Raw genomic sequence first — 57,671 nt, 5'->3', positions numbered from 1 at the left:
GTTTTGTCGTTTACGAAAATATTAATGGTGTTGTTTCGGCTTTTGCTCATTTTTTCACCGTCAATTCCCGGAATAAGCATAGTGTTTTCTTGAATTTTTCCTTCAGGCAATACAAAAACGTCACCCATTTTAGCATGGAAACGCGAGGCAACATCACGGGTCATTTCAATGTGCTGTAGCTGGTCTTTACCAACAGGAATAATTTCTGCATCATATAGTAAAATATCTGCTGCCATAAGCATAGGATAAGAGAATAACCCAGCATTAACGTCTTCCAGTCTATCGGCTTTATCTTTAAAACTATGGGCGAGTGTGAGGCGTTGATATGGAAAAAAACAATTTAAATACCAAGCCAATTCCGTTGTTTGTGGTACATCGCTTTGTCTGTAAAACACGGTCTTTTCAATATCTAAACCAAAGGCCAACCATGTAGCCGCAACAGCGTAAGTGTTTTGTTTTAAAGTTTCTGCATCCTTAATTAGGGTTAAGGTGTGCATATTTGCAATAAATAAAAACGATTCGTTTTTAGGGTTGTTAGCCATATTAATTGCTGGAATAACGGCTCCTAAAATATTTCCTAAATGCGGTGTTCCTGTGCTCTGTATGCCTGTAAGTATTCGTGCCATAGTATTAACTCAAATTTAATTCTGGGTGCAAAGGTAGATTTTTTAATAGAATTGTATCATTAATTTAAGTAGTTTTGGAGCCCATGAAGTTATTCAAGTACATTTTTTGGCTATTTTACCGTATTTGGTTTTATATCCTTATTGCATTGCCTATTCTTGTAATGCTTCCTGTTCTTTTGGTATCTATACTAAAGGAGTCTTGGTATCCGTTTTTTTTTAAATTAGCACGCTTATGGTCTAAATTTATTTTAGTAGGTATGGGCTTTAATTATAAGATTGAGCGTATGCAGGTTCCAAAAAAGGAAAAAAGCTATATGTTTATTGCCAACCATACCTCCATGACCGACATTATGCTGATGCTGGTCTGCGTTAAAAATCCGTTTGTTTTTGTTGGTAAAAAAGAATTGGCTAAAATACCATTATTTGGCTTTTTTTATAAACGCACCTGTATTTTGGTTGATAGAAGTTCGGCAAAAAGCAGACAAGCCGTTTTTTTAAGTGCACAAAGACGCTTAAAATCGGGTTTGAGTATTTGTATATTTCCTGAGGGAGGTGTGCCTGAAGGCAATATTGTTTTGGATGCATTTAAAGATGGTGCGTTTAGGTTAGCTATAAACCATCAGATACCTATTGTGCCGCTAACATTTGCCGATAATAAAAAACGTTTGTCCTATAATTTTTTTAGTGGAAGTCCTGGTAAAATGCGTGTAAAAATGCACCCGTTTATAGAAACCAAAGGACTGGGGGTTAAAGACACTAAACCATTAAACCACCAGGCAAGAACTATTATATTAAATCAATTGCAACGCTTTCAAATATAAAGCACTACCCTTGGGGAGGAGCAGTGCTTTGCGATATTGCTTTTCAATAAAAAAGGGAAAACCAATATCCAGATTTAACCAAAAACCTAAAATTTAAATCCGATGCCGGTATATACTCCTATAAAATAAGGTGTGAAATTGCCAGACGTATTGTTAAAGGTGTTTATTTGATATTTGAACATAGGTTCTAAATTCAAATTTAATTTTTCCGAAAATTTATATTGAAAGCCTAAGCCTAAATTAGCACTATAACTTACATCATTGATGTTATTAGCTTCCATGTAGGGAAGTGTGCTTTGATCGCCTGTAGATAGTTCGTTTCCGCTTAAAAAGAAAGAACTAAAACCGCCAATAAGATTAAGCCCTAGTCTTCTGTCCAAAACGGTGTATTGAATTTCTACAGGTACTTCTATATACGAAATGGATTGATTAACAGATGTTGGGGTGAATGTTTCAGGAGTTCGGCCCGATTCAAAACTTGTGGCGCTTAAAAAACCAACGTTCTCAGAGGTATTGATATTAGAAGGCGTTTTTTTCTGGCTACTTACGTTGCCGCTAAGAATACTTGAAGTAGAGCTTTTTGCCAAAGTTTCAAAAACAAGTACATCATTGGTGTTATAGCCTAAATTTACTTTGTTCACTCCTGAACGGATGCTCAGTTTGTGGTTTACTGCATAACTTGCGGAAATGCCATAGCTCATGTTGGCTTCAGATGTTTTTGAATTCTGATTAAATTCATTGCTTATTGAAGATCCTTCCGATAGGGTATTGAAATATACAGGTGCCACATTTGGGGTAAGGCTCCATCGGTTAAATGGCTTTTCTTTTTCTATGAGGTCTGGGTTGGTTTCTAATGCCTCTTCTATAGTGCGCGTTGTGTTTTTATCTTCATTTTTAACGATGGCGGTACTTGTGTCGCTATCGGCGATAATGTTATTATCAACAATGATGTCTGTTGTAGCATTTTTAAAAGAAGATGTTTCTTGATGGACTGTAGCGTTTTCTTTACTAGTGGTTTCTGCAATAGAAAAAGTGTCAGCTTTCGTCTCCTTTTTAAGCACTTTGTTCGGGATAGTATTCTCGTTTTTTTCTTCGGAATTTTTCGCAATTTCATTGGTTTTATCACCATCTAAAATGGTATTTGACGTGTTTTTTAAGGATGAATTAGTAGCGTTTCCTGATTTTACTTTTTTATACGAAGTTTCTGCTGCCACTGAGGTTATCGTGCCTTCTGAAATAGTTTTTTTAGAATTAGATTTTAAAACGGCCTCCTGATCTCGTGCTAGTTGTTGGGTGGCTTCGTTTTCTAGCAGCTGTGTTTCAGGGCCACTGCTTCTTGTGGTGTTTTCATTTCCTATAATTGGATTAGGACGTATGATATTAGGGCTATGGTTAAAGTATTTGATGCCCACGGTTAAAAAAAGGAGAAAGAATGCAGCTGCGCCAGCGTACCGCCACCATATTGGAACTATCTTTCGGTTCTTCTTTTTCTCATTTAACTTGGCCGATATGCTATTCCAAACGGCATCATCGGGCGTAACATCAAAATTTTTGAAACGCTCTTGAAATAATCGATCTATGTTTTTTTTATCACTCATCTATAAGGACTGTAAACTATTGGAGGTTTTATGGTTTTCTATAGTATCCTTTAACTGTTGTCTTGCTCGTGCTAAATTAGATTTTGAAGTGCCTATGTTAATGCTTAGCATTTCGGCAATCTCTTTATGCGAGTACCCATCAAGAACATATAGGTTGAAAACAAGTCGATATCTGTCGGGTAGGTTTTGGATACATTTTAGAAGAAAGTCTAAAGAGACCTCTTCTTCGTCAATATCTATTTCAATCTCATCGGCGGCGGTTTCGTTTACGATTTCAAATACTTTTTCTTTTCTGTACCGCTGCATTACGGTGTTTACGGTAATGCGTTTTAACCAACCTTCAAAAGAGCCTTTATGTTTAAACTGTTCAATTTTACTGAATATTGTTAAAAAAGAATCCTGCAAATTATCTTCCGCTTCGGCATAATTACGCGAATACTTTAGGCATATCGAAAATAACTTACTCGAAAAGAGCTTGTATAATTCGCTTTGTGCTTTGGTATTGTCACTTTTACAATCTTCTATGAGTTGATTTAAACTCAAATTGAACACGTATTAAAGGTTAAGTATTATTCTACAACAGGTACTTCAATAATCAGGTACTGATCTTCATTGTTTTCATCTTCACCTTGCCAAAACTTAAAGATGTAAGAGCCGTTACCTGTTACTTTAAAGTTAAAGGTAGCACTTGTTAGATCGTCTTCTAAGTCTTTACAATCATTTCTATCGAAATCATAGTTAATGATGGCTACGGTACGTTCATTGTTCTTTTTAGAATAATAGAAATCTCTAAAACTATGGCAGGTAGATGGCTTAAGATAGTTCACTTTTATGGGGTAAACTTCTCCTAAGGTGAATTCTTCTGGAATGTCCACGCTTTCTACAGGCAAAAGATCTAAGCTAAAGTTGTTGCTGTCATCGTCGTTGAGGCTGCAAGACGTTAAGAAAAGCAGTGTCATGCTAAAGAATATAATTTTTTTCATTTTAATACATGTTTATTTCTTAGATGCGCATATGTCAAAATGGTTGCGTGAGAGCAAAAAAAAAATCCCGAGAGATTCGGGATTTTAAAAAATTTATTCATCTGAAGAATTAGCAGCTTTGGCAATTACCCTTACCTTGGCTTCCAGTTCGTCCATGAGCTCTGGGTTATCTTTAATGAGGGCTTTAACAGCATCTCTACCTTGCCCTAGTTTAGTGTCTTCATAGCTAAACCATGAGCCGCTTTTCTTAACGATTTCGTTTTCAACGGCTATATCCAGTATTTCTCCAACTTTTGAAACGCCTTCACCATACATGATGTCGAATTCGGCCATTTTAAATGGTGGTGCGACTTTGTTTTTAACCACTTTAACTCGGGTTTTATTGCCCAATACGTTTCCAGCACTATCTTTAATTTGTGTAGAACGGCGAATATCCAATCGTACAGAGGCATAAAATTTTAAGGCGTTACCACCTGTAGTGGTTTCTGGATTTCCAAACATCACCCCTATTTTTTCACGCAATTGGTTAATAAATATTACGGTACAATTGGTTTTGCTGATGGATCCTGTAAGTTTTCTTAAGGCTTGTGACATTAAACGCGCATGTAAGCCCATTTTAGAATCGCCCATTTCGCCTTCTATTTCACTTTTTGGAGTTAAAGCCGCTACTGAATCTATAACGACAATATCAATTGCTCCAGAACGGATTAAATTATCTGCAATTTCTAATGCTTGTTCACCATTATCAGGTTGTGAGATAATTAAATTATCAATATCCACACCTAGTTTTTCAGCATAAAACCTATCAAAAGCATGCTCTGCATCAATAAAAGCTGCAATACCTCCTGCCTTTTGAGCTTCTGCAATGGCGTGCAGGGTCAAGGTTGTTTTTCCGGAAGATTCCGGACCATATATTTCAATCACTCTTCCGCGTGGATATCCGCCAACACCCATAGCAATATCTAAGCCTAAAGAGCCCGATGAAATAGCTTCCACATCTACAACCGCTGAATCGCTCATTTTCATTACGGTACCTTTTCCGTAGGCTTTATCTAATTTATCTAATGTAAGTTTTAACGCTTTTAATTTTGCTTCTTTTTCGCTGCTCATTTTTATTTGTTTTTTCTAAAGTAATGGATGCTAAATTACTATAACTTTTATCACAATACAATTTTATCACGCAACCTTTTTGCTCTTTTTGCGTCTCTATAATAAACGCGGGAAAAACTTTGCTATGAAATCTCCCTAAATTAAATTTGGAGGGTAAACCATTACCGTTTTGCCTATGGGTTTTAAAAAAATAGTTTTCTCATAAGGTGTCTCGGTTTCTGTTTATAAGCAGATAATGGTGTGCCGATGATAATGGCTCGAATTGTTTTTAAGTGCTTTTTAGGTCATTACTTGGTCGAGCTAATTAGAAAAAGCACTTTCTTTTCTTATGAAAGTGCTTTTTTTTATTTACAGGAACATTTAGGTGCTATAATCTTATTATATGCCCTTTTTAGTGCTATCCTCTATAATTTTTGCGCTTGCATATATTTGCTTTTAACTAAAATGGTATCTTTGCGGCTAAATAACTTTTTAACCTTAAACCATTAGTATAGCATGCAACTGTACAATACATTAAGCGCAAAAGAGAGGGCGGAATTAATTGACCAAGCAGGAAAGAGTCGATTAACGCTTTCTTTTTATCAATACGCAAACATTCAAAACCCACAAATCTTAAGAGATCATTTATTTCTAACCTGGAACGCTTTAGATGTTCTGGGCAGAATCTATGTTGCCCACGAAGGGATAAATGCACAATTGTCTCTTCCGGCCGATCGTTTTAACGCGTTTAAAACCCACTTGGATAGTGTTCCCTTTTTAAAAGGGATCCGTTTGAACATTGCCGTAGAGCAAGATAATAAATCCTTCTTAAAACTGAAGGTAAAAGTGCGTGACAAAATTGTTGCCGATGGTTTAAACGACAGCACGTTTGATGTTACCAATAAAGGCGTTCATGTAAGTGCCGAGCAGTTTAATAGCCTTATTGAAGACGAAAACACGGTGCTGGTAGATATGCGCAACCATTATGAAAGTGAGATAGGCCACTTTAAAAATGCAATTACTCCCGATGTGGACACGTTTAGGGAATCTTTAGATATTATTGAAAATGATTTAAAAACGCATAAATCAGATAAAAAACTGGTCATGTATTGTACCGGTGGCATCCGTTGTGAAAAAGCCAGTGCATATTTTAAGCATAAAGGTTTTCAAAATGTATTTCAACTTGAAGGGGGGATTATAGAATATACCCGACAGATAAAAGAGCAGAATCTTGAAAATAAGTTTTTAGGTAAGAATTTTGTTTTTGATGAGCGTCGTGCAGAAAAAATAAGCGAAGATGTTATTGCTTGTTGCCACCAATGTGGAAAACCTGCAGATATCCATACCAATTGTGCTAATGATGCATGTCATTTATTGTTTATTCAATGTGATGATTGCAAAGTAGAAATGGATAATTGTTGTTCTACAACCTGCAAAGAGATTCACGCCCTTCCTTTTGAAGAGCAAAAAGCACTTAGAAAAGGGCAGGGCAATAGTAACGATATCTTTAAAAAAGGTCGTGCAGAGCATTTACCTTTTAAAAAAAATTTAAGGAATATTTTTGAAATGTTTAAAGTGGATCAAAACAAGCAATCATGATGCAGAATATAGAACTAATGGCACCTGCTGGAAATTTTGAATCCCTTCAAGCGGCTCTAGATAATGGGGCAGATTCTGTTTATTTTGGTGTAGAACAGTTGAATATGAGGGCTAGGGCGTCTATTAATTTTACTTTAAACGATTTGCCAGAAATTTCAAAACGTTGCAAAGCAAAAAGCGTGCGAAGTTACTTAACGCTAAACACCATTATTTACGACCACGATTTATCGATAGTAAAAACCTTAATTAAAAAAGCAAAGGAAGCAGATATTACTGCTGTTATTGCGATGGATCAAGCGGTAATTTCCATAGCAAGGGAAGCCCAAATGGAGGTGCATATTTCAACACAAATCAATATTACCAATATTGAAACGGTTAAGTTTTATGCCATGTTTGCAGATACGATGGTGTTGAGTCGAGAATTGAGTTTACGCCAAGTGAAAAAAATAACCGAACAGATAGAAACGGAACAGATTAAAGGCCCGTCTGGAAACTTGGTTGAAATTGAAATATTTGGTCATGGTGCGCTTTGCATGGCGGTTTCTGGTAAATGTTATATGAGTTTACATGCTCATAACTCTTCTGCTAATAGAGGGGCTTGCAAGCAAAACTGTCGAAAAAAATACACGGTTATCGATCAAGAGACAGGATTTGAAATGGAGCTGGATAATGAGTATATCATGTCGCCCAAAGATTTGTGTACCATTGATTTTTTAGATGAGGTTTTAGATGCAGGGATTAAAGTTTTAAAAATTGAGGGTCGAGGTAGAGCGCCTGAGTATGTGGCCAAAGTGATTAAGTGTTATCGGGAAGCTATCGATAATATTCAAAACGGCACTTACAGTAAAGAACAAGTAATCTCTTGGATGCAAACCTTGGAGACCGTGTATAATAGAGGGTTTTGGAGCGGCTATTATTTAGGTCAGAAACTTGGTGAATGGAGCAAAGGGTCGGGGTCTCATGCTACACAAAAAAAAGTTTATATTGGTAAGGGCACGCACTTTTTTCCTAAAGCAAAAGTGGGCGAATTTAAAATTGAAGCATATAACATCAATATTGGCGATACCGTTTTAATTACAGGCCCTACCACGGGAGCAAAGGAATTTATTGTTAATGCGCTTTTGGTTAATGATGAAAAGTTAAGCGAGGGTGTAAAGGGCGATATGATTACGATGCCATTGCCCTTCAGGATTAGGCAGTCGGATAAGTTATATAAAATAGTAGAAAACAAAGTAGAAGCCTAATGGTTGTTATTACTTTACAGCGAAACAAATGTATTGGCTGCAATTATTGTGTAGAACTGGCGCCAAACCAGTTTCAGATGTCCAAAAAAGACGGAAAATCGGTGTTGTTGCATGCTCAAGATAAAAAAGGATTTTTTACATTAAAATCAAATGATTTTTTGATTTTTGATGATTGTGATAAGGCTGCCAAAGCCTGTCCGGTAAAAATTATCACGGTAAAAAATATTTAGTTTCTCCCTTTTTTTAATGTCGTTATAATAATCTTATCTTTACGTCGAGAAGATTTGTTTGAGATTTGTATCAAAAAATCTGATTGAATTATCATTTCTGCGAAAGCAGGATGTTGAATTATTTATGAACCTCCTTCCGATAAAACCGTTGTTTTAATTGGAATCAATATATAAAATATATGTCTTGTGCAAGTTGCTCAACAAAAGACGGTCAACCAAAAGGCTGCAAAAATAACGGTACCTGTGGTACAGATAGTTGCAATAAGCTAACCGTTTTTGATTGGTTGGCGAACATGTCTTTACCTAATGGAGAAACACCTTTCGATTGGGTGGAAGTCCGTTTTAAAAATGGTAGAAAAGAATATTACAAGAACTCAGAACATTTAACCTTAAGTATTGGAGATGTTGTGGCAACACAAGCATCTTCTGGGCATGATATTGGTATTGTTACCCTAACGGGAGAACTGGTACGTATTCAAATGAAACGTAAAAATGTATCGGAAAAACCCGAAGAACTCTTAAAAATATACAGAAAAGCCAGTCAGCGGGATATTGATGTTTGGAGTGAAGCTCGAGATAAGGAAGAGCCCATGAAGGTAAAAGCCCGCCAGTTTGCAATCGATTTGAAGCTTCAGATGAAAATTTCAGATATCGAATTTCAGGGGGATGCTAGCAAAGCGACATTTTATTATACGGCCGAAGAGCGTGTGGATTTTAGAGAACTTATCAAAGTTTTTGCACGTGAATTTAGAACGCGTATTGAAATGAAACAAGTTGGTTTTAGGCAAGAAGCTGCACGACTTGGCGGTATTGGTTCCTGTGGTAGGGAGCTGTGTTGTTCCACTTGGTTAACCGATTTTAGATCGGTAAGTACATCTGCAGCACGTTACCAACAGTTATCTCTAAATCCTCAAAAACTGGCAGGACAATGCGGGAAATTAAAATGCTGTTTAAATTATGAACTGGACAGTTATTTGGATGCTTTAAAAAGTTTTCCCAAAACAGACATTAAGCTGAAAACAGAAAAGGGGACGGCGGTGTGTCAAAAAACAGATATTTTTAAAGGACATATGTGGTATGCTTATGAAGGGGAATGGATGAATTGGCATAAAATAACTACAGAACAAGCCAATGAAATTATTAGCTTAAACAAAAAGAATGAAAAGGTAGCGAGCTTAGAAGAATATGCCTCTGATCTTATTGAAGATACTAAAAATGAGTTTGAAAATGTTGTGGGCCAAGATAGTTTAACACGTTTTGATAGTCCAAAACGACCTAATAGACGTAAAAACAATAAACGAAAAGGCAATCCGGCCAATAAAAAGGCTGGAGCTCCAGGTACACCAAGCCCAAATGCGAATAGAAAAAAAAATAAGCGAAAAAACCCTCAAAAGAATAAAAATAATGCTCCTAAATAAGGTACTGTTACTTTTTTTAGTTTTTTCTTGTGTATTAGTATCTTGCGACTCTAATCGTGTCTACGATGTATACAAGCCCGTTCCAAATGCATGGCATAAAGACTCTGTGGTACGTTTTGAGATAACGCCACCAGATTCCACACGAGCTTATAATTTGTTTGTTAACTTAAGGAACACCAATCAGTATAAATTCAACAATTTATTTTTAATTGTAGAAATGGTATTTCCCCATGGTAAAACAGTAACAGATACATTAGAATACCGAATGGCAGATCCTAAAGGCAAACTTTTAGGCACAGGCCTATCTGATGTTAAGGAGAATAAACTGTGGTATAAAGAACATATTGTATTTAATGAAAAAGGCAACTATACCGTAAACATCCAGCATGCTATGAGAGAAAATGGTAAAGTTAATGGGGTTATAGAACTTGATGGTATTACAGACGTAGGTTTTAGAATAGAAAACATAAAGAATAAACAATAAATAATGTCGCACGGCGTCTTTTGTCTTCCCTCAGACAGGCTAAGGTCGACGTGTTTTTTTAGCAGAAATTAAAGTATGGCCACAAAAAAACAGAATCCCGAATCCCGAAATTTTTCAAAGTATATACGTTTGTTTTGGATGCTTTTTTTAGGAGGCGTCCTTTTTGTTGTTTTATTATTTCTTTTTACATCTCTCTTTGGTGATTTACCCGATCATACGGTTTTAGAAAACCCCAAAACAAACTTGGCTACAGAAATTATCTCTTCTGATGGCAAAACATTGGGAAAGTTTTATTTTAACGACAATAGAACGCCAGTAGGCTACGAAGAACTGCCAGATCATTTGGTTGAAGCCTTAATTGCAACAGAAGATGCCCGTTATCACAGTCATTCTGGGGTAGATGCAAGAGGTACATTGAGAGCTATCTTTAAGTTTGGAAGTGGTGGCGGTGCCAGTACCATATCGCAGCAATTGGCAAAACAATTGTTTCATGGAGAAGGTTCTAGAAACATAATTGAGCGGATCCTTCAGAAAGTAAAAGAATGGATTATTGCTATAAGATTAGAAAGACAGTATACCAAAGAGGAAATTATTGCCCAATATTTTAATATTTACGATTTTGGAAATAATGCAGACGGTATCCGAAGTGCCTCAAGGATTTATTTTAATAAAGAGCCAAAAGAGCTCGATTTAAAAGAATCTGCCATGTTAGTGGGGATGTTTAAAAACTCGTCACTTTATAATCCAAGACGTAATCCTATTGGTGTAACGAACAGACGAAACGTTGTTTTGTCCCAAATGGAGAAGTACGACTTTATAAATCAAACTCTTAAAGATTCACTTCAAAAAACGGAATTAGATTTAAATTATTCGCCAGAATCACATCGTGAAGGGATTGCCACTTATTTTAGGGGCTACTTAAATGGTTTTATGAAAGATTGGATTAAAGACAATCCTAAACCAGATGGCACTAAGTATAATTTATACAACGATGGGTTAAAAATTTATACCACTATCGATTCCCGTATGCAGCAATATGCAGAAGATGCTGTGCAGCAACATATGTCGCGTTTGCAGGCTGAGTTCTTTAATCAAAACACGCCTGACAGAAATCCTACCGCACCTTTTCTAGACCTCTCCAAAGCGTCTATAGATTCGTTGCTAAATCGTTCTATGCGCCAGTCTGAACGTTGGAGGCACATGAAATATGATTTAAATATGTCTAATAACGAGATTGAGAAATCTTTCCACAAACCCACACAAATGACTGTATTTAAATGGGAAAAAGGAAAGCCTTCTGAATTTGACACCATTATGAAGCCCATAGATTCTATTCGGTATTATAAGTCATTTTTGCGTACGGGCATGATGTCTATGGATCCTTTAACGGGCCATGTAAAAGCTTGGGTGGGTGGCATGAATTATAGGCACTTTCAATACGACATGGTAAAACAGGGCAGGCGTCAAGTAGGTTCTACTTTTAAGCCTTTTGTTTATGCTACTGCTATCGATCAATTGCATTTGTCTCCTTGTGATGAATTTCCAGATACACCATTTTGTATTGAAAAAGGCAAATATGGAAACCAAGAGGACTGGTGTCCGAAAAATGCAGGTAACGATTATGGGGGCATCCGAACCTTAAAAAATGCTTTGGCAAATTCCGTTAATACCGTTACAGCCAGATTAATGGATAAAGTTGGACCGCAACCTGTAATAGATTTAGTGAGAAAATTAGGGGTAGAATCCGATATTCCTGCGGTACCCTCCATTGCTTTAGGGGCATCCGATTTAAGTGTTTATGAAATGGTTGGTGCTTATTCTGCTTTTGCTAACAAAGGAGTTTATACAAAGCCGGTTATGGTAACCAGTATCATGGATAAAAACAATACGCTTTTATATCAATTTACACCAGAAACCCGTGATGTATTAAGTGATGAAACGGCATATGTTACTGTGAAACTTATGGAAGGTGTTACGCAAGGCGGTTCGGGTACTCGATTAAGAAGCAAAGGAGCAGATAGCTACAGAGCAGACTACAGAGAGATTATAACAGGGTATCCATATGGATTTACAAATCCAATTGCAGGTAAAACCGGTACATCGCAAAACCAAAGTGACGGTTGGTTTATGGGTATGGTTCCTAATTTGGTAACGGGCGTTTGGGTTGGTGGAGAAGAGCGTTCGGTACATTTTAAAAGCATAACTTATGGACAGGGAGCAGCTATGGCTTTGCCTATATGGGGTGTGTATATGAAAAGCTGTTATGCCGATAAAGACTTGAACATTTCAAAAGGAAATTTTGAAGTTCCATCGGAGCTATCCATAAATGTGGATTGTTCCAATGCAAGCTCTGGCTCTTTGCTAGATGATGACCCAGATACTCCAGACGATTTAAGCGGATTTTAAAGTTTAAGCCATTCTAAAAAGAATGGCTTTTTTTTTCGTATTTTTAAAAGGTAAAATGTAATATTTATGATCAATAAAGAAGTAGCCCATATTGAAGATGCACTTCATGGTATTACGGATAATATGACTTGCATGTTTGGTGGTTTTGGACTCTGTGGAATTCCAGAGAATGCTATTGCAGGTTTAGTAAAGCTGGGCATTAAAGGCTTAACCTGTATTTCAAACAATGCAGGTGTTGATGAATTTGGTTTGGGGCTATTACTTCAAAAACACCAGATTAAAAAAATGATAGCATCTTATGTTGGTGAGAATGAAACTTTTGAAAGGCAGATGCTTTCTGGGGAACTGGAGGTGAATTTAATTCCCCAAGGTACGCTTGCAGAGTGTTGCAGAGCAGCACAAGCAGGGTTTCCTGCAATTTATACGCCTGCTGGTTACGGAACCGAAGTGGCCGAAGGAAAAGAAACGCGGGAGTTCGACGGTAAAATGTATGTTCTAGAACATGCTTTTAAAGCTGATTTTGCTTTTATAAAGGCCTGGAAAGGCGATGTGGCTGGAAATTTGATCTTTAAAGGGACTGCAAGAAATTTTAACCCCGTAATGTGCGGTGCTGCAAAAATAACGGTCGTTGAGGTTGAAGAGCTAGTGCCTTTAGGAACTTTAGATCCTAATCAAATCCATATTCCTGGAATTTTTGTGCAACGTATTTTTCAAGGAGTAAATTATGAAAAACGCATTGAACAACGAACGGTAAGGCCTAAAAATGTGGCTAATTGATGTTCGTTTATTATAAATAAGATTGTCTTTTTAACTCGAATTTCATGACTTTTAATAATCTGTATTAAACATTATACGAATCCATACATTATAATTATAGGATGTTAGACAAAACAGACATAGCAAAACGCATTGCCCAAGACATAAAAAACGGATATTATGTAAATTTAGGTATTGGCATACCTACTATGGTGGCCAATTATGTGAGGGATGATATTGAAGTGGAGTTTCAAAGTGAAAACGGTGTGTTGGGTATGGGGCCTTTTCCTTTTGAAGGTGAAGAGGATCCCGACATCATTAATGCTGGAAAGCAAACCATTACGACGTTGCCTGGTGCTAGTTTTTTTGATTCTGCTTTGAGTTTTTCGATGATTCGTGGCAAACATGTCGACTTAACTATCTTGGGTGCCATGGAGGTTGCTGAAAACGGCGATATCGCCAATTGGAAAATACCAGGATATATGGTAAAAGGTATGGGAGGAGCCATGGATTTGGTGGCGAGTGCCCAAAACATAATTGTTGCTATGATGCACACTAATAAAAAAGGCGAATCCAAACTTTTAAAAAGATGCTCCTTGCCTTTAACTGGTGTGGGCTGTGTAAAAAAAATAGTGACTAATCTAGCGGTAATTGAAGTAACCGATAAAGGTTTTAAGCTTTTAGAACGTGCGCCTGGTGTTTCGGTTGAAACCATTCAAAAAGCAACGGAAGGAACCTTAATTGTAGAAAATGAAGTGCCAGAAATGGTGTTTTAGAATAGTTAGAAAATCGCTCTAAATATGCGAAATGTTAATTTTTTATGCACTTAATCGATATTTAATGTTTTTTGTCTGTTTTATTTAAAAAAAGTTACATATTGCGGTATCAAATTAACCAAACCAACTAGATTCCCAAATCTACCTTAAATTTACTACTTATGAATTTTGCAACAAATCTACATGAACGACCTACAATGAAACAAAGTAAATTGCGAGAAGTATTTCAAGAAAACTTAAAATTCATGAAAAGCCTAGTGTATTTAACCAAAAAAGTATTTATGCTATAATCCTTTTGGATGTAGTTTTTCTTTGATAGGCATGCTTCATTATTGCTTAAACACAAAAAACAAAAACTTATTAATTAGTCATTCTGGAGTTTCTTTTAAAGAAACTCCAGAATGACTACTATTATAGTCCTTTAGGTATGGCATCGATAAGTTTTTTTGTGTAATCTTTCTTAGGATGATTGTATATAACGTCAGCATCATCCAGCTCTTCTATTTTTCCTTTATTCATAACCAATAATTGATCGGACATATACTTTACCACCGCCAAATCGTGAGAAATAAATATATATGTAAATCCGAAAGTGGCTTTAAGCTCGTTTAAAAGATTTAAAACTTGTGCTTGTACAGAAATGTCTAATGCAGAAACAGACTCGTCGCAAACAATTAATTTAGGCTGCAGGGCAATAGTTCTGGCTATACCAACCCGTTGTCTTTGTCCGCCAGAAAACTCATGGGGATATCTGTTAAAATAAGTTTCAGGTAAGCCAACTTTATTTAAAATTTCTAGTGCTTTTTCCTTTCGTTCCTGATCAGAATGGTATAGACCATGTACTTTCATGGGCTCCATAATAGCTTCTCCTATAGGGATTCTTGGATTTAAAGATGAGTAGGGGTCCTGAAAAATAATTTGTATATCCTTTCTTAGTTTTTTTATTTTAGTATTGGAAAGCGTGTTAATATCAACACCTTTGTAAAAAATTTGGCCAGCAGTTGCTTTATCCAATTGAAGAATGGCATTTCCTAAAGTAGATTTTCCACAACCAGACTCTCCAACAAGACCTAAAGTTTCGCCTTCATATACTTTAAAACTAACATCATTTACCGCCTTAAATGTGGTTGGTTTAGAAAAGAGGCCTGCTTTAGAAACGTATTCTTTTTCAACATTAATAACTTCTAGTAAAGGCTGTTTTTTATAAAGTTTCTCGTGATGGGCTTTACGCTGTTCTTTGGTTATAATTTCATTTGAAATCGTATTGTTTAAAAAATCTTTAATTGTAGGTAAGATCTTTAAACGGGTATCAAGAGAAGGCCTAGAATTTATTAATGCTTTGGTGTAATTATGTTGTGGCTTTTTAAATATGGTATTGACTAGACCCTGTTCAACAATGGCTCCTTGATACATAACCAAAATACGGTGGGCAATCTCAGAAATCAAAGCTAAATCGTGAGTAATAAAAATAATACTCATTTTGGTCTCTCTTTGTAAAGTTTTTAAAAGATGAATGATATCTTTTTGTACCGTAACATCAAGTGCCGTTGTGGGTTCATCGGCAATTAAAATATCTGGTTTGCAGGCAATGGCCATTGCAATCATAACCCGTTGTTTTTGGCCACCAGAAATCTCATGTGGATAAGCATTGTATATCCTTTCGGCATTGGGTAGTTTTACTTTTTCAAATAATAAAATGCTTTCTGCCTTTGCTTCTTTTTTTGATAATTGGGTATGTTGCAATAGCACTTCTTGTACTTGTTTTCCGCATGGTATAGAGGGGTTTAAAGAGCTCATGGGCTCTTGGAAGATCATGGCAATTTTGTTACCGCGTATGTTTCTAAAAGCGCTTGATGATATATGTGTTAAATCTTTGTTTTCAAAAAAAACACTACCTGTGGTGATTTTAGAAATACGCTTTGGAAGTAATCCTAAAATAGCTAAAGAGGATACTGATTTTCCTGAACCGGATTCCCCTACTATGCCTAAAATTTCATTTTTATTTAGCTGGTATGAGATGTTGTGGATCACTTCATTTTTTCCAAATGAAATGGATAGATTTTCAATGTTTAATATGGGCTTTTCTTGCATTTATATATGGATAATCTCATCGGTAGTTAAAATAGAATCGCCACGCAGCCTTAAAAATATTTGAGCTACAGCTATGGTATCTTTTTCGCAATAGACCATAATACGATCAATTTTGTTTTCTTCATAAAAAACCCGATATACCTCGCTGCCATCAATATCATCTTTTGGCGATGGAATCCCCAGAACATGAGTTAGTAATTTTAAAGAGGTAAACGTTTTATAATCACCAAACTTCCATAATTCCAAAGTATCCAAGTGTGGTACTTCCCAAGGTTTTTTGCCAAACAGGTTGAGTTTGTTGGGCAATTTAATATTATGGATAATCATACGTCGTGCTATATAAGGAAAGTCAAACTCCTTACCGTTATGGGCACAAAGTAAATGTTTGGTTTCATTGAAATGGGACATTAAAAGATTTTTAAAATCGTTAAGGATTTTTACTTCATCACCATGAAAGGAGGTAACCCGAAAGGTTCTTAAATCATTTGAAATTTTAAAATAGCCTACCGAGATACAGACTATTTTTCCAAATTCGGCCCAAATACCTGCACGTTCATAAAATTCTTCGGCAGTAACATTATCTTTTCTTTGATAATGAGACTTGTCTTCCCAAAGGGCTTGTTGCGTATGGTCTAGATTAGAGAAATATTGATGCTCTGGAACTGTTTCTATATCCAAGAACAGGATGTTTTCGAGGTTTAGTTTACTTATCATTTTTCATCATGTTATAAGCTTCTTCAATATAAACAGAAATATCTTCAGTAAACTGGCCCACACCTTCGTCTGGTGATTTTTTATGACCTAAACGCACAATAATAACGTTGTCTGTAGGTTCCACAATTACATATTGCCCTAAATGGCCACGCATCATAAAAAAATGTTTGTTCTCTATGTGTTTTAACCACCATCCATAACCGTATTCTGGACTTTGTGGAAAACGGGGGCTTATGGATTTTGCAACAAAAGCAGAGTCTAAAATCTGCTTGCCTTGCCATTTTCCATAATCTTTATATAGTTTTCCGAAACGTGCAAAATCTTTAGCATTGCTCGAAATACAACAGAACGCTTTCGCTAGTCGGTTTTCTCCATCATCTAATTGCCATAGTGCATCTTCAGTAGCTCCCATAGGTTTCCAGAAGCTTTCTGAAAGATAGTCTGCTAACGATTTACCTGTTGCTTTCTGCAAAATCATACCCAGTAATTGCGTATCGCCACTTAAATACTCAAAGGCTTTACCTGATGGCTTTACGATTTTTTGGTTTAACATGGTTTTTGCCAAATTAGAATCGTAATTGGCGCGGGCAGTAATTGAAAATGGCCCCGTGTAATCCTCTACCCAATCTAACCCAGAAGCCATAGAGGCTAAGTCGCCCACCGTAGTTTTTGCATATGCATATTGAGGATAGAAATCGCTAATAGGTTGGTCTAAACTTTTAATATGGCCATCCATTATCGCTTTGCCTAGCATGGATGTGGTAATGCTTTTGGCCATGGAAAATGAATTGGTTTTAGAAGTTTCATTAAAGCCTCCATAATACTTTTCAAACCAAATGCTATCGTTTTTAATGATGAGATAAGCGACGGTTCCCCAGTCTTTAATCGCTTTTGAAAGCTTCTCAGTTTCCTTTACGGTATTGTAATGCTCATGGATTGGCCAAGGCTCTGGATGGTCACTTTTTTTTATAATATCATTCTCAAAATAGGGATAGTCATCAATAAAAGCAGTGGAGTGTCCTGTAAAATAAACCACACGCGCCCCTTTTAAGACATAGCTGTAATCGAAAATATAAAGTAGAATAACAAGGGTTGCTATAGTGATAAGTAACCATTTAAAGAGTTTTTTAAAGAATCTCATTATAATTAAAATTAGTTTTCTAAATATAGGAAAAATTTTATCTTTTACTATACATGCTAAAACTAAAACAATTTGAGTTGTTTATATGGGTTCTCATGTTCTAATAGCCATTTTTTACGATGTAAGCCCCCTGCGTACCCTATTAGGCTGCCGTCGCTGCTAATAACGCGATGGCAGGGAATTACAATCCAAAGTGGGTTTTTGCTATTGGCGCTAGCGATAGCACGAATGGCTTTTAGGTCTTTTAATTGTTTTGCTAGGTTTAAGTATGATACGGTTTTTGCATATGGAATCTGTTCCAATTGTTTCCATACTTTTTTTTGAAAAGCGGTACCTTCGGGGTTTAATTTAAGATTGAAATTTTTGCGTTTACCTTCAAAATATTCTTGAAGCTGAAAGGCACACTCTTCAAGCGTTACAGGTATAATGTCTGTTATTTTTTCTTCAGAATCGAGTATTGTGATACTTGAAACACCATCTTCATCACCAACAATCTTGGTAAAACCTAAAGGAGATGTGATGATGCAATTCTCTCTCATTTTAGGGGATTTTTATCATCGAAAATGCCTAGTTTTTTTGCTCGCGATTCCCAGTTCTTTCTAGCTAATACTTGGAGGTCGAAAATAGCGTCACTTTCATCCATAATCTCCAAGCCCAACAACGTTTCAATAACATCTTCCATGGTTACCAAGCCACTTACTGAGCCATATTCATCTACAACTAATGCCATATGGCTTTTACTTTCGATAAGTTTTTCAAAAAGTATGGGAATAGCGAGATCTCTATCCACGACCATAATTTTTCTTTTTATTTCCGATAGTTTTTTTGAGCCGTTGTTCAAGGCCATTTCTTTAAAGATATCATCTTTTAAAACAAGCCCTTTAATATCGTCAAGATCATTGAGGTAAACAGGAATTCGAGAAAATTGGAGATTTATATTTTGATTAAAAAAATGTTCAATAGTGGTTGCTTCATTTTCAACTTTCATGACCGTTCTTGGAGTCATAATATCTTTAGCAAACACCTCCTTGAACGTCAATAAATTTTTAATGACTTTGCTTTCATTCTCCTTAAATACCCCTTCCTCCTGTGCTAAATCGGTCATGACCATAAAGCTTTCTCGAGTTAAAACACTGCCATGCCCTTTGCCTCCAATTAATTTGGTAGTTAATTGAAGTAGCCATAAAATACCCGTCCATTTTAGTGGGAACATTAAGATAACTAATGTTTTTGAAGTGAAATGGGCTAGGTTTTTCCAGTATGTAGCCCCGATGGTTTTTGGTATAATTTCAGAGGCTACTAAAATTAGAAATGTCATGATTGCCGATACAATGCCTACCGTGTTTATGCCAAAAAATTCGAGTTTAAAGGGTAGTTTTTCGGCTTCAATACCTACCATCATAGCACCTAAAGTATGAGCAATAGTATTTAAGGTTAGGATGGCTATTAGAGGTTTGTCTACATCTTTTTTTAAATGCTCTAAAGTGGTAGCGTAATCTTTGCCTTCTTTCTTCTTTAAACTTAAAAAGGTAGGAGTAATGCTAAGTAAAACAGCTTCAAGGATGGAGCATAGGAAAGAAAAGAAAATAGAAATACTGGCCCAAAAAATTAATATGCCCATTTAATATGGTTTTAGTCGTGCTAATTTACGAAAGAAATATTACAACATTTTAACGCACCTCCTTATTTCTTAAAATAAAAAGGTGCGCTTATATCACCATTTAGCTGTTTAAGATTCTAACAACATCTTTTGCAAAATAACTCGCCATAATATCTGCTCCAGCTCGTTTAATGGCTGTTACTTGTTCCATGACTACGGCATCGTGATTCAACCAACCTTTTTCGGCAGCAGCTTTAAGCATAGCATATTCGCCAGATACTTGGTATACGGCTACGGGTACATTCACTATGTTTTTAATGTCGCGAACAATATCCAGATAGCATAATCCTGGTTTTACCATGACAATATCGGCACCTTCGTCTATATCCATTTCCGTTTCTATAAGCGCTTCCGAACGATTGGCGTAATCCATTTGATAGCTTTTTTTATCTTTTGGTATATCGATTAAATCTACAGGAGCAGAGTCTAGTGCATCGCGAAAAGGGCCATAAAATGCCGAAGCATATTTTGCCGAATAACTCATGATCCCTGTATTTACAAACCCTTCCTGCTCAAAAGCTTCACGAATGGAGAGAATACGACCGTCCATCATGTCGCTTGGTGCTACAAAGTCTGCCCCTGCTTGGGCATGAGACAAACTCATGGCTGTTAAGGCGTTTACAGAGGCATCATTTAGCACCCGTCCATTTTCAATAATACCATCGTGCCCATATGCAGAGTAAGGGTCTAAAGCCACATCTGTCATTACTAGCATTTCCGGGCAAGCATTTTTTACGGTTTTAATAGCGCGTTGCATCAATCCGTTTGGGTTTGAGGCCTCCGTACCTTTGTTGTCTTTTAAATTATCAGGAACTTTTGCAAAAAGCAATACAGATTTTAAGCCCATATTCCAGAGTTCTTTAACTTCTTTTTCCAACAGATCTAGGCTGTAACGAAAATAATTCGGCATAGATGGGATTTCATCCTTTATGCTTTTGCCTTCTACTACAAAAAGCGGTACTAAAAAATCGTTGGGAGAAATAATAGTTTCACGAACTAAAGCGCGAATGGCTTCGTTGGTTCTTAATCTTCTGTTTCTTCTTAAAGGATACATTTCTTATGTTTTTTATGATTACGTATGCAAAGCAATCGTGCTTATTTAATACTATGTTGATCTGTTAACGTTTTTTTAATTATAATGCTATCCAATCTTTAGGATGCTTTAGTACTTCTACAAGCTTTTCTTCTTCGCTTCCTTTTTCTGGATAATGGTCGTAAACCCATTGTACATGTGGGGGTAGGCTCATAAGGATACTTTCAATGCGTCCATTTGTTTTTAAACCAAATAAGGTGCCTTTATCATGTACTAAGTTAAACTCTACATAGCGGCCACGACGAATTTCTTGCCAATTACGTTCTGCTTTAGAATAGGATAAGCTTTTTCTTTTTTCAACAATGGGCACATAGGCTTCCAGAAAACTATCGCCTACTTCGGTTACAAAGTGATACCAGTTCTCCATGGTTCTATCGTTTGAGGCTTTACAATAATCGAAAAACAATCCTCCAATTCCTCTGCTTTCATTTCTATGGCTGTTATAAAAATACGCGTCGCAACGTTTTTTGTAATCTTTATAAAATTCTGGGTCGTGTTTGTCACAAGCTGTTTTACAGGTTTGATGGAAGTGAACAGCGTCTTCTTCAAACACATAATATGGCGTTAAATCTTGTCCGCCACCAAACCAGCTGTCTATAATGTTTCCTGAGCCATCATACATTTCAAAATAACGCCAATTGGCATGAACGGTTGGTACCATGGGGTTTTTAGGATGTAAAACCAAACTTAGTCCGCAAGCAAAAAAATCGACATCGCCCACATTAAAGTAGGTTTGCATAGATTTTGGTAATTTACCATGTACACCCGAAATATTAACGCCCCCTTTTTCCAAAACAGCACCGTTTTCTATAACACGCGTGCGGCCTCCGCCACCCTCTGGTCGTTCCCAGATATCTTCTTGGAATTTGGATTTTCCATCAACAGCTTCAAGCTTTGAAGTGATGGTGTCTTGAAGGTTTTGAATGTATTTGTAAAATTTATCTTTCATTAATAACAGATGTTTTGTGCTGGGTTTGAATAAGGTCTACGGTTTGTTTGGTAGCAGCGGTTACTGATAAAGGCAATACTAAAATAACACCAAGTACTGGGATGAGTAAAAAAAGGATAAAAACAATGCCATTGCCAATAGCAGCACCTTTGTGTTTTCGAACAAATTTTAAACTTTCATGATATTTAAAATGGCGTTCTAATGTGTAGTCCATATTGCCAAAACCTGCATAATAAGCTTGTACTAGGAGTAATAAAGCAGTTGAAAAAATATTGACTACGGGAATCAATTTTAAAAGTAAAATAGGAATGGTGAATAGCAACTCCATGGCTAAATTCCTGCTGTTAATACGAATACCCCTCCATAGTTGTTCTGAAAAACTGGTATCTCTATGACTATGTGGAAGATGTCCTGTTAAATAGGCTTCAATTTTTTCGGAAACCGGACTCATAAATGGTGCCGATAATGCCATTATTATGTGTTTAAAAAGAATAAGTCCAATTACAATAACAATTAAACCGCCAATAATGTTACCAAAAGCGGTAAAACTTGTTTTGCCCCAGTCCCAAATCCATATTTTTGAAATGAATTTACCAATATTATCTGATAAGCCATACGCTAAGACACCAATAAAAATGGCCGTTACAAAGCTGATAATCATAGGGATTGCAAAATACTTCCAGAGCTTTAGTTTGGAAATGAAACTAAAAGCTCCGAAGTAAGCTTTGATTCCTAATGATATGTTTTTTATCATAAGATTCGTTCTAACCCTATTTTATTTTCAAAAACGAACAAGTCGTGTAATTCGGAAATTAAGACGGACGATATTCTTTTACCGCATCTATAAAAGCTTTAGCGTGATCTAGTGGAATATGGGGTAAAATACCGTGGCCTAGGTTTACGATGTATCTGTCTTTACCAAATTCATTAATCATCTGATTAACCATTCTTTTGATATCTGATGGTGGAGAAAGCAGTCGTGTGGGGTCGAAATTACCTTGTAGCGTAATTTTGCCACCGGTTAAATAACGTGCATTTTGTGGAGAGCAGGTCCAGTCGATACCTAGTGCAGAAGCATTAGATTTCGCCATTTCACCTAGAGCGAACCAACACCCTTTTCCAAAAGCAATAACAGGGGCATCATCTTTTAAAGCTTCAATTATTTGATGGATATATTGCCATGAAAACTCTTGATAATCGACAGGTGAAAGCATGCCGCCCCAAGAGTCAAATATTTGTAAAGCATCACAGCCCGCTTTTACTTTTTCTTTTAAATACGCAATAGTGGTGTCTGTTATTTTTTGAAGTAATTGATGTGCTGCTAAAGGGTTTGTGAAGCAAAATTCTTTAGCTTTATCAAAGTTTTTACTGCCCTGGCCTTGTACGCAATAACATAAAATAGTCCATGGCGAACCCGCAAAACCAATTAGGGGAATTTCATCATTTAACAATTCCTTAGTTGCTTTTATGGCTTGGTATACATAATCTAGTTCTACGGTAACATCTGGAACGACTACGTTATCCACATCTTTTTGGGTGCGTATTGGATTAGGTAAATATGGACCAAAGTTAGGTTTCATTTGAACCTCTATATTCATGGCTTGCGGAATCACTAATATATCACAGAACAAGATAGCGGCGTCCATACCATATCTACGTATAGGCTGCACGGTAATTTCACTTGCTAATTCTGGTTTTCGGCAACGTGTAAAAAAATCATATTTTTCACGAATGGCCATAAATTCTGGCAAATAACGTCCCGCTTGGCGCATCATCCAAACAGGAGGCCTACTAACCGTTTCACCTTTTAATGCTCTTAAAAATAAATCGTTTTTTATGCTCATGTCTCTTACTTTTCTAGCAAATGCCAGACATTAATAATTAAAATCTAAAGGACTCCTATGGTTTTTTAAACGTAATGCTCATTAACCAGTTCTATAACGCTTTCTACTGTTGGGATGTTTGCAATGCGAACGTCTTCAAAATGTTTTTTTGCCTCTTCTGCAGTGGTTTCTCCAATACAAAATGCAATAACCTCTCTTTTGTTTACCCGAACAAAACTCTCTACAGTAGAAGGGCTAAAAAACATAACACTTTCTACAGCATCAATTACTTTAACGCCATCTAGCTTAGTTTGGTATGCTTCTACCTCATTTACCTTAATGTGATTTTTTGCTAAAGTACTCGGGATGGTGTCTAACTTTATATCACTACAAAAATAAGTAACCTCAGTACCTTCAATATTATCTATTAAATATTCTGTAAGTTTTTTTGCGTTTTTCTCGGCATGTACTACTGGGCCAATTTTTTTCTCTACTAAGCGTTTCGTGCGTCTGCCAACACAATAGATGTTCTCAAATTGTAGTTCGGCAGCCGAATAATTTGTTGTTAAAGACTCGACCGTGTTCTGGCTTGTTATAATAACATTTTGAATTTTATTTTTTAAGAAGCGTGCAGGGATTCTATTTAAGTTTATTTTTACAAAATCGGCACTATCTGCTATAATTTTTTCATGAAACAATAAACGCTGGCCTTCTGTTAATGCTTTGGTGGAAAACACATTTGTTTTATGTGCCGAGCGTTTAATATTATCCATTAGGCGCTTGCCGCCACGTTCAATAACGAAATTAGCGGAATAGGTGCTAATATCGTGGTGTTCGCCTAATTTTTTAACACGGGTAACATCGATTCTTTTAGAGCCATCAGCGCTTAATAGTACACCTTTAAAATGCACTTCTTCATTTTTAATATAGGCTAAAGCACCAATGGGAGCGCTACAGCCCCCTTCTAGTTTATTTAAGAACTCACGTTCAATATTGACACAGATTTCGGTTTCTTCATGATTTAATTCTCTACAAACCGATTTTATAAAATCATCTTCATCTAATGCGGTTATCATTATGGCACCTTGGGCAGGAGCAGGAATCATCCAATCTAAATTTATGGCTTCTTCAGGTCTTACGCCAATGCGACCAATGCCTGCAGCGGCAAAAATAGTGGCATCCCAATCTTCGTTGTCCTGTAGTTTTTGCAACCTTGAATTTACATTTCCACGTATATCAACAATAGTATGTGTAGGGAACCTGTTAAGCCATTGCGCGCGTCTGCGCAAGCTACCTGTAGCAATTACAGCTTTTTTAGAACTAAGAAATTCTTCATTATTTTTAAAAACCAGGGTATCGTTTACATTGCCCCGTTTAATTATCGCTGCCTGAATAATGCCTTGAGGCAAAATAGTGGGCACATCTTTAGAAGAATGTACAGCAATATCGATATCATGATTTAACATCGAAATATCTAAGGTTCTTGTAAAAATACCAGTAATCCCTAATTTGTATAAAGGTTTGTCTAAAACCAAATCGCCTGTAGATTTTACAGGAACGAGTATTGTTTTATGACCTAGATTTTCGAGTAAACTCTGTACTGTTTTAGCTTGCCATAAAGCTAATTCACTATCTCTGGTGCCAATTCTAATGATTCTAGACATGTCTTGTCGTTTATTTTTATATGGGTTTGAGGTTTTTGTTTTTGAATTAAAGGTTTTAAAACAATTAAAATATCCCCGTCAATTTATAAGCTTTAGAAGCATTTTCTGTTTTTAAAAAGCTTATGCTTCTGTTTTATTTGATTTTGAACAAGTTGCTTTATTGGTGCATGTAAGCATATGTAAGCAATAGGGTTAGTGATGTAACCACTAAACTCTATGAGTTTTAGGCTTGGGTTGTGGGGTGCTCTAACTGGAATATTTTTTTTATAAATTCCAGACTATCGTCCGTAGAAACGCCATCATCTTTCAAGTGGTGTGCGAAATGATTGGTTATTTTTTGAATGATGTTATTACTTATTAGTTCGGCCTGCTCTTCATTGAAATCAGGGTTTTTTTTACGTAAAGCATCAAATTCTGCAACCTTAAAATCGTTTAATTTATGCTTAAGAGCTTTAATAGTTGGTGCGAACTTTCGGGTTTCCAACCAGCTGTTAAAATCTGCTTTAACTTCTTCAATGATCACTTCCGCTAATGGGATTTGTTCTCTTCTCGCCTCTAAGGTTTGATCGGTTATTTTAGATAGGTCGTCCAAATGAACTAAAGATACGTTAGCCAGTTCTTCTACATTGGGATTAACGTTTTTAGGAATGGATAGGTCTAAAATTAAAAGAGGTTTTTTAGACTGTATGATATGCTTATCAATTGTAGGACGTTGCGCACCTGTTGCAACAATCAAGATGTCCGAATTGGATATTTCTTCTTGTAAATTAGCATAATCTTTAACGACCAAGTTGAATTTTCCAGCAATCTGTTCTGCCTTATTCTTCGTTCTGTTTATTAAGGTAATTTGTTCGTTTTTAGTATGTTTTACAAGATTTTCACAGGTGTTTCTACCAATTTTCCCTGTACCAAATAATAAGATGTTTTTCTTTGAAACGTTTTCAATATTATTGAAAATATATTGTACAGAAGCAAAAGATACAGAAGTAGCTCCAGAAGAAATGTTTGTTTCTGTTTTAATGCGTTTACTGGCTTGAATAACCGCATTTACTAAGCGCTCGGTAAAATGGTTTAGTAAACCGTGCTTTCTTGAAAGATTAGTGCTTATCTTTAACTGACTTATAATTTCAAAATCCCCAAGAATTTGACTGTCTAAACCAGAACCTACACGAAACATGTGTGTTATGGCATCGTTATTTTTGTAAATATAGGCTACCTTTTCAAACTCTTCAACCGTGCCTCTAGTGTTGTCGCAAAGCAATTGAATTAACTGAAAAGGGTGTTGGGCAAAACCGTAAATTTCTGTACGGTTACAGGTAGAAGTTACAATCAGGCTTTCAATAGCGTTTTCCTTGGCTTGATTAAGCAACCTTAATTTAGAATCTTGATCTAAACTAAAATGGCCTCTTACCTCTGCATCGGCTTTTTTATAGCTTAAACCAATGGCGTAAAAGTAATTACTTCTAGAAATATTATATTTCTGCATGTTGATAAATGAAATTGAGAAAGCAAAAGTATGTTGAAGGCATGACAATAAGTAACGCTAGACGAACAATTAGTATCGATTGTGGTTTTTTGATCCTGTTTTTTATCAATTTATGATAAATGTCATACTTTTGCTGTGAGATAGGGGGTTTTAAGACCTTTAATTTAGAACCAATCTAAATAAAAACATATGAATAACGAAAGTAATAATAAAAAAAGTATCGCTAAAAGTTCTTTCGATGAAACGAAAGTTGAAGATGGAGTTTTGGTTCTCGCCTATAAAAATGAAGCAAGTGAAATGCAATCTGTTGTAAAAGAAATAGATAGTGATTATATTCAATTTCATTTTTGTTTAAAGGGTTCTAGCCAGTTTGTTTTTAATGAGGGGCGATATCGCTTAAATATTCTTGAGGAAAATTCTTTGTTACTGTATAATCCACAACGGGATTTACCTATAAATCTGGAAATAAATGCGCAATCTTGGATGGTTTCTATTTTAATTTCCATTAAAAAATTTCATGGGTTATTTTCACAAGAAGCCGATTATATTACCTTTTTAAGTGAAGATAATCGAGATAAAAAATATTATAAAGATGGTATGATAACGCCTTCTATGGCCATTGTACTCAATCAATTGATAAATTATAATTTAAACCAATCCATAAAACCACTTTATTTTAAAGGGAAAGCATACGAGTTGTTGAGCTTGTATTTTAATAGAAGTGAAGATGCTAATATTGAACAATGTCCGTTTTTAGTAGATGAAACGAATGTTATTAAAATTAGAAAGGCTAAAGATATTATGATTTCGCGTATGGCAGAACCACCAACACTGCAAGAGCTTGCCGATGAAATCGAATTAAGCCTTAAAAATCTAAAAGAAGGATTTAAACAGATTTATGGAGATTCTGTTTTTAGTTTTTTATTGGATTATAAAATGGAAGTGGCACGAAAGCTTTTAGAGGCAGGCGATGGCAACGTTAATGAAGTAGGGCTTAAAGTAGGTTATAGTACATCAAGTCACTTTATATCGGCTTTTAAAAAGAAATATGGAACTACACCAAAAAAATATGTGATGTCTTTGCTATAAAAAGAGCACAGCGCTCTCCTCTTTTTAACATAAACCCTAGTTTGAATTTGCATGTGTTACGTCAAAGGAATGAAAATGGCTTTAAAGCAGTAAAAATCTACCCAGTACATGCTATTTTTTTAGGAGAAAAAAGATATAGTCTTTCCGTTTTCAAAATAAGAGTAAAAGTATTATTCACTTGATGGGTTTTATTTTTTTATAGATGTATTCGTCATTTTAAAACCTATTATTAAAAATATAGGGCAGTAATTAAGCTCGCTAATTTTTTTAATAGGTTTTATTTTTGGTTGTTTTATCGACAATATACTAGAGATTTGTCTGAATACAAGTGCATTTCATCGATTATTTACGCTTTTAGTCGTTTCGTTTTGTTAAAAAGTTTAGGTTTGCTCTGCTATTAACCAAAATGAAACCGAAATGATTATACAAAACTAAAGAATTTGCTTCCAAAGCATTAGCTACAATAGAAGCTTTGTTTAATGTCTTCATTATTTACTTACCAACCCTATAGTTCTAAATATTGAGGATTGAAATACTTCATCTGGTATCATGTAAGTATGAACTAAAATTTGCCTACCTCTAAAAAGGAAAACTATTAGGTAAATGGAAAATCCCTCAAATAAAAAACTAACCATGTATGTTCAAGAATCGATTGAAGATGCATAAAAACCAAAAATTATGAATAAAACTGTATTATCCGCATTAGTTGTGCTTTGTTTAATCACGTCTTGTAAAACCAAAGGGGTGTCCGATATCGCTGTTGGTGAATGTGAATTGTTCAAAATCGGAAATTTTTCTTTTTATAATCCAAGGGTTTACGAGCGGCCCATTATGTTTCAAAAAGGGAGTCATACTTTATTATATCCAGATTATTTGCCCGTTTGGTATGCTGGCTATTGTGCAGAAAACCTTCCTTCATATTTTAAAGAGAAATCAGATTTTATAAAGCATATTTATTCTAAAAAAATTGCACAACGTAGTTTGCCTTATTATGACCAGATGTACGAAGCGAATAAAAACAACTTAAAAGGCGCACCTGCTTTTTATCATGACGATTTTTTTCTTGTTTTTAGAGGCACCGTGAGTGTTAAAAATTTAAAATCGAATAATGAATATTTACTGGTGTCTGGAAAAAGCTATATAGCCGATGAATCAGATTATGATAAAAATACAGATTTTTACGAAAAAGATGTTAAATCTATGTTTGCCTTTATTTTAGAAGATGGGGTTTATAAATTTGTTGATGTAGACCTTGTTATGGGGAATTTTTCGAAATACCAAAACGATAAGGTCTTGGATATTTTGAATGCAAAGACGTTGGTAGAAACCGTTTGTGTTGAAAATGTAAATAATGTAAAAAAAATAGACTTTGATAGTTCTAAACTACCAAAATGGGTATACAATAAATCGGAATTAGATGAAGAATAAATTTACTTAACCCTAGAAGTGTGTTTAGGTAAGTAAAACATTCTTTTTTCTTTTCTAAAAACTCTATAAAACTGTATAATACGGAATTATAGGGTTTTTTGTTTATAGATGCTTTTGCAATTTGTACTTTCCTTTTTATCATTTTCGGCGTTAATTTTTATTCATTACAATATGTGTCGTATTTTTGCGTCATGAAGAAAGGAATTCTATTAGTCAATCTTGGTTCTCCTGATAGCCCGGAGCCAAAAGATGTAAAAAAGTACTTAGGCGAGTTTTTAATGGATGAGCGTGTTATCGACATTCCTTATGCCGCTCGTGCTTTATTAGTGAAAGGTATTATTTTGAAAACCAGGCCAAAAGCTTCTTCCGAAGCCTATAAAAAAATATGGTGGGAAGAGGGGTCGCCGCTTATTGTTTTATCGCAACGGCTTCAAGACAAACTTCAACAGCAAATAGAGTACCCTGTAGCTTTAGCCATGCGTTATGGCAGGATGACTATTAAAAAAGGATTACAGGAATTGGTAGATAAAGGTGTAGAAGAGGTGCTATTGTTTCCATTATATCCGCAATTTGCTATGGCAACAACCGAAACCATTACGGTATTGGCAGAAGAGCTCCGTCTAGCACATTTTCCGAATTTAAAAATTGAATCGGTTCCTGCGTTTTATAACAAACCCGATTATATCGAGGTGCTTTCAAACTCGATAAAAAGACATTTAGAAGATAAAAACTACGACCATTTATTGTTTTCCTATCACGGTGTTCCAGAACGGCATATCCGTAAAAGTGATATTACGAATTCGCATTGTAAAATAGATAAAAGTTGTTGTGAAACGCCATCGAAAGCGCACGAGTTTTGCTATAGGCACCAATGTTTAGAGGTGACTAGATTAGTGGGGGAAAGGTTGCAATTAAAAGAAGGTAGTTACTCCACATCGTTTCAATCTCGTTTAGGGTTTGATCCTTGGTTATTGCCTTATACCGATAGAACGATTGAGCGTTTGGGAAAAGAAGGGGTTAAAAACATGGCTATTGTTACGCCTGCTTTTGTTAGTGATTGTTTAGAAACCTTGGAAGAAATCGCGATGGAAGGTCAGGAGATCTTTCACGAAATGGGGGGGCAGGATTTTACAACCGTTCCTTGTTTAAATGACGATTCTGAATGGGTGGCATTGCTTTCTAAATGGATTAAGACCTGGGCAAACTCTAAGACAGCCATTTTATAATGTCTAAAATATCGTCACAAGATCTAGGAACACAGTCCATTCAAAAACTGCTTATAAAGCAAGCCGTACCTGCATCTATTGGGATTTTGGTTATGTCGCTTAATATTTTAGTAGATACTATATTTGTTGGCCATTGGATAGGTGCTACAGCTATTGCGGCCATAAATGTAGTGTTGCCGGTTTCTTTTTTTATAGCGGCTCTGGGTATGGCAATAGGTATTGGCGGCTCGTCTATTATTTCTAGAGCACTTGGTTCACAACATTATGAGAAAGCCTTAAAGACTTTTGGTAATCAAATCACCTTAACGCTCCTGCTCACGATTAGTTTGGTTGTTCTGGGATTATCTTTTGTCGATAATATTGTAAATGCTTTTGGAGGGAAAGGAGCTATTTTCGAACCTGCAAAAACATATTACACTATCGTGCTATATGGTGTGCCTTTATTAGCTTTATGCATGATGGGCAATAGCGTTATAAGGGCCGAAGGCAAACCTAAATTTGCAATGTACGCCATGATGATACCATCGGTTGGGAATTTACTGTTAGATTATATTTTTATTAATGTTTTAGATTACGGAATGGCCGGAGCGGCATGGGCCACAACTATATCGTATGGAGCTTGCTTTGCTTATGTACTTTGGTTCTTTCTTTCTAAAAAATCTGAATTAAAAATAAGGGTATCTCATTTCGGGCTCACTCCAAATATCGTTAAAGAAATAGGGTCTTTGGGCTTTGTTACTCTAGCAAGGCAAGCGGTCGTGAGTATTACTTATTTATTTATGAATAATATCTTATATGATTTAGGAGGAGAAACATCTGTTACGGCCTACGCTATTGTGGGTAGGATGCTTATGTTTGCCATGTTTCCAGTTTTAGGCGTTACCCAAGGGTTTTTGCCAATAGCAGGTTTTAATTATGGCGCTAGAAATTATGCTAGAGTTCGCAGTACGATAAACACAGCGATTAAATACGCTGCTGTATTGGCTACAGGTGTGTTTGTATTGCTGATGCTTTTCCCTGAAGCCATTACAAGAATGTTTACTACAGATGTAGAGGTTATAAAGCAAACTCCAAGTGCTATGCGTTGGGTTTTTGCTGCCACACCTATTATTGCTGTTCAACTTATTGGAGCTGCTTATTTTCAAGCTATTGGAAAAGCCGTTCCTGCGTTATTGTTAACTTTAACACGACAAGGGTTTTTCTTTATCCCTTTGATTTTGATACTTCCGAAATTTTATGGCGAATTGGGCGTATGGATATCTTTCCCTATCTCAGATATTCTGGCTACTTTAGTAACAGCTTATTTTTTAAATAGAGAGATAAGCAGAACCCTAAAACCGGAACGTAACCCTATTTAAATACCATTAAAACCATGATATATTTCTACTTAAAATCGTTTCATATTATTTTTATTGTTACTTGGTTTGCTGGCCTGTTTTATATTCCCAGGCTTTTTGTATATCAAATAGAAGCCTTTTATAAACCCTCCCCAGAAAAGGAGATTTTGGGCAAACATTTAAAAATTATGGCAAAGCGCTTGTGGAATATCATTACATGGCCATCGGCTATTTTAGCAACGCTTTTTGGTTTGAGTCTGTTTTATTTAAATCCTACGCTTATTTACCAAGACTGGATGCAGGTTAAACTTGCATTTGTTATATCGCTCTTTATCTATCATTTAAAAACCCATAAGTATTTTAAGCAGCTACAAAATGATGAGGTAACAAAAACCTCTGGTTTTATGCGTATCTGGAACGAGGGTGCGACTTTTATTTTGTTCGCCGTTATTTTTCTAGTTATTTTAAAAAGCGCCATCAATTGGATTTGGGGAATTATTGGTATGGTGGTTTTAGCCGCACTTATTATGTTAGGGTTTAAATTATACAAACGTATACGGGAAAAAAACCCTGATGCTTAAACAGGTTTTTCAAAATAAGCATATTTTGGATTGATTATTGTTATACGTAATGCGTTATATTATTTGAATGAAATTAAGAAAGCTTTCTCTGCGTACCCGTATTTTTATAGCCATGATTTTGTTGGTGCTAGTGGCCTCTATACTTATAGTTACGGTTGCCATTAAGCAATACAGTGAAGAAACGCATGAGTACCATAAGCAACGGCTGGAACAAAAAGAATATGCGATTAGAAGGCACCTCCATAACATTATAAAAGAAACATCTTATCCTGTAGTTACCGATAAAGTCGCTTTAATTTTTAAAGATGAAATTTATAGGGTTTCTGATGTGCATTCACTTCAAATTAATTTATTTGATTTGGATGGCACACTTTTAATATCTTCAAAAGCGAGTTTTTCCAATGATACCATTCAAAAGTGTATCAGCACCGATATTTTAAACGAAATTTCCAATAAGGCAGCACGTCGCCACATTGAAAAAAGCCAAGAAAACGGCGAAACCTTTCAGTCGTCTTACACATATCTTACAGATCAAAAATTTAAGCCTCTAGCTATTTTAAATCTACCGTATTTGGAAAATGATGATTTCTTGTCTAAAGAGCTAAACGAATTTCTAGAGCGCATCAGCTACACCTATTTGTTTGTCTTGTTTATAGCCATATTTATAGCATTTTTATTATCTAAGTACATTACCAAGTCGCTTAAAACCATCAGTGATAAAATGAGTACGACACGTTTGGAAATGCGGAATGAGAAAATTGAAATCGACGATACCAGTGAAGAAATTTCGGCTCTGGTAAGCGCTTATAATAGCATGATCGACGAGCTTGCAGAGAGCGCTATAAAACTTGCTCGTAGCGAACGTGAGCAAGCTTGGCGTGAAATGGCGAAACAAGTCGCCCATGAAGTTAAGAATCCGTTAACGCCTATGCGACTAACGGTTCAGAATTTCCAACGTAAATTTGACCCTAATGACCCCAACATCTATAACAAGGTAGAGGAGTATAGCAATACTCTTATTCAACAAATAGATACCATGAGTGCTATTGCTTCGGCATTTTCTAATTTCGCAAAAATGCCAGCCCAACAGAGTGAAAATTTAAATGTTGTAAAAATAATTAAACTGGCTTTAGAAATATTTAATGAAGATTATATTGTGTTCTCTGCTGACGATGATGAAATTATTGCCAAATTTGATAGAACACAACTTATTCGGGTGGTTACCAACTTAGTGAAAAATAGTGTTCAGGCAATTTCAGATAACCCGGCGCCTCAAGTTTTGGTGCATGTTGGTACCGAAGAAAATAGAGTTTTTATAACGGTGACCGATAACGGTGTAGGGGTTTCAGAAGCTAATAGAGTCAAAATATTTGAGCCTAAATTCACAACTAAAACAAGTGGGATGGGACTTGGGTTAGCAATGGTTAAAAATATTGTTGAAACCTATAACGGTACCATCGATTTTACATCGGAAGTGGGAGTGGGCACGGTTTTTAAAGTGACTTTCCCTAAAATTTAATTGTTTGATTGATGGTTATCTATAAATAGGGCATGAACCCCTTTATGGGTATTATAGAACAGTTGTTAGCTATAATTATGGTAAGGCTTATAAAAAGATTGTAAATTTATCGCAAATAAACAGCAAATGAAAATCCTTCACTTAGATACAAATCACGATCTGTTGATTGATCAACTTCATGATTTAGGCTTTACAAACCACGAAGACTATACAGCTTCAAAAGAAGAGATAGAACGCAAGATACATCTGTATGACGGTATTGTTTTAAGAAGCCGCTTTACTATTGATAAAACATTTATCGATGCTGCAACCCAGTTAAAGTTTATTGGTAGGGTAGGAGCCGGATTGGAAAATATAGATGTTGAGTATGCTCAAAAGAAAGGTATTGAGCTTATAGCGGCACCAGAAGGTAATCGTAACGCCGTTGGAGAACATGCTTTAGGGATGCTATTATCGCTCTTTAACAAGCTTAATAAAGCCGATGCGGAAGTAAGGGCCGGAAAGTGGTTGCGTGAAGCTAATAGAGGTATTGAGTTAGATGGAAGAACGGTGGGCATTATCGGGTATGGCAACATGGGAAAAGCCTTTGCTAGAAAGCTTCGGGGTTTTGAGGTGTCTGTATTATGTTACGATATTAAAGAAGGTCTGGGCGATGAAAATGCGAAACAAGTAACGCTTTCTGAGTTTCAGGAAAAAGTAGACGTGCTAAGCTTGCATACACCGCAAACCTTATTAACCTTAAGAATGGTCAATTCTAATTTTATTAAGGCCTTTAAAAACCCCTTTTGGTTTATCAATACAGCGCGCGGTAAAAGTGTGGTTACGGCAGATTTGGTTTCAGCATTAAAATCTGGGCACATTTTAGGAGCTGGGCTTGATGTTTTAGAATATGAAAAGGCTTCATTTGAAAATTTATTTTCAAATGAAATGCCAGAAGCATTTCAATACTTAATTGAGGCGCAAAATGTAATATTATCACCTCATGTAGCAGGTTGGACGGTTGAAAGTAAAGAAAAATTGGCACAAACCATTGTGGATAAAATAAAACAGAAGTTTTGTTGATTTTAGTTTATAAGTAGTGCTTTTTCGTAAGTTATTTTACCAATCAAACCTTTATTTATTGTCTTATTTAGAAACCTTACAATCGTATGATTTAACCTTATTACAAGGCATCGCCATTTGTTTTGCTGTTTTTTTATTAGGGTTATCAAAATCGGGTATAAAAGGTATCGGTATTATAATCGTGGTCATACTTGCATTTGTATTTGGCGAAAAAGCATCTACGGGTATTTTACTTCCATTACTAGTTGTAGCAGATGTTTTTGCGGTTATTTATTATAACAGACATACCCAATGGAAATATATTATCAAATTGATGCCGCTGGTGGTTATAGGGGTGTTAGTGGGGGCCTGGATTGGTAATGATATTACCGAAGAAGCGTTTAAGCATATGATGGCCATCATCATTATTATTTCAGTTTTAATTTTGGCTTACACAGAAAATAGAAAATCTACAGACATACCTAGCAGTGGTTGGTTTTCTGGTATTATGGGGTTTTTGGCAGGGTTTACAACCATGATAGGGAATTTAGCAGGGCCTATTTCCAATGTTTATTTTCTGGCTATGAGACTTCCAAAAAACGAATTTATTGGTACGGCTGCTTGGTTGTTCTTTATTGTCAATGTCTTTAAGCTGCCTTTCCATTTCTTTGTATGGAAAACGATTTCAAAAGAAACCCTCATCTTAAACTCAGTGTTGGTACCGGTTATTATAGCTGGTTTTTTCGTGGGCGTTGCTATAGTGAAGTTAATATCGAATGTAAATTATCGGCGTTTCATATTAATAGTTACAGCTCTTGGCGGTGTTGCAATGTTAATTCGATGATTGTGAGAATTAATACGTGTTCTTCTATTAAGGTGTTTTTATAATACATTTACTATATTGCAGAATATTTTTAACTAACTTTTATAAATAAACCATAAATTTAAACCAAATGTCCGATAGAGAAATACCGAGCAATAAAGACTTTAGCGATAGGTCTGGTAATGCTAATCAAGATGCAAAAAACAGTACAAGCGATTTTGCAAAAGAAGCTAAAGAATCTGCTTCTGAATTTGCCCATAGTGCTAAAGAAACATTCAGTAATGTTTCAGGAGAAAACAAAAAAGTGTTAGCTGGAGTTTTAGGGATTCTTTTTGGGTCTTTAGGTATCCATAAATTTGTTTTAGGATATAATAAAGAAGGAATAATCTTGTTGATAGCCTCAATAGTTACTTGCGGTCTTGCTGGTATTATAGGGTTTATAGAAGGTGTTATTTATTTAACAAAATCTGATGCCGACTTTTATAATACGTATCAGGTAGGTAAAAAACCTTGGTTTTAATTTTCATATAAACTGCATAAAAAAAGCAATCCTTTTAAAAGGATTGCTTTTTTTATGATTAGAAACAAGGTGTTACTCTACACCTATTTGATCAATTTCTTCAAGATTTGTTTTAGGGTTTGTTCCCCATTTATTTGTGCCCGCTTCACTATCTGTACAAGCTAAAATCAAATTGTATATCGGGATTAATAAAAACCATCCGCTTTTTCCAACATCATGCATTCTTCTAACACCAACAGCAAGTCCTGGAATTAAAACTCCAAACGAATAAATACTGCTCAAAATAGATAGGGATGGCATCTCCAATCCCACGGCTAAGAAAATAATGCCATAAGAAATAAGAATGTTAAATAAGAAAAACATCCAATATTCTTTTCTTCTGGCTCTTCCAGAAAAATCTGCATACTGTTTTAAAACTTTTAAATACCAATTCATAATTAGGTTAAATTTTTGGTTAGTAGGTTTCAAATATAACTTTTATTTCTACTTATTTTATTAAAAAAATATAATATTCAAGTTATGATGTTATGCTCTTGGACTTTATAACTTTATAAGCGGCGTAAAACGTGGGAGTTGCAAAGGCTTATTTGTCGCCATTATTTTCCATGAATTTGCGCTCTAGTTCTGCCTGAAACTCTTCCATAACAGGGCGTACTGTACTTTCTGGTAAATCGGCAATTTTAATATACATCAAACCGTCTACCGAGTTGTTAAACAGCGGGTCCACATTAAAAGCAACTAAGCGGGCGTTCTGTTTGATGTATTTTTTAAGTAACACAGGAAGACGTAAAGCGCCTGGCTCAACTTCATCTATAATTTTGTCGAACTTATTTAAGTCGGCCTCAGTTTCATCAAAAACAAAATCCTTATCGGCATCTTTCAGTTTTACTTTAAACTCTTTCTTTGGATGCACATATTGTGCAATATAAGGATCGTAATAATGCGATTTCATAAACTCAATCATCAAGGACTTCGAGAAGTTTGAAAATTGATTGCTTATACTAACGCCGCCAATTAAAAATTGATGTTCAGGAAAACGCAAAGTGGTATGTACAATACCTTTCCAAAGTAAAAAAAGAGGCATGGGTTTTTGTTGATACTCTTTAATAACAAATGCACGGCCCATTTCGATAGATTGGCTCATCATTTTATAAAGCTCGGGTTCAAAACGAAACAAATCTTGAAGATAAAAGCCGTTTATACCGTAACGCTCGAAAATCTTGGACCCCAAGCCCATTCTATAGGCGCCTGCGATAAGTTTGCGCTCACTGTCCCATAAAAACATGTGATGGTAATAGGTATCGAAAGCATCTAGATCTATGGCTTCGTTGGTGCCTTCTCCAACTTCTCTAAAAGTAATTTCGCGCAAACGGCCAATTTCACGTAAAATATGGGGTATCTGCTCTGCTTGAACTAAAAACACTTCGTAATTCTTGCTTTCTAAAAGTCTGAAATCGCCTTTGCGTAAATCCTCAACTTCTTTAACCATTAGCGCTGTGTCCACAGGGGTTACAATGTTTTTAGGAGGTTTGGGTGTTTTTAAAGTAGATGATATATTATTCAAAATCTTAGACTTTTCTTCAAAAGCATTAGAAAGCATATATGTTTTACGCCTTATAAATTCTGAAAACTCTTCAAGGGTTTGGTGCTCTTTTTGGTCTTCTACTGAAATAGGTCTACCTATTCTCACTTTTATGATACGCCGTTTTTGCGTTAAGAGTTCCGATGGTAATTTTGCAGTTCTGAAGGTGTCGCTAATTTTTGAAAGCTTATAGAACAACTTGCTGTTTTTAGCATGAAAATAAATAGGGACAATAGGTACTTCTGCTTTTTTAACCAGTTTCATGGCCGCTTCTTCCCAAGGTTTGTCTACCATTAGTTTACCATCACGATAGGTGGATACTTCACCAGCGGGAAAAATGCCTAAGGGATGCCCTGCTCTTAAATGTAGAATAGCATTTTTAAAACCAACAACACTTGACTTAATATCTTTCCTGTCCTCAAAAGGGTTTACAGGCATGATATATGGCTTTAAAGGCTCTATTCTGTGTAGTAAGAAATTGGCTATAATCTTAAAGTCTTTACGTTGTTGGAGCATCAGCTTTAAAAGTAAAATACCATCAATACCGCCCAATGGATGATTGGAAACAGTAATATAGGCTCCGGTTTTAGGCAAGCGCTTTAAGTCTTCTTCCGGGATTTCAAATTTAATTTGAAAATCGTCTAGAATACCATTTAAAAAGGGCACATCACTTAAATGTTTATTACGATTATAAACCTTATTAAGAGTAGATATTTTTAGAAGCTTCATTAAGCCCCAGCCTATAAAAGTTCCTATAAAGCCATAATTGTCCATTTGTATGGCTTTTGCGACTTCTTTGGCGGTTACCAACCCGGTATCTTGTTGTTTGGTCATGGCGGTAAAGGTAGTAAATAGTTTATTTAATTGCTGTGCGTAACGACTTGAACAGTTTCGGGTGTTAATTGCTTTAATAACACTGTTTTGCCCAATTCAACTTGGTCGATAATGTCTTGATTATAATGTAAAATGGTATATAGCGACACGTTTTTTTTACAGGAAACTTTAAATTTGATCTTCAGGTCCTGTAGCAGCTTGTCTAAATTATTATAGAGATTATCTACACATATGGAAAAACTAATAGCCGAATTTTGAATGACGCTTACTTTCATTTTATGTGTATGTAATATGTTGAAAATCATGCTGATATTGTCTTCAATTATGTGTGAGAAATCCAAAGATGATAAAGAAATTAAAACCAGCCCTTTCTTTACGATTAAACATGGTACCATAGGGTCTAATGTGGCATTTTTACTGATTACGGTACCAGCCGACTCTGGATTTAAGAATGATTTTACAAGTAATGGGATTTCTTTTTTCTGTAGAGGTTGCAATGTTTTGGGATGTATAACAGACGCTCCGTAAAAAGCCAGTTCCATTGCTTCACGATACGAGATTTTATTGAGCAATTGGGCGTTTTTAAAATAACGGGGATCGGCGTTTAAAACTCCAGGAACGTCTTTCCAAATGGTCACGTTTTTAGCATTTAGGCAATAGCCATAAATAGCAGCAGTATAATCGCTTCCCTCTCTGCCCAAGGTTGTAGTGAAATTATTGGGGTCACAACCTAAAAAACCTTGTGTGATATTTAGAACAGTAGGATCGATATTTAATGTAATGAGGGATTTTGTGAGTGCCCAATCTACCCGAGCATTTCGGTAATAGTAATCCGTTTTAATATGATGGCGTACATCGTGCCACTTATTTTGGATGCCAATATAATTCAGGTAGTCACTTATTATAGTGGTTGATATCAATTCACCATATCCAACCACTTGATCATAAACAAAATTGTAATCGGAAGCGGTATTGTGTTTTAGAAATGTTGAGAGCTCATCAAAAAAAACAGTTAACTTTTTAAAAGAAGGGTGGTTTGCTACTTGGTCCGAATGTCTGTCAAAGTCATGAACATCAAATAAATCCATTAAAATATCTAAATGGTATTTTTTTACCTCTTGAATTGCGTTTGTTAATTCTGCTTTATTATTGAAGTAATTGTCTACCACAACCTCTAAAGCATTGGTGGTTTTCCCCATCGCAGATACGATTATTAGTGTATCCTGACAACCTATTTGGTGTAGTAGGGATGCCAGATGCTTTATAGCTTTAGCGTCTTTTACCGATGCGCCCCCAAATTTAAAAACTTGTATTCTATTCAAAACATATTATTTTAATGTAAATGTGGCTTTTGTAACGTCTTTTGTTTAAAAATACGAAAGCAAAACCATTAAAAATCTTATAAGGTTTAGGTTGTAGTTAATGGGGCTTTGGTTAAAACAATACGAATGGTTCTGTGTTTTATTTGTTTTTTAACCGAGACATATAATTCTCAATTCCTTCTTCATTTATATGTACAACACGCCAATCGTCCATGATATGGGCTCCTTTTTGTTTATAAAAATCTATAGCAGCTGTATTCCAATCCAGCACCTCCCAACTAATGCGTTTTACGCCTAATGTATGGCCATATGTTATTACCTGATTTAAAAGTGCCGTTCCCATTCCGGAGCCTCGCAGATCTTGGTTGACAATTAAATCTTCCAAATGCAATATCTTTCCTTTCCATGTGGAATACCGGTTAAAACCTAACGCAATTCCTTCAATTTTGTTGTTTATTTCAGCAACAAAACAAAAAAATGCAGGTTGTGCTCCAAAACCATCTTTTATTAGGTCGTTTATGGTAATTATCACGGCATCAGACTCTTTTTCAAAATCAGCGAGTTGCTTAATTAAGGAAAAAACCTGTGGCATATCCTCGGTTTTTGCTTTTCTTATTACGAAATCCATAGTTTTAATATAAAAAACACAAAGATAGTTTAAACTTGATGGTATGGAAATCTTAAATGTAACGAAATCGATGTAGTTTGTAAAAGATTTCAGATATTTGCAAAAATAAAATGTTCTTTTAATGACTCATAAAAAACAGACTTTAGGCGAATTTATCATTGAAAATCAATCTTCTTTTCAATACTCTTCGGGCGAATTGTCAAGCCTTTTAAACTCACTACGATTGGCTGCAAAAATAGTAAACCATGAAGTGAACAAAGCAGGTCTGGTAGATATTATTGGAGCTGCGGGCGATACAAATATTCAAGGTGAAGATCAGCAAAAATTAGATGTATATGCTAATGAAAAATTTATACAGACGCTTACCAAGCGAAATATTGTTTGCGGCATTGCCAGTGAAGAAGAAGACGATTTTATAACTATAAATAGCCAAGATGAAAACCACCAGAATAAATATGTGGTATTGATCGATCCTTTAGATGGTTCGTCGAACATTGATGTAAATGTATCCGTAGGGACAATTTTTTCAATTTATAGACGCGTAACTCCTGTAGGAACACCTGTTATGCTTAAAGATTTTTTGCAAAAAGGTAGCGAGCAAGTGGCGGCGGGCTACATTGTTTATGGCACCTCTACGATGTTGGTTTACACAACTGGTGATGGTGTAAACGGTTTTACTCTAAACCCTGCAATAGGCTCTTTTTATTTGTCTCACCCTTGCATGGAGTTTCCAGAAAGCGGTTCTATTTATTCTGTGAATGAAGGTAACTACATCCATTTTCCACAGGGTATCAAAAACTATATTAAATATTGTCAGAAAGAAGAAGAGGATCGCCCATATACGAGCAGGTATATCGGGTCTTTAGTTTCAGACTTTCATAGAAACATGATAAAAGGAGGCATTTATCTTTATCCACAAAGCTCTAAAAATCCCAATGGAAAATTGCGATTGCTATACGAGTGCAATCCTATGGCTTTTTTAGCCGAACAAGCCCGTGGCAAAGCTAGTGATGGGTATACTAGAATTATGGATATTGAGCCTACAGAACTGCACCAGCGTGTGCCTTTCGTTTGTGGTAGTAGGTTGATGGTGGAAAAAGCAGAAGAGTTTATGAAAAACGCTTAAAAGAAAAAGAAAGCGGCTGCATGAGTGTTTATCAATACGTTATTCAGCCGCTGTTTATATGTGTAAATCCTAAGACTTACTAGGTGTTCATATTTTTTATTTCTTGGATAAATAAGTCTAAGTCGGCACCATTTTTGACCAAAGTTAAGGCTTTGTCTAGAATGTACTTAACGTTTACGGCATGAAACCCAAGCCCAACCGCAATTTTTTTCAATAAACTATGTTCTTGATTGCCTTCAATAGGGTCAACATATACCATACGCACTAAATCGTATAAACGCTCTAAACGCATATCGTAAGAAACCGGTGGGTTAATGGGGTGTGATTTGTAATCTTTTAATATAAGTTTGTAATCCTCAACACCAATATTTAGATTTTGTGCGAGCCTGTCTAAAAAAGCTTTTTCTTCTTCCGAAATGCTTCCATCGTCCATGGCTACTCTTACAATAGCTGCAAAATGATCCTCATTACGCTTTTTAAACCCACTATCAAATAAATCTGAAAACGACATATATTTTTATTTTTTTAAAATTGTGAAACCCTATATTTTTTTCATATTTATAATGTGTATTGCTATGAAAAAAAAAGAAGATTTTTGGTTATGTTCTATACATAAGCTAGTCTATACGGATAACAGTTTATTAATTAAGCTTATGTATGAGTACTCACAAAGATATAATAAAAAGAAGTTATTTAAGTTAGAGTTTTCTATAATAGTTTGTGTTTTATGCGAAAATTATGGTGTTTTTAAGTAAAAAACATAATTCTAAACAATTTTAAATACTCCGGTTTTTTGCTTCTAAAAAGTTCTTAATTGTTCTAGTTTTTCATTAACTTGCTACAACAAGTTTTTGAAAAAATTTAAGCCCCAAGCTGTATGTATAAAATAACACCTGAACTTAAAGCAAATGGATTCAGTATTCATGCTCTTGATGAAATTATAAAAAGAAACCATGGTAATCGCCAATTTAATACTATGGGTTATTTTGTGATTTATTTAGTGATGAATAGAACTCAAATGTTAATCAACAATAAGAAATATGATCTTGAAGCGGGTAACTTTGTTTTTCTTGCACCCTTTACAGATGTAACGTATTGTGCCGACTGCGAAAATGAGGGGCAGGTGTATGTATTTGTTTTTAATGCTGCTTTTTATGAGCAATCTGCTGCGGATAGTCAATTGTTAAACTCAGAACTCTTTTTCAATACCCAAGATGATGTGTATATTACCTCTTCTGTAGCATCTGTGGAAGAAGTAAAAAAAATATTTATAGATAGACTTGCTATGTTTAAAGAAAAGAAACATACAGGTTTATATGTTGCTTTAGTGCATAACTGTATCGAAATTCTTATCCTTAATGGATTGTATTATATAGAAGATCGTAAGACCCAACTAAAAGGAAATTATCTTTATATAGATACAGCAAACCAATTTCGCGTATTATTACAAAAAGAATACAAGAACAGTCGAAACGTGAGTTATTATGCTGAAGCTTTACACGTTACTCCAAGACGCTTAACAGAAATAACCGAGTCTTGGTTTGGAAAACCGGCCAAACAAATCATTATTGATAAAATAATTAGTGAAAGTACACGGGAATTAAAGCATTCAAACCTGACTATAGCCGAAATTGCTCATGAGGTAGGTTTTAGCGATGAAGGGAATTTTAGTGCTTTCTTTAAAAAGCACACCGGCAATAGCCCTAGTGATTTGCGTAAAGCTGAGTACGCCATTTTTTAATTTTTAAATTGAAATGGTTTTTATTCTGAAATAGAATAAAAGTAAAGTCGTAGAGTATCGTTTATGTTTTTTAATACTTGAGTTATGAAAAATGCTGTTTTAATTACTTTAGTTTTATTTTTAGGAGGTGCCATTACAGCGCAAACAGGAAGTGCCGTCACTCTGAACATAAACTTACATCCCATTCAAACCTTGAAGGTGAATACGACCGAAGTCGATTTGGTATATGATACTGCTGCTAAGTATGAAAGTGGTGTGGATGTTTTACAGCCCGATCACTTAACGGTTTCTGGTACAGCTGGTATGGTAATAACTGTAAAATCAGATGGACATTTAATGCATTCGGGAGCTGTTGGACTGCCAGATGTTATTGCAGCCAATACTATACAGGTTGCTGCCTCTGCAGGTACAACAAATGCTTTTTCCAATGCCACATACGCCATGCCCTTTTTGTCTTCAGAAGAGGCCATTATTCTGTCTAACTCAAAAGGTGGTGGTGTTCGTAATATTAGCATAACCTATAAGGGGGCAGGGGCAAATACTTATAACAATATGGCGTTAGCTAGTAAGGTCCAAACGGTTTTTAAAACCCAAGTAACCTATACCGTTACAGCGCAATAATATCAAGTTAAGGCTTTTTGTCTCTTTAATAAAAAATACTTTTTCTTCTTTTATTTATACGACATAAAGTATAAGACATGCTTCTGTGTTTTAAAGTGGGCTATCAATCTTCATTTGCTCATAGTTTTGTTTTTGTTGATTTTAAAAAAACAGCATGTCTTTTAATACCAATTTGTTTTTTTTTATCTCATTTATAAACCAATATATTGTGTTTAAGGATGAAGTGCAGATTTCGCATGACCATCGGTAAAGTCTAGGGAATTCCGGTTTAAATTAACAATTTTTATGCAGTTTTTAATAAAAATAGACCGAGATGTTGGGTCTATATTTGCACCGTCAATACAAAGAAACAAACAAATTATTAAACAGATAAAATAAAAATGAAAAATACAATTTTAGCTTCTTTAGCACTACTTTTAGGATTCGCTGTTAATGCACAGACTCCAGCAACAGATGTGGTTACTTTAAATGTAAACTTATCTCCTATCCAATCTATTACGGTAAATACGTCTCAAAAAACGGTGAATTTAGATTATGTTACTGCTGATGATTATTCGAATGGGGTAACGCTTGCACAAGCAAACCATTTAGAAGTATATAGTACAGGTGGATTCCAAGTAAGTGTAAAATCGGCAGGTACAGAATTAACAAATGGATCAGAAGTAAATGGAAACATTGCTGCTAGCGATATAAAAATAACAGCTACCGATGGTACTGCTGCTATCGATGCTGCGGCATACAAGCCAACGGTTTCTTTATCTGCAGAAAATCAAGCCATTTTATCAACGACTAAAGGAGCCGTTAATAAAAATGTAAATATAACCTATGGGGCAGCTGGTGGAGACGCTTATGTTGATAAGTATATTGCAGGCCAAAACCCAACGACTTATACAACACAATTGACTTATACCATTACAGCACAATAATTATAATTTAACTGTAATACATTATAAAAAAGTGCTATATTGTTTATATAGCACTTTTTTATGTTTATAATAAAACGATTAGTATTTCTAATGAAAAAAAACAGTTTCCTTTTATGTTTCCTAATGCAAGCCTTTTTGTATGCACAGACAGGGCTTTCGGTGTCGCCGCCTCGGGTATATTATGAAGCCGGAATGGGAGAGAATAACACTCAGAAAATTACGGTAACCAACGTGAGCACATCCAATAGCTTAGATCTAGCCATAAGTATGGGCGATTGGGAATACGATGTTAAAGGGAATAATGTGATGTTTCCCGCAGATAGTTTGGCTACATCTTGCGCTAGTTGGGTAAGCATCCCAAACGATGAAAATTATTTTTCGCTACAACCTGGAGAAACCAAACACATAGAAGTCATTCTAACCATACCAACAAAACTTTCTAACAATGTCCCTGTCCATACCGCCATGCTATATGTTACACAAATGAATCCCATAGACGATGTTACGAAAGCGGGTGCCAATATGCAAATAAGTATACGTTCCGGTATAAAGTTATTTCATCGTACGACTATAGAGAAGATTAAAAAAATAGAAGTACAAAATATGATTTTCGATAAAGATACCCATCATATAGATATTCATTTTGAAAATCAAGGCAATATTTGGACCGATGGCGTTATGTATTCTGAAATATTAAATACGGAGACTGGTAAAAAAACAACATTAGATGATCTTGTATTTTATACCATGCCCGGAAATTATAGAGAGTCCCGTATCGCGTTACCTCAAGACTTAGAAAATGGGACATACGTAGCAACTGTTATTATGGATTATGGAAAGGATACCAGTATAGAAATGGCTGAATTAACATTTACCTATGAAGACTAATATTTTATATCTTATCTTTTTAATGGGGTCGTTTACAACAGTGGTGGCTCAAAATGTTAATTTTACGGGGTGGAGTAATAATTATATGACTGTTGGATCTTATAGTGGGCAAACGTCATCTAATGCAAATACCTTCGTTTTTTCGGGAAACACCCTGTTTAATTATCCAAACTGGAAACTCTCGGTCAAATTAAAAAATACCATAACTTCAAATGGTTATGTTTTTCCTGCCAACAAAGTGAGTTTTCAGCCTGCATCTTCTCAGTCTACAACAGGATCCCCAACAATGGCCGAAATTGGTATGCCTATACATGTTGTGCTTCAGGAGCAGCAGGAAATGTTTTTAGTGCCTAATGCTAATGCTCCTTTACGTAACGAGGGCAGTTACTATGCTCTTGAATTGCGATACAATTTAACTATAGAAGGTGGAGCTTATCTGGCGCAATACCCTGCATATATCGAGTTTCCTATACCATTGCAGTTTACAGCATACGATAAAAATAACAATATATTAGGAAAGGTAGATGTTAATTATAAGGTGCAAATAAGTAGACTAACCGGAACACCTCCAGAAACGCCGCAACTTTCAATAAAACTTGATGCCAATGCGGCTAACGGCCTGTTGGAACTTAAAACTATTAAAGATTATACACAAGGAACCCAAGTAACTTATACGAATGGGCTTAGCATAAATGCTAATACTAATTATCAAATACAAGTTAAATCGTTGCAAAGCAATTTTATATCTAGCGCAGGAAACACACTCCCCCTTAATACCGTAAAGCTTTTATTAAGCCCAAGTGCTGGTAATACGGGTGTGGTCTTTCCCATTTCAATAAGTGAAAATTTGCAAAAAACAGCTTCTGGAGAGGCAACTCAAGGCGTTCCTACTAAATTTAGTATTACCTATAGGAGTAACCCGAACGACGTAAATCTTATTAATGCAACCATGGACAATTACACCACGACTTTGCAATATGTAATTACACCTCTTTAAAACACTTTCCCCAAGTATGCTCAATTCTGTTTCTATGAAACTTCTTTCTCTTTTTGTGCTTTTATTTTGTTTGGCGTCCTATGCACAGCAAGACTTTAAAATGACGGTTGAGGTTGAAGAAGGAAGGGCAAAATCGAATCTTATTGATGTTTTAATTGGTATTACAAATACAACAGAAAGCACATTTGAAGGATACTTACGAGTAAAAACACCAGAAGGCTTTCGGGTTATTTCTAATCAAGAGGTGGCAGTGTCTTTAGACCCTGAAGAAAACTATTTTGTTTCTTCAAAATTACTTAGGCAACAGTCTGCACAAGTAGGCACGTCTATATTGGCAATAGAGCTCTTGGATGCTGATAAAAACATACTTCAAACCCAGCAGGCTCAGCAAACCGTTAAAGAAAATAACACTATGCGTCTTTACACCGACACCCCTATGGTGTTAATGACTAATTCTAACGATTCATTAGCGTTAAAGGTAAGTGTGAGTAATTTGGGAAATAAAATACAAGACGCTTTAGTGGTGTTTAGTATCCCTGGACTTACGGGAGAAAAGAATTTTTTTGAACAAAAGGCCCAGGTAAACCTTCAAAAAGACACCGATTTTACCCTACATTTTTCACCCCCAAAGGCGTTATTGGACTTGCCACAATTTACCGTTCAAGTGGCCGCTATGCGTGGTTCTGGAAAAGAGCTGTTTGGTAATTTAAGTATCACGGTGCAAAACATCTCTTCGGTAAAGCAGCACCAAGATATGCAAGCCATAAGGCAGTCTCAAATATATCAGCGCAACAGCTTAACAACCACTTATAGGAAAATAGGGCCAGATACTAATATCTATCAAATTATTGGTTCGGCCGACATGGATCTTTCTGCCGGGTACCTCGCTATTAATGGCAATATTTATATGGCGGAAAATACAGATACACCTTATGTAACTAATACGTTTTTGGCGTATCATTTGGAAAATTATCAACTTAAAATTGGGAATATTAGTCAGCAATTAGAAATGTCGCTATACGGCCGTGGTATTCAAGCCAGTGCTAGCAATAAAGCTAAAACCCGAACACTGGAGTTTGGATTTATAGATCAAAATTATAATTTAGTAGAGCCCAATGCTTTTTTAAATCGAGGTTATGGTGCGTTTGCTACTCATGTTTTCGAAGACCGGAAATCGAATGACTACACTTCTGGCACGTATGCTTTTAAAGAGGATGCCATAGAGCATTCGCAAAACCATATGGTAAGTATTGAAAGAGCCCACAGTTTTGATGAGGTATGGCGTTTAAACTTAAAAGGCCATGCAGCACTAAGCGATTATGATGTTATAGACAAAACCCAATCCTCTTTTGCTTTAGAAGCCCAATATTCTGGCGATATAAAAAACATAAAATTATCTGGGAATTATTTTTTAAGTAGTGCTTATTTTCCAGGAAATAGGCGGGGCGTATTACAGCTTTATCAAAATGCATTTAAAAACCTTTCCAAAAATCGGTCGGCTTATTCAAATTTTTTTATTTCGAATTATTCGCCTAAGTCATATACCTATAATATGAATATGGAATCCTCTAATATTCGCTTAAATACAGGGATTAATTTTCCTCGAAAAAAACTAGTTGGGATGGTTCTTGGATTTCAGCATCAAAGAGAAACACGCACTAGTGCTACAAATTACAGTGGCATTATGGCAACCATGCCTTCGGAAATGTGGGCAAATCGTATTGTAAATAATTTTAATTGGTCTAGTAAAACCCAAAAACACTCCGTATTGTTAGGTATGGAAGAGGGAATTGTGAAATATGCAACTAGTAGTGCCATTAAGCCTCAATTTAAAAGTAACCTCACGTATCGGTATTTGTGGCTAAATGCCAATACGGCCTATCAATATGGGAGTTTTTATTTGTCGGAGTATGCGATTGCCAATCAAAACACAAACAATAATGAGGACGAGACCTACCAGCGTTTCATGGTTTCGCTTTCAGCCAACAAAAATGTTCTGGAAAACAAGCTCTCTTTTAATTCTGGTATGACCTATACCAATGACTTTTCAATAGGTAAAACAGCTTCGGCTTTTTTGAACCTATATTATCAGCCCACTTCTCGCTACCGTGTGTTTTTAAACACATCTTGGTCCCAATATCAAATTAAGAATGCGCATTACGCTGGTTTTTCATCTAATAATGAGCTCTTTACTTTAGAAGCGGGACTGACGTTCAATTTCAAAGGAAAAGCGCCTTCAGTAGCAAGAAAAGGAAAAATAACAGCACAGGTTTACTACGATAAAAATGCAAACAATATTTTTGATGAAGGTGATGAAATGGCACCGGATTATCTTGTAACCCTCAATAATGCTGTTTTTAAAACAGATTCCAAAGGTCTACTGGTATATCGTTCTGTGCCTTTTGGCACTTACACCATTAAATCTGTGGCTTCACAAGGCTGGTTTACTAAAGAAGCGGTGATTGAGTTGAACTCGTATAATCAGCGTCTTTCTATTCCTTTGCATCAAAACGGAACTGTTTCAGGTAAAGTAATATATGAGTATGATGCTAAAACCGCTCAAAAATTTCAACCCAAAACAGCAGGGATCCTTTTTAATATTTCTAAAAATGGGAAGCATATCCAGCGCGCTATGACCAATAACGACGGAGAGTTTACGGCATTTTTGCCAAATGGGACCTATCAAATTACATTAGACGAAAGTTCGTTAGCCAGTAAAACCTACTGCGAACAAGCTAGTTTTATTTTCACAATTAAATCAGCAAAGAGAACGCAGTTAGAGCCTTTTAAAATTCTAGCAGAACAAAAAACAATTAAAGTCAAACGCTTTGGCAATTAAGTAATGATTCTTGTGTAAGTATTTCCATCTCTGTACACAGATAAAATCACTTCCTAAAGGACTTACATATAGGAATTTGTTCTAAACTATTAAAAAAATAATTGTAAACCTTATCTTTGCACTCTTAAAACATGATTTTTAGGTGAGTAAAACGATATTGTCTCAAACCTATGCACAGACTTTGCAAACGCAACATCTGCACGCTGCTATTGCCTGTTCCGAAAATTTCGGAAAAAGCAAGATCCATTTAAAAGGCCTTGTAGGCTCTGCATTTTCCTTTGTTATTTCGAGTGCTTTTAAAGACACCGATAAACCCTTTTTGCTCGTTTTTAATGATAAGGAAGAAGCTGCTTTTTACTTAAATGACCTAGAGCAACTTTGTGGAGCAAAAGATGTGCTTTTTTATCCTGGCAGCTATCGTAGGCCCTATCAAATAGAGGAAACCGATAATGCTAATGTTTTGCTGCGTGCCGAGGTATTAAACCGTATTAATTCACAAAAAAAACCAGCCATAATCGTGACGTACCCCGATGCTCTTTTTGAGCAAGTGGTTACCAGAAAAGAACTGGAACGTAACACTCTAAAAATTTCGTTGCAAGATAAGTTGTCTATAGATTTTGTAAATGAAATTTTGTTTGAATACCAATTTAAACGTGTAGATTTTGTTACAGAACCTGGAGAGTTTTCGGTGCGAGGGGGTATTGTGGATGTGTTTTCTTTTTCAAATGACGAGCCTTACCGGATTGAATTTTTTGGTGATGAGGTGGATAGTATTAGAACGTTTGATGTGGAAACACAATTGTCTATTGAGCAAATCAAGAAAGTCAATATCATTCCTAATGTTGCCAATAAGGCGCTACAAGATAGTCGGCAGAGCTTTTTAAAATATATTGCCCAAAAAACGGTAGTCTATTTAAAAAACGCAGATTTACTTTTTTCAAGAATAGACGACTTTTATGCAAAAGCAGAAGAGGCTTTTAAAACGCTTTCTACAGCACTTAGCCATGCCCAACCGCATGAGCTGTTTTGTAATTCAGAACTTTTAAAACGGCAATTATTGGATTTCTCAATAGTTGAGTTTGGTGCTTCACCTACCTTCAGTAATATTAATGAGTTGCAAAATGGCGAGGGTTCAGTCCATAATCTTATAGTTTATAACACCACGCCACAACCTTCTTTCAATAAGCAATTTAATTTGTTGATTGAAGATTTAAATATGCATTACGATAACGGCTATACCAACTATATCGCTTGTGTGAGTGAGCAGCAGGCCAAGCGTTTTCATGATATTTTTGACGATTCTCACCTGGAAGTTAAACCTTATAAAGCGATTAGCTTATCGTTGCATCAAGGCTTTATCGATCATGATGCTAAAATTGTATGTTATACCGATCATCAAGTATTTGAGCGTTATCATAAATTTAATGTTAAAAATGGATATGCCAAAAAGCAAGCGATAACTTTAAAAGAACTTACAAATTTAGATATTGGCGATTATGTAACCCATATCGATCATGGTATTGGACGTTTTGGTGGACTCCAAAAAATAGATGTTGAAGGTAAGAAGCAAGAGGCGATTAAGCTGGTGTATGGCGAGCGCGATATTTTGTATTTAAGTATCCACTCGTTACATAAAATCACGAAGTTTAATGGAAAAGACGGTAAACCACCAAAAGTTTATAAACTTGGTAGTAACGCTTGGAAAACATTAAAGGAAAAAACAAAATCGCGGGTTAAGCATATTGCCTTTAACCTTATAAAATTGTACGCCAAACGAAAAACAGAAAAAGGCTTTCAATATGATCCCGATAGCTACATGCAACATGAGCTTGAAGCGTCTTTTATTTATGAAGATACACCAGACCAAAGTACCGCTACTGCAGATATAAAGGCCGATATGGAAAGCGAACGCCCTATGGACCGTTTAATATGTGGGGATGTAGGCTTTGGCAAGACAGAGGTTGCTATTCGGGCAGCTTTTAAAGCTGTTGATAATGGCAAACAGGTCGCTGTTTTGGTTCCTACCACCATTTTAGCATACCAGCACTCTAGAACATTTAGTGAGCGTTTAAAAGATTTTCCCGTAACTGTAGATTATTTAAATAGGTTTAGGACGGCTAAAGAAAAGCGTGAAACTCTAGAAAATTTAGAAAATGGACACGTGGATATTATTATTGGGACACACCAATTGGTTAATAAAAATGTAAAATTTAAGGATTTAGGACTGCTAATAGTAGATGAAGAGCAAAAGTTTGGAGTGGCAGTAAAAGAAAAATTAAAAACCTTAAAAGACAATGTAGATGTGTTAACTTTAACGGCAACACCTATACCTAGAACCTTGCAGTTTAGCTTAATGGCGGCTCGTGACCTTTCGGTAATAACCACACCACCACCTAATCGTTACCCTATTGAAAGCCACGTGGTTCGGTTTAGTGAAGACGTTATTCGAGATGCGGTAAGCTATGAGATTGAGCGTGGGGGACAAATATTTTTTATCCATAACCGTATTGAAAATATTAAAGAAGTAGCGGGTATGATCCAGCGTTTGGTGCCGGATGCTAAAATCGGTATTGGCCATGGGCAAATGGAAGGTAAAAAATTAGAACAGCTTATGTTGGCTTTTATGGATGGTGCCTTTGATGTGTTAGTAAGCACCACGATTGTAGAAAGCGGACTTGATGTGTCTAATGCCAATACTATTTTTATTAATAATGCCAATAATTTTGGATTAAGTGATTTGCACCAAATGCGTGGTCGAGTAGGACGAAGCAATAAAAAAGCATTCTGTTATTTTATTACACCAGAATATTCGGCCATGACCGATGATGCTAGAAAAAGAATCACAGCCTTAGAACAATTTACAGAATTGGGGAGTGGTTTCAATATTGCTATGAAAGATTTAGAAATTCGTGGCGCAGGAGATTTATTGGGCGGTGAGCAAAGCGGGTTTATTAATGAAATTGGTTTCGATACTTATCAAAAGATTTTAAATGAAGCCATAGAAGAACTTAAGGAGAATGAGTTTAAAGACCTTTATAATGAGGAGGAGGAAGATAAGGTTTATGTAAAAGATGTAACTATTGACTCTGATTTCGAACTACTTTTTCCAGACGATTATGTTAATAATATTGGAGAACGCCTTAACCTATACACCCAACTTAATAATATTAAAACGGAAGCCGAACTGCATAATTTCGAGTTGGATTTAATAGACCGTTTTGGAGAATTGCCCACACAAGTTACCGATTTGCTCTATAGTGTCCAAATTAAATGGTTGGCCACTAAAATAGGCTTTGAGAAGGTGATTATGAAACAAGGAAAATTAATTGGTTATTTTATAAATGATCAACAAAGTAACTTTTATCAAAGCTCCTTCTTTACTAAAGTATTGCAATTTGTGCAAACGCACCCCAATGCTTGTAAGATGAAAGAGAAACAGACCCGAAATGGGTTGCGACTTATGTTAACCTTCGAAAACATAAAAACGATAAAAGCAGCGTTGCAAGCTTTACAGCCCATTGTGGTTTAGTTGTTAATCTATTGCATTAATAACGAAGCTTTAAAGAACCTATGTTTTTTGTAATTTTGGATTTAAAAGTAGTAAACTTAAAATATTAATATTATGAATAACTATGGTATTGCCCATTTTTTAGCTTAATATCTTTGTTGTTCTAATATACACTCTATAAAAATTGAACCAGCTGTATTTTGGTATCTGGTTTCCATTAATTTAATTAACACATGACACGTTTTCTTTTATTAGCGATTTTATTTTCAAACACTCTTTTTGCCCAGCATGCTATAAAAGGAGTTTTTTCGCCTCCAGAAGATTATAAGTTTGCATTGCTTTATAAAGTAACGCCTACGGTTTCTGTATATGTGAAAAATGCTGAAATAAAAAAAGACGGAAGTTTTAAGTTTCAACTCGATTCTACAAACGTGAAGGGTATTTACAGACTGGTATATGCTGTACCACAGGAGGATTATAATTTTGATATTATTTACAATGGAAAAGAAGATGTAGAACTAACGTTTAATTCTGAAACTGGGGTTAATTTTAAAAAATCTGTTGAAAATAGATTGTTGAGGTCTTATACCGACAGCATGTCAAAAGTTATGCAAAGCATAGGGGTTTATTTTCGTCAAAAAAATAAGGACACTTTAGCACTAAAGGCTATTTTTAAAGCTCAAAGTGATACCCAAACTAGTTATGAAAAAGCGGCAAAGGGAACCATCGCTTTACATTTTATAAAAGCAAACAGACCTTATATTCCAAAAAATTATGAAGATGTAAGTCTTTATTCTAAAAATTTAAGAGCTCATTATTTTAATAATATTGATTTTAAAAACCAAACGCTTTTAAGTTCGAATTTTTTAACTGAAAAGATGCTCAATTATGTGTTTGGGGTCTCTGCGGATGATAAAAGCAAAGTAGCCAATTATAAAAAGAATATTGATGTATTTTACAAGGCGATTAAGCCAGCACCCGATACAACAAAAAGCAATTTGCTATCCGAGTTATGGCAGCAAATGGCAGATTTAAACTATGAGGCCGTTGCCAATTATATTGCTGAAACGTATTTGATAGCTCTTGCCAAAGCTTTAAATGATAAACCTCTTCTGGATGCCCTTATAAAATACCAAAAAACCTCTATTGGAAGTAGTGCTCCCGATTTTTCTATAGAATTTAAGCAAGGAGATAAAAAGACATCTAAAAAATTAAGTGAACTAAAGCTTGCTGAAACCTATGTTATTGTTTTTTGGAATAGTGAATGTTCACATTGCTTAAATGACATGCCCAAATTACAGGCTTTTGTAAAAACACAAGAAAAAAGTAAAATTAAGGTGATTGCTATTGCTTTGGAAGCTGACGATAAACAATGGGAGCTGAAAACGAAACCTTATCCAGAGTTTATCCATGTGCTCAGTTTAGAGAAATCGGATAATAATATAGGAACCGATTACGGTATAATGGCAACACCCAGTTTTTTTGTACTAAATAAAGATAAAAAAATAATAGAGAAACCAGAGAGTGTAACAGAATTAGAGGTTTTTTTAAAAGGATAATTTAGGCGCTCCTGTTTATAGGCGCGGACTAAAAGTGATAAAAGGCATTTTCTAAATGCTCAATTTCAAAGCTATTGCCTGTTCTTACGATAGCTATAATATCAAAGCGCACATCAACATCTAAATCATTTTCAATAACATAATCATCTATAGCAATAACCAGACGTTGTATTTGTTTCGGTTTTAAAAAATCTTGTGGGTTTCCAAAATCTATTGTTGAGCGTGTCTTTACTTCAATAATGGCAAGTGTATTTTCTTTTTGTGCAATGATATCCACTTCAGCTTTGTGAAAGCGGTAATTACGTTCTATGATAATGTACCCTTTTTCTAATAGAAAATCGATGGCAAGTTGTTCGCCTTTTTTGCCAAGTTCATTATGTTCTGCCATGTTTTATGTTTTATTTTATCATAAGAAGACCTAGGATTTTGCTTGTCAGAATTTTAAAAATCTAAATATAGAAACAATTTAATTCTAATGATGTAGGATTTTCACTTAAAGTAAAATAGGTTATATTGATATTTTGTTAAAATTAATAGGGCAATTCTTAATCGGATAAGTTTGTCCAATATTTAAATAATTTGTAACTTTGGTAGTGTTGGTGTTGTAATTATAAATTGTAATACCAACTAAACGTTTTTCCCAAAAACATTTTGGGGTGATCCCTATTGCCTATTCCTTTATATTAGGTAAAGAAAACAACAGTAAGAAGCTCGAAATTCCAACCTTATATTATCCTTTTTTTGTCTATTATATCAAGTTGTAAATAGGTATAAGCATGAAATAATTTCCATTATTTTGGTTAAACCAGAAAGACCAAAAAACCTTAAAAATATTTACTATGAATCAAGACCCATTTAATATTAAAAAAACACTGGAATTAGCAGGAGAAACGTTTCAGTATTATAGTTTAAAGGCCCTTGAAAATCAGGGGTATGAAATAAGTAAGCTGCCTTTTTCTATTCGTATTCTATTGGAAAATGCATTGCGAAACTATGATGACTTTGCTATAACAAAAGAAAATGTTGAAACCTTGCTTCATTGGCAGCCAAAAGGTTCTGAAAAGGATATTCCTTTTAAACCTGCCCGTGTGTTGATGCAAGATTTTACAGGTGTGCCTGCGGTTGTAGATATTGCGGCTTTAAGAGCGGAAGTGGCTCGAAAAGGTAAAAATCCAGATACTATAAATCCTTTAATACCTGTAGATCTGGTCATCGATCACTCCGTACAAGTAGATTATTTTGGAACAAACTATTCCTATGATCGAAACATGGAAAAAGAATACAGTCGTAATCAAGAACGTTATCAGTTTTTAAAATGGGCACAGCAATCTTTTAATAACTTTAGGGTGGTGCCACCAGGTATGGGGATTTGCCATCAAGTAAATCTGGAGTATTTCTCCAGAGGCGTTATAGAAAGGGACGGGATGCTTTTTCCCGACACTTTAGTGGGAACCGATAGCCATACGCCTATGGTAAATGGTATTGGCGTGGTTGCTTGGGGTGTAGGAGGTATCGAGGCGGAGGCAGCCATTTTAGGGCAGCCTATCTATTTTATCATGCCAGAAGTTATCGGTTTAAAACTAACAGGAAAACTGCCTTTAGGATCTACCGCTACCGACTTGGTTCTTACTATCGCCAATTTATTACGAAAACAAGGTGTGGTTGGTAAGTTTGTAGAAGTATTCGGCCCGGGGTTGGATCATCTTTCAGTTCCAGATCGAGCGACTATTGGAAATATGTCACCAGAATTTGGGTGTACCATTACTTATTTCCCTATAGATGACAAAACATTGGAATACATGCGAAAAAGTAATCGTTCCGAAGCACAAATTGCTATGGTAGAAGCTTATTGTAAAACCAATATGTTATGGAGAGAAAACGAACAAGCGATTCAATACACCGAAGTGGTAGAGCTTGATGTGTCCACTATAGAGCCTACTGTAGCGGGCCCTAAACGGCCACAGGATAAAATTCTTTTAAAAGACTTTAAGCCTAAGTTTATAGACTTGCTGGGCACATCTTTTGAACGCGAATATATAGAACAAGGGAACCGAGAAACGCTCACGTCTTTGGCGAGATGGAAAGATGAAGGGGGTAATCCTCCTGTGAAAGATGTTCCAAAAACCTTACATAAGGAAGGTATTGAAACCGAAGAAAAAAACGGACTAAAAACGGTTTGGATTAATGAAGGTGACGATAAGTTCATGCTTTCCGATGGGTCTGTGGTTATTGCTGCCATTACTTCGTGCACCAATACCTCAAACCCTTTTGTGATGGTGGGCGCAGGATTGGTCGCTAAAAAAGCACGAGAACACGGTATTGATGTGAAGCCTTGGGTAAAGACCTCGCTTGCACCAGGGTCTAAGGTAGTTACCGATTATTTGGAAAAAGCCGATCTTATGAAAGATTTAGAGGCCCTACAGTTTCATTTGGTAGGTTATGGCTGCACGTCTTGTATAGGGAATTCGGGACCCTTGCCGCCAGCGATATCAAAAGCTGTTGATGACCATGATTTGGTAGTGTGTTCAGTGCTTTCGGGAAACCGAAATTTTGAGGCACGGGTGCACTCTCAAGTGAAAATGAATTTTTTAATGTCTCCCATGTTGGTTGTCGCTTACGCTATTGCCGGACGTGTGGACATAGATTTAACCCAAGACCCTATTAGTTACGATAAAAATGGTCTTCCTGTTTATTTAAAAGATATTTGGCCTACTGATGATGACATAAATAGCATTTTAGCACGTGTGCTTTCTCCGCAAGATTTTGCCAAAAATTATGATGAAATATTTGAAGGGAACGCAATATGGAAAAATCTAAAAATTCCAGAAGGAAAACTATATCAATGGGACGCCGACTCCACTTATATTAAAGAAATACCATTTTTC

At 35.7% G+C, this 57,671-nt stretch carries 50 protein-coding genes (2 of these 50 cut by a window edge); 28 read left to right on the top strand and 22 right to left on the bottom strand.

The window, feature by feature from the left end:
• On the bottom strand, positions 1–626 hold the 5' portion of the coding sequence (trpS, locus tag ACFFU9_RS00510) for a tryptophan--tRNA ligase (protein WP_379859397.1). It extends 343 nt beyond the left edge of the window; only the first 626 of its 969 coding nucleotides appear in the window; it begins with the start codon at positions 624–626; its stop codon lies off the left edge, out of view.
• Between the two features lie 83 nt (positions 627–709).
• Here trpS and ACFFU9_RS00505 point away from each other — a divergent pair, with 83 nt between their 5' ends.
• Positions 710–1,447 (top strand): lysophospholipid acyltransferase family protein, encoded by a 738-nt coding sequence (locus ACFFU9_RS00505; protein WP_379859396.1) that lies wholly within the window; start codon positions 710–712, stop codon positions 1,445–1,447.
• 86 nt (positions 1,448–1,533) lie between these two features.
• Here the strand turns inward: ACFFU9_RS00505 and ACFFU9_RS00500 are convergent, their stop codons facing one another.
• From ACFFU9_RS00500 to recA, 4 genes are all read right to left on the bottom strand, one after another.
• A complete protein-coding gene (locus tag ACFFU9_RS00500) occupies positions 1,534–3,045 on the bottom strand; it encodes a putative outer membrane beta-barrel protein (protein WP_379859395.1) in 1,512 nt (503 codons plus the stop codon).
• Positions 3,046–3,588 carry an RNA polymerase sigma factor gene (locus tag ACFFU9_RS00495; RefSeq protein ID WP_379859394.1) on the bottom strand — a complete coding sequence of 181 codons (543 nt, stop codon included), beginning with the start codon at positions 3,586–3,588 and terminating at the stop codon, positions 3,046–3,048.
• Positions 3,589–3,614: 26 nt separating this feature from the next.
• Complete coding sequence (locus tag ACFFU9_RS00490; protein ID WP_379859393.1) at positions 3,615–4,028, bottom strand: hypothetical protein; 414 nt, start codon at positions 4,026–4,028, stop codon at positions 3,615–3,617.
• 93 nt (positions 4,029–4,121) lie between these two features.
• On the bottom strand, positions 4,122–5,138 hold the full coding sequence (recA, locus tag ACFFU9_RS00485; RefSeq protein ID WP_379859392.1) for a recombinase RecA: 1,017 nt from the start codon (positions 5,136–5,138) through the stop codon (positions 4,122–4,124).
• Between the two features lie 495 nt (positions 5,139–5,633).
• Between recA and trhO the strand changes: the two genes are divergently transcribed.
• From trhO to ACFFU9_RS00445, 8 genes are all read left to right on the top strand, one after another.
• Positions 5,634–6,716 carry an oxygen-dependent tRNA uridine(34) hydroxylase TrhO gene (gene trhO, locus ACFFU9_RS00480; RefSeq protein ID WP_379859391.1) on the top strand — a complete coding sequence of 361 codons (1,083 nt, stop codon included), beginning with the start codon at positions 5,634–5,636 and terminating at the stop codon, positions 6,714–6,716.
• Positions 6,716–7,960, top strand: coding sequence for a peptidase U32 family protein (locus ACFFU9_RS00475; protein WP_379859453.1), 1,245 nt, complete (start codon positions 6,716–6,718; stop codon positions 7,958–7,960). The genes trhO and ACFFU9_RS00475 overlap by 1 nt, the downstream gene beginning before the upstream one ends.
• Positions 7,960–8,190, top strand: coding sequence for a ferredoxin (locus tag ACFFU9_RS00470; protein WP_379859390.1), 231 nt, complete (start codon positions 7,960–7,962; stop codon positions 8,188–8,190). Before ACFFU9_RS00475 ends, ACFFU9_RS00470 begins: the two co-directional genes overlap by 1 nt.
• 179 nt (positions 8,191–8,369) lie before the next feature.
• Positions 8,370–9,608: a regulatory iron-sulfur-containing complex subunit RicT gene (locus ACFFU9_RS00465; protein ID WP_379859389.1), complete on the top strand. Its 1,239-nt coding sequence runs from the start codon at positions 8,370–8,372 to the stop codon at positions 9,606–9,608.
• Complete coding sequence (locus ACFFU9_RS00460; protein WP_379859388.1) at positions 9,595–10,092, top strand: gliding motility lipoprotein GldH; 498 nt, start codon at positions 9,595–9,597, stop codon at positions 10,090–10,092. The genes ACFFU9_RS00465 and ACFFU9_RS00460 overlap by 14 nt, the downstream gene beginning before the upstream one ends.
• A 75-nt stretch (positions 10,093–10,167) precedes the next feature.
• Entirely contained in the window at positions 10,168–12,498 is a 2,331-nt protein-coding gene (locus ACFFU9_RS00455) for a penicillin-binding protein 1A (RefSeq protein WP_379859387.1), read from the top strand.
• 66 nt (positions 12,499–12,564) lie between these two features.
• A complete protein-coding gene (locus ACFFU9_RS00450) occupies positions 12,565–13,275 on the top strand; it encodes a CoA transferase subunit A (protein WP_379859386.1) in 711 nt (236 codons plus the stop codon).
• A gap of 101 nt (positions 13,276–13,376) precedes the next feature.
• Positions 13,377–14,030 carry a CoA transferase subunit B gene (locus ACFFU9_RS00445; protein WP_379859385.1) on the top strand — a complete coding sequence of 218 codons (654 nt, stop codon included), beginning with the start codon at positions 13,377–13,379 and terminating at the stop codon, positions 14,028–14,030.
• A 411-nt stretch (positions 14,031–14,441) separates the two neighbouring features.
• Here ACFFU9_RS00445 and ACFFU9_RS00440 read toward each other — a convergent pair whose 3' ends face one another.
• The 11 genes from ACFFU9_RS00440 to hemA form a co-directional block, all read right to left on the bottom strand.
• A complete protein-coding gene (locus ACFFU9_RS00440; protein WP_379859384.1) occupies positions 14,442–16,121 on the bottom strand; it encodes an ABC transporter ATP-binding protein in 1,680 nt (559 codons plus the stop codon).
• Positions 16,122–16,835: a 3'-5' exonuclease gene (locus tag ACFFU9_RS00435; protein WP_379859383.1), complete on the bottom strand. Its 714-nt coding sequence runs from the start codon at positions 16,833–16,835 to the stop codon at positions 16,122–16,124. It lies immediately after the preceding gene.
• Positions 16,825–17,976 carry a serine hydrolase domain-containing protein gene (locus tag ACFFU9_RS00430; RefSeq protein WP_379859382.1) on the bottom strand — a complete coding sequence of 384 codons (1,152 nt, stop codon included), beginning with the start codon at positions 17,974–17,976 and terminating at the stop codon, positions 16,825–16,827. The genes ACFFU9_RS00435 and ACFFU9_RS00430 overlap by 11 nt, the downstream gene beginning before the upstream one ends.
• Before the next feature lie 62 nt (positions 17,977–18,038).
• The gene (locus ACFFU9_RS00425) at positions 18,039–18,515 is read right to left on the bottom strand and encodes a methylated-DNA--[protein]-cysteine S-methyltransferase (protein ID WP_379859381.1); all 477 of its coding nucleotides are present in this window, start codon (positions 18,513–18,515) and stop codon (positions 18,039–18,041) included.
• Complete coding sequence (locus tag ACFFU9_RS00420) at positions 18,512–19,597, bottom strand: CNNM domain-containing protein (RefSeq protein WP_379859380.1); 1,086 nt, start codon at positions 19,595–19,597, stop codon at positions 18,512–18,514. Before ACFFU9_RS00420 ends, ACFFU9_RS00425 begins: the two co-directional genes overlap by 4 nt.
• Before the next feature lie 100 nt (positions 19,598–19,697).
• Positions 19,698–20,690 carry a porphobilinogen synthase gene (hemB, locus tag ACFFU9_RS00415; RefSeq protein ID WP_379859379.1) on the bottom strand — a complete coding sequence of 331 codons (993 nt, stop codon included), beginning with the start codon at positions 20,688–20,690 and terminating at the stop codon, positions 19,698–19,700.
• A gap of 79 nt (positions 20,691–20,769) precedes the next feature.
• A complete protein-coding gene (gene hemF / locus ACFFU9_RS00410) occupies positions 20,770–21,678 on the bottom strand; it encodes an oxygen-dependent coproporphyrinogen oxidase (RefSeq protein ID WP_379859378.1) in 909 nt (302 codons plus the stop codon).
• Complete coding sequence (locus ACFFU9_RS00405) at positions 21,668–22,432, bottom strand: EI24 domain-containing protein (RefSeq protein ID WP_379859377.1); 765 nt, start codon at positions 22,430–22,432, stop codon at positions 21,668–21,670. Before ACFFU9_RS00405 ends, hemF begins: the two co-directional genes overlap by 11 nt.
• 58 nt (positions 22,433–22,490) lie before the next feature.
• Positions 22,491–23,522 (bottom strand): uroporphyrinogen decarboxylase, encoded by a 1,032-nt coding sequence (gene hemE, locus ACFFU9_RS00400; RefSeq protein ID WP_379859376.1) that lies wholly within the window; start codon positions 23,520–23,522, stop codon positions 22,491–22,493.
• Positions 23,523–23,587: 65 nt separating this feature from the next.
• On the bottom strand, positions 23,588–25,165 hold the full coding sequence (gene hemC / locus ACFFU9_RS00395) for a hydroxymethylbilane synthase (RefSeq protein ID WP_379859375.1): 1,578 nt from the start codon (positions 25,163–25,165) through the stop codon (positions 23,588–23,590).
• 223 nt (positions 25,166–25,388) lie between these two features.
• A complete protein-coding gene (gene hemA, locus ACFFU9_RS00390; protein ID WP_379859374.1) occupies positions 25,389–26,651 on the bottom strand; it encodes a glutamyl-tRNA reductase in 1,263 nt (420 codons plus the stop codon).
• A 189-nt stretch (positions 26,652–26,840) separates the two neighbouring features.
• Between hemA and ACFFU9_RS00385 the strand changes: the two genes are divergently transcribed.
• The 9 genes from ACFFU9_RS00385 (at position 26,841) to ACFFU9_RS00345 (ending at position 36,215) form a co-directional block, all read left to right on the top strand.
• The gene (locus tag ACFFU9_RS00385) at positions 26,841–27,740 is read left to right on the top strand and encodes a helix-turn-helix transcriptional regulator (RefSeq protein ID WP_379859373.1); all 900 of its coding nucleotides are present in this window, start codon (positions 26,841–26,843) and stop codon (positions 27,738–27,740) included.
• A 678-nt stretch (positions 27,741–28,418) separates the two neighbouring features.
• The gene (locus ACFFU9_RS00380) at positions 28,419–29,168 is read left to right on the top strand and encodes a hypothetical protein (RefSeq protein WP_379859372.1); all 750 of its coding nucleotides are present in this window, start codon (positions 28,419–28,421) and stop codon (positions 29,166–29,168) included.
• A 191-nt stretch (positions 29,169–29,359) separates the two neighbouring features.
• Complete coding sequence (gene hemH, locus ACFFU9_RS00375) at positions 29,360–30,394, top strand: ferrochelatase (RefSeq protein ID WP_379859371.1); 1,035 nt, start codon at positions 29,360–29,362, stop codon at positions 30,392–30,394.
• Positions 30,394–31,752 carry an MATE family efflux transporter gene (locus ACFFU9_RS00370; protein WP_379859370.1) on the top strand — a complete coding sequence of 453 codons (1,359 nt, stop codon included), beginning with the start codon at positions 30,394–30,396 and terminating at the stop codon, positions 31,750–31,752. Before hemH ends, ACFFU9_RS00370 begins: the two co-directional genes overlap by 1 nt.
• A 14-nt stretch (positions 31,753–31,766) precedes the next feature.
• A complete protein-coding gene (locus ACFFU9_RS00365) occupies positions 31,767–32,312 on the top strand; it encodes a CopD family protein (RefSeq protein ID WP_379859369.1) in 546 nt (181 codons plus the stop codon).
• Between the two features lie 67 nt (positions 32,313–32,379).
• Complete coding sequence (locus ACFFU9_RS00360; protein WP_379859368.1) at positions 32,380–33,831, top strand: sensor histidine kinase; 1,452 nt, start codon at positions 32,380–32,382, stop codon at positions 33,829–33,831.
• A gap of 126 nt (positions 33,832–33,957) precedes the next feature.
• Complete coding sequence (locus tag ACFFU9_RS00355) at positions 33,958–34,893, top strand: 2-hydroxyacid dehydrogenase (RefSeq protein ID WP_379859367.1); 936 nt, start codon at positions 33,958–33,960, stop codon at positions 34,891–34,893.
• Positions 34,894–34,951: 58 nt separating this feature from the next.
• The gene (locus ACFFU9_RS00350) at positions 34,952–35,716 is read left to right on the top strand and encodes a sulfite exporter TauE/SafE family protein (RefSeq protein ID WP_379859366.1); all 765 of its coding nucleotides are present in this window, start codon (positions 34,952–34,954) and stop codon (positions 35,714–35,716) included.
• A gap of 109 nt (positions 35,717–35,825) precedes the next feature.
• Positions 35,826–36,215, top strand: coding sequence for a TM2 domain-containing protein (locus tag ACFFU9_RS00345; RefSeq protein WP_379859365.1), 390 nt, complete (start codon positions 35,826–35,828; stop codon positions 36,213–36,215).
• A 72-nt stretch (positions 36,216–36,287) separates the two neighbouring features.
• On the opposite strand, the gene ACFFU9_RS00340 is transcribed toward ACFFU9_RS00345, so the two are convergent.
• From ACFFU9_RS00340 to ACFFU9_RS00325, 4 genes are all read right to left on the bottom strand, one after another.
• Positions 36,288–36,650 (bottom strand): DUF805 domain-containing protein, encoded by a 363-nt coding sequence (locus tag ACFFU9_RS00340; RefSeq protein ID WP_379859364.1) that lies wholly within the window; start codon positions 36,648–36,650, stop codon positions 36,288–36,290.
• Positions 36,651–36,798: 148 nt separating this feature from the next.
• Positions 36,799–38,631 (bottom strand): lysophospholipid acyltransferase family protein, encoded by a 1,833-nt coding sequence (locus ACFFU9_RS00335; RefSeq protein WP_379859363.1) that lies wholly within the window; start codon positions 38,629–38,631, stop codon positions 36,799–36,801.
• Between the two features lie 26 nt (positions 38,632–38,657).
• Positions 38,658–39,944 (bottom strand): aspartate kinase, encoded by a 1,287-nt coding sequence (locus ACFFU9_RS00330; RefSeq protein WP_379859452.1) that lies wholly within the window; start codon positions 39,942–39,944, stop codon positions 38,658–38,660.
• 148 nt (positions 39,945–40,092) lie between these two features.
• Entirely contained in the window at positions 40,093–40,581 is a 489-nt protein-coding gene (locus ACFFU9_RS00325) for a GNAT family N-acetyltransferase (RefSeq protein WP_379859362.1), read from the bottom strand.
• Positions 40,582–40,702: 121 nt separating this feature from the next.
• On the opposite strand from ACFFU9_RS00325, the gene fbp reads away from it, so the two are divergent.
• Complete coding sequence (fbp, locus tag ACFFU9_RS00320) at positions 40,703–41,707, top strand: class 1 fructose-bisphosphatase (RefSeq protein ID WP_379859361.1); 1,005 nt, start codon at positions 40,703–40,705, stop codon at positions 41,705–41,707.
• Between the two features lie 79 nt (positions 41,708–41,786).
• Here the strand turns inward: fbp and ACFFU9_RS00315 are convergent, their stop codons facing one another.
• A complete protein-coding gene (locus ACFFU9_RS00315; RefSeq protein WP_379859360.1) occupies positions 41,787–42,218 on the bottom strand; it encodes a tellurite resistance TerB family protein in 432 nt (143 codons plus the stop codon).
• A 366-nt stretch (positions 42,219–42,584) separates the two neighbouring features.
• On the opposite strand from ACFFU9_RS00315, the gene ACFFU9_RS00310 reads away from it, so the two are divergent.
• From ACFFU9_RS00310 to ACFFU9_RS00275, 8 genes are all read left to right on the top strand, one after another.
• A complete protein-coding gene (locus ACFFU9_RS00310; RefSeq protein ID WP_379859359.1) occupies positions 42,585–43,448 on the top strand; it encodes a helix-turn-helix domain-containing protein in 864 nt (287 codons plus the stop codon).
• 84 nt (positions 43,449–43,532) lie between these two features.
• A complete protein-coding gene (locus tag ACFFU9_RS00305; protein WP_379859358.1) occupies positions 43,533–44,069 on the top strand; it encodes a hypothetical protein in 537 nt (178 codons plus the stop codon).
• A gap of 380 nt (positions 44,070–44,449) precedes the next feature.
• Complete coding sequence (locus ACFFU9_RS00300) at positions 44,450–44,995, top strand: hypothetical protein (RefSeq protein ID WP_379859357.1); 546 nt, start codon at positions 44,450–44,452, stop codon at positions 44,993–44,995.
• 90 nt (positions 44,996–45,085) lie between these two features.
• Positions 45,086–45,883, top strand: a complete 798-nt coding sequence (locus tag ACFFU9_RS00295) for a fimbrial biogenesis chaperone (RefSeq protein ID WP_379859356.1) — start codon at positions 45,086–45,088, stop codon at positions 45,881–45,883.
• A complete protein-coding gene (locus ACFFU9_RS00290) occupies positions 45,873–46,880 on the top strand; it encodes a hypothetical protein (protein ID WP_379859355.1) in 1,008 nt (335 codons plus the stop codon). The genes ACFFU9_RS00295 and ACFFU9_RS00290 overlap by 11 nt, the downstream gene beginning before the upstream one ends.
• Before the next feature lie 34 nt (positions 46,881–46,914).
• Complete coding sequence (locus ACFFU9_RS00285) at positions 46,915–49,719, top strand: hypothetical protein (RefSeq protein ID WP_379859354.1); 2,805 nt, start codon at positions 46,915–46,917, stop codon at positions 49,717–49,719.
• 142 nt (positions 49,720–49,861) lie between these two features.
• The gene (gene mfd / locus ACFFU9_RS00280; protein WP_379859353.1) at positions 49,862–53,248 is read left to right on the top strand and encodes a transcription-repair coupling factor; all 3,387 of its coding nucleotides are present in this window, start codon (positions 49,862–49,864) and stop codon (positions 53,246–53,248) included.
• 212 nt (positions 53,249–53,460) lie between these two features.
• Positions 53,461–54,786: a TlpA family protein disulfide reductase gene (locus tag ACFFU9_RS00275; RefSeq protein ID WP_379859352.1), complete on the top strand. Its 1,326-nt coding sequence runs from the start codon at positions 53,461–53,463 to the stop codon at positions 54,784–54,786.
• A 28-nt stretch (positions 54,787–54,814) separates the two neighbouring features.
• Here ACFFU9_RS00275 and ACFFU9_RS00270 read toward each other — a convergent pair whose 3' ends face one another.
• Positions 54,815–55,174: a YraN family protein gene (locus ACFFU9_RS00270; RefSeq protein ID WP_379859351.1), complete on the bottom strand. Its 360-nt coding sequence runs from the start codon at positions 55,172–55,174 to the stop codon at positions 54,815–54,817.
• 451 nt (positions 55,175–55,625) lie between these two features.
• On the opposite strand from ACFFU9_RS00270, the gene acnA reads away from it, so the two are divergent.
• On the top strand, positions 55,626–57,671 hold the 5' portion of the coding sequence (acnA, locus tag ACFFU9_RS00265) for an aconitate hydratase AcnA (protein ID WP_379859350.1). The gene runs 741 nt beyond the window's last position; the window shows 2,046 of its 2,787 coding nt (coding positions 1–2,046); the start codon lies at positions 55,626–55,628; its stop codon lies off the right edge, out of view.

This window comes from Mariniflexile ostreae (assembly GCF_042427585.1).
In the GTDB taxonomy this organism is placed as follows: domain Bacteria; phylum Bacteroidota; class Bacteroidia; order Flavobacteriales; family Flavobacteriaceae; genus Pseudalgibacter; species Pseudalgibacter ostreae.
The sequence above is the reverse complement of the archived record's forward strand: the minus strand, read 5'-3'. Positions and strand labels throughout refer to the sequence as shown.

Excerpts from the sequence above, each read along its gene's own strand:
- ACFFU9_RS00505 (WP_379859396.1), top strand. The coding sequence starts at position 710 with ATGAAGTTATTCAAGTACATTTTTTGGCTATTTTACCGTATTTGGTTT.
- ACFFU9_RS00500 (WP_379859395.1), bottom strand. The coding sequence starts at position 3,045 with ATGAGTGATAAAAAAAACATAGATCGATTATTTCAAGAGCGTTTCAAA.
- ACFFU9_RS00490 (WP_379859393.1), bottom strand. The coding sequence starts at position 4,028 with ATGAAAAAAATTATATTCTTTAGCATGACACTGCTTTTCTTAACGTCT.
- recA (WP_379859392.1), bottom strand. The coding sequence starts at position 5,138 with ATGAGCAGCGAAAAAGAAGCAAAATTAAAAGCGTTAAAACTTACATTA.
- trhO (WP_379859391.1), top strand. The coding sequence starts at position 5,634 with ATGCAACTGTACAATACATTAAGCGCAAAAGAGAGGGCGGAATTAATT.
- ACFFU9_RS00475 (WP_379859453.1), top strand. The coding sequence starts at position 6,716 with ATGCAGAATATAGAACTAATGGCACCTGCTGGAAATTTTGAATCCCTT.
- ACFFU9_RS00470 (WP_379859390.1), top strand. The coding sequence starts at position 7,960 with ATGGTTGTTATTACTTTACAGCGAAACAAATGTATTGGCTGCAATTAT.
- ACFFU9_RS00465 (WP_379859389.1), top strand. The coding sequence starts at position 8,370 with ATGTCTTGTGCAAGTTGCTCAACAAAAGACGGTCAACCAAAAGGCTGC.
- ACFFU9_RS00460 (WP_379859388.1), top strand. The coding sequence starts at position 9,595 with ATGCTCCTAAATAAGGTACTGTTACTTTTTTTAGTTTTTTCTTGTGTA.
- ACFFU9_RS00455 (WP_379859387.1), top strand. The coding sequence starts at position 10,168 with ATGGCCACAAAAAAACAGAATCCCGAATCCCGAAATTTTTCAAAGTAT.
- ACFFU9_RS00450 (WP_379859386.1), top strand. The coding sequence starts at position 12,565 with ATGATCAATAAAGAAGTAGCCCATATTGAAGATGCACTTCATGGTATT.
- ACFFU9_RS00445 (WP_379859385.1), top strand. The coding sequence starts at position 13,377 with ATGTTAGACAAAACAGACATAGCAAAACGCATTGCCCAAGACATAAAA.
- ACFFU9_RS00440 (WP_379859384.1), bottom strand. The coding sequence starts at position 16,121 with ATGCAAGAAAAGCCCATATTAAACATTGAAAATCTATCCATTTCATTT.
- ACFFU9_RS00435 (WP_379859383.1), bottom strand. The coding sequence starts at position 16,835 with ATGATAAGTAAACTAAACCTCGAAAACATCCTGTTCTTGGATATAGAA.
- ACFFU9_RS00430 (WP_379859382.1), bottom strand. The coding sequence starts at position 17,976 with ATGAGATTCTTTAAAAAACTCTTTAAATGGTTACTTATCACTATAGCA.
- ACFFU9_RS00425 (WP_379859381.1), bottom strand. The coding sequence starts at position 18,515 with ATGAGAGAGAATTGCATCATCACATCTCCTTTAGGTTTTACCAAGATT.
- ACFFU9_RS00420 (WP_379859380.1), bottom strand. The coding sequence starts at position 19,597 with ATGGGCATATTAATTTTTTGGGCCAGTATTTCTATTTTCTTTTCTTTC.
- hemB (WP_379859379.1), bottom strand. The coding sequence starts at position 20,690 with ATGTATCCTTTAAGAAGAAACAGAAGATTAAGAACCAACGAAGCCATT.
- hemF (WP_379859378.1), bottom strand. The coding sequence starts at position 21,678 with ATGAAAGATAAATTTTACAAATACATTCAAAACCTTCAAGACACCATC.
- ACFFU9_RS00405 (WP_379859377.1), bottom strand. The coding sequence starts at position 22,432 with ATGATAAAAAACATATCATTAGGAATCAAAGCTTACTTCGGAGCTTTT.
- hemE (WP_379859376.1), bottom strand. The coding sequence starts at position 23,522 with ATGAGCATAAAAAACGATTTATTTTTAAGAGCATTAAAAGGTGAAACG.
- hemC (WP_379859375.1), bottom strand. The coding sequence starts at position 25,165 with ATGTCTAGAATCATTAGAATTGGCACCAGAGATAGTGAATTAGCTTTA.
- hemA (WP_379859374.1), bottom strand. The coding sequence starts at position 26,651 with ATGCAGAAATATAATATTTCTAGAAGTAATTACTTTTACGCCATTGGT.
- ACFFU9_RS00385 (WP_379859373.1), top strand. The coding sequence starts at position 26,841 with ATGAATAACGAAAGTAATAATAAAAAAAGTATCGCTAAAAGTTCTTTC.
- ACFFU9_RS00380 (WP_379859372.1), top strand. The coding sequence starts at position 28,419 with ATGAATAAAACTGTATTATCCGCATTAGTTGTGCTTTGTTTAATCACG.
- hemH (WP_379859371.1), top strand. The coding sequence starts at position 29,360 with ATGAAGAAAGGAATTCTATTAGTCAATCTTGGTTCTCCTGATAGCCCG.
- ACFFU9_RS00370 (WP_379859370.1), top strand. The coding sequence starts at position 30,394 with ATGTCTAAAATATCGTCACAAGATCTAGGAACACAGTCCATTCAAAAA.
- ACFFU9_RS00365 (WP_379859369.1), top strand. The coding sequence starts at position 31,767 with ATGATATATTTCTACTTAAAATCGTTTCATATTATTTTTATTGTTACT.
- ACFFU9_RS00360 (WP_379859368.1), top strand. The coding sequence starts at position 32,380 with ATGAAATTAAGAAAGCTTTCTCTGCGTACCCGTATTTTTATAGCCATG.
- ACFFU9_RS00355 (WP_379859367.1), top strand. The coding sequence starts at position 33,958 with ATGAAAATCCTTCACTTAGATACAAATCACGATCTGTTGATTGATCAA.
- ACFFU9_RS00345 (WP_379859365.1), top strand. The coding sequence starts at position 35,826 with ATGTCCGATAGAGAAATACCGAGCAATAAAGACTTTAGCGATAGGTCT.
- ACFFU9_RS00340 (WP_379859364.1), bottom strand. The coding sequence starts at position 36,650 with ATGAATTGGTATTTAAAAGTTTTAAAACAGTATGCAGATTTTTCTGGA.
- ACFFU9_RS00335 (WP_379859363.1), bottom strand. The coding sequence starts at position 38,631 with ATGACCAAACAACAAGATACCGGGTTGGTAACCGCCAAAGAAGTCGCA.
- ACFFU9_RS00325 (WP_379859362.1), bottom strand. The coding sequence starts at position 40,581 with ATGGATTTCGTAATAAGAAAAGCAAAAACCGAGGATATGCCACAGGTT.
- fbp (WP_379859361.1), top strand. The coding sequence starts at position 40,703 with ATGACTCATAAAAAACAGACTTTAGGCGAATTTATCATTGAAAATCAA.
- ACFFU9_RS00315 (WP_379859360.1), bottom strand. The coding sequence starts at position 42,218 with ATGTCGTTTTCAGATTTATTTGATAGTGGGTTTAAAAAGCGTAATGAG.
- ACFFU9_RS00310 (WP_379859359.1), top strand. The coding sequence starts at position 42,585 with ATGTATAAAATAACACCTGAACTTAAAGCAAATGGATTCAGTATTCAT.
- ACFFU9_RS00305 (WP_379859358.1), top strand. The coding sequence starts at position 43,533 with ATGAAAAATGCTGTTTTAATTACTTTAGTTTTATTTTTAGGAGGTGCC.
- ACFFU9_RS00300 (WP_379859357.1), top strand. The coding sequence starts at position 44,450 with ATGAAAAATACAATTTTAGCTTCTTTAGCACTACTTTTAGGATTCGCT.
- ACFFU9_RS00295 (WP_379859356.1), top strand. The coding sequence starts at position 45,086 with ATGAAAAAAAACAGTTTCCTTTTATGTTTCCTAATGCAAGCCTTTTTG.
- ACFFU9_RS00290 (WP_379859355.1), top strand. The coding sequence starts at position 45,873 with ATGAAGACTAATATTTTATATCTTATCTTTTTAATGGGGTCGTTTACA.
- ACFFU9_RS00285 (WP_379859354.1), top strand. The coding sequence starts at position 46,915 with ATGAAACTTCTTTCTCTTTTTGTGCTTTTATTTTGTTTGGCGTCCTAT.
- ACFFU9_RS00275 (WP_379859352.1), top strand. The coding sequence starts at position 53,461 with ATGACACGTTTTCTTTTATTAGCGATTTTATTTTCAAACACTCTTTTT.
- ACFFU9_RS00270 (WP_379859351.1), bottom strand. The coding sequence starts at position 55,174 with ATGGCAGAACATAATGAACTTGGCAAAAAAGGCGAACAACTTGCCATC.